At 39.0% G+C, this 57,671-nt stretch carries 53 protein-coding genes and 3 pseudogenes (1 of these 56 only partly in view); 7 read left to right on the forward strand and 49 right to left on the reverse strand.

What is annotated here, in order from left to right; all coding sequences use genetic code 11:
- Nucleotides 1-64 precede the first annotated feature (64 nt).
- Complete coding sequence (locus JFV29_RS18730) at nucleotides 65-1,615, reverse strand: acyl-CoA carboxylase subunit beta (protein WP_201185729.1); 1,551 nt, start codon at nucleotides 1,613-1,615, stop codon at nucleotides 65-67.
- Nucleotides 1,612-2,034 carry a methylmalonyl-CoA epimerase gene (gene mce, locus JFV29_RS18735; RefSeq protein ID WP_201185731.1) on the reverse strand — a complete coding sequence of 141 codons (423 nt, stop codon included), beginning with the start codon at nucleotides 2,032-2,034 and terminating at the stop codon, nucleotides 1,612-1,614. The genes JFV29_RS18730 and mce overlap by 4 nt, the downstream gene beginning before the upstream one ends.
- A 172-nt stretch (nucleotides 2,035-2,206) precedes the next feature.
- Between mce and prli42 the strand changes: the two genes are divergently transcribed.
- Nucleotides 2,207-2,302 carry a stressosome-associated protein Prli42 gene (gene prli42 / locus JFV29_RS31205; protein ID WP_152952297.1) on the forward strand — a complete coding sequence of 32 codons (96 nt, stop codon included), beginning with the start codon at nucleotides 2,207-2,209 and terminating at the stop codon, nucleotides 2,300-2,302.
- Between the two features lie 47 nt (nucleotides 2,303-2,349).
- Here the strand turns inward: prli42 and JFV29_RS18745 are convergent, their stop codons facing one another.
- From JFV29_RS18745 to JFV29_RS18815, 15 genes are all read right to left on the reverse strand, one after another.
- Entirely contained in the window at nucleotides 2,350-2,859 is a 510-nt protein-coding gene (locus tag JFV29_RS18745) for a L,D-transpeptidase (protein ID WP_201185733.1), read from the reverse strand.
- A gap of 31 nt (nucleotides 2,860-2,890) precedes the next feature.
- Complete coding sequence (locus JFV29_RS18750; RefSeq protein ID WP_201185735.1) at nucleotides 2,891-3,880, reverse strand: aromatic acid exporter family protein; 990 nt, start codon at nucleotides 3,878-3,880, stop codon at nucleotides 2,891-2,893.
- A gap of 189 nt (nucleotides 3,881-4,069) precedes the next feature.
- Nucleotides 4,070-4,792 carry an amino acid ABC transporter ATP-binding protein gene (locus JFV29_RS18755; RefSeq protein ID WP_201185737.1) on the reverse strand — a complete coding sequence of 241 codons (723 nt, stop codon included), beginning with the start codon at nucleotides 4,790-4,792 and terminating at the stop codon, nucleotides 4,070-4,072.
- The gene (locus JFV29_RS18760) at nucleotides 4,785-5,444 is read right to left on the reverse strand and encodes an amino acid ABC transporter permease (RefSeq protein WP_053346889.1); all 660 of its coding nucleotides are present in this window, start codon (nucleotides 5,442-5,444) and stop codon (nucleotides 4,785-4,787) included. Before JFV29_RS18760 ends, JFV29_RS18755 begins: the two co-directional genes overlap by 8 nt.
- Nucleotides 5,445-5,570: 126 nt before the next feature.
- Nucleotides 5,571-6,374, reverse strand: a complete 804-nt coding sequence (locus tag JFV29_RS18765; protein ID WP_180320477.1) for a transporter substrate-binding domain-containing protein — start codon at nucleotides 6,372-6,374, stop codon at nucleotides 5,571-5,573.
- A 336-nt stretch (nucleotides 6,375-6,710) separates the two neighbouring features.
- On the reverse strand, nucleotides 6,711-7,148 hold the full coding sequence (locus tag JFV29_RS18770) for a BrxA/BrxB family bacilliredoxin (RefSeq protein WP_034308239.1): 438 nt from the start codon (nucleotides 7,146-7,148) through the stop codon (nucleotides 6,711-6,713).
- A gap of 212 nt (nucleotides 7,149-7,360) precedes the next feature.
- Nucleotides 7,361-8,488, reverse strand: a complete 1,128-nt coding sequence (meaB, locus tag JFV29_RS18775; RefSeq protein WP_201185739.1) for a methylmalonyl Co-A mutase-associated GTPase MeaB — start codon at nucleotides 8,486-8,488, stop codon at nucleotides 7,361-7,363.
- Entirely contained in the window at nucleotides 8,488-10,680 is a 2,193-nt protein-coding gene (scpA, locus tag JFV29_RS18780) for a methylmalonyl-CoA mutase (protein ID WP_053346892.1), read from the reverse strand. Before scpA ends, meaB begins: the two co-directional genes overlap by 1 nt.
- A gap of 1 nt (nucleotide 10,681) precedes the next feature.
- Nucleotides 10,682-12,559 carry a methylmalonyl-CoA mutase family protein gene (locus tag JFV29_RS18785; RefSeq protein WP_201185741.1) on the reverse strand — a complete coding sequence of 626 codons (1,878 nt, stop codon included), beginning with the start codon at nucleotides 12,557-12,559 and terminating at the stop codon, nucleotides 10,682-10,684.
- Nucleotides 12,560-12,930: 371 nt separating this feature from the next.
- Entirely contained in the window at nucleotides 12,931-14,211 is a 1,281-nt protein-coding gene (locus JFV29_RS18790) for a dihydrolipoamide acetyltransferase family protein (protein ID WP_201185743.1), read from the reverse strand.
- A gap of 26 nt (nucleotides 14,212-14,237) precedes the next feature.
- Nucleotides 14,238-15,221, reverse strand: a complete 984-nt coding sequence (locus JFV29_RS18795; RefSeq protein ID WP_053346895.1) for an alpha-ketoacid dehydrogenase subunit beta — start codon at nucleotides 15,219-15,221, stop codon at nucleotides 14,238-14,240.
- A gap of 12 nt (nucleotides 15,222-15,233) precedes the next feature.
- The gene (locus JFV29_RS18800; protein ID WP_201185745.1) at nucleotides 15,234-16,229 is read right to left on the reverse strand and encodes a thiamine pyrophosphate-dependent dehydrogenase E1 component subunit alpha; all 996 of its coding nucleotides are present in this window, start codon (nucleotides 16,227-16,229) and stop codon (nucleotides 15,234-15,236) included.
- Nucleotides 16,230-16,253: 24 nt separating this feature from the next.
- Complete coding sequence (gene lpdA / locus JFV29_RS18805) at nucleotides 16,254-17,675, reverse strand: dihydrolipoyl dehydrogenase (RefSeq protein ID WP_201185747.1); 1,422 nt, start codon at nucleotides 17,673-17,675, stop codon at nucleotides 16,254-16,256.
- 130 nt (nucleotides 17,676-17,805) lie between these two features.
- Nucleotides 17,806-18,903, reverse strand: a complete 1,098-nt coding sequence (gene bcd, locus JFV29_RS18810) for a Leu/Phe/Val dehydrogenase (protein WP_201185749.1) — start codon at nucleotides 18,901-18,903, stop codon at nucleotides 17,806-17,808.
- A 358-nt stretch (nucleotides 18,904-19,261) separates the two neighbouring features.
- A complete protein-coding gene (locus JFV29_RS18815) occupies nucleotides 19,262-21,319 on the reverse strand; it encodes a sigma-54 interaction domain-containing protein (RefSeq protein ID WP_201185750.1) in 2,058 nt (685 codons plus the stop codon).
- Between the two features lie 210 nt (nucleotides 21,320-21,529).
- On the opposite strand from JFV29_RS18815, the gene JFV29_RS18820 reads away from it, so the two are divergent.
- Entirely contained in the window at nucleotides 21,530-21,757 is a 228-nt protein-coding gene (locus JFV29_RS18820) for a DUF2627 domain-containing protein (protein ID WP_201185752.1), read from the forward strand.
- A gap of 61 nt (nucleotides 21,758-21,818) precedes the next feature.
- On the opposite strand, the gene JFV29_RS18825 is transcribed toward JFV29_RS18820, so the two are convergent.
- From JFV29_RS18825 to spoIIIAA, 24 genes are all read right to left on the reverse strand, one after another.
- Nucleotides 21,819-22,547, reverse strand: a complete 729-nt coding sequence (locus JFV29_RS18825) for a glycerophosphodiester phosphodiesterase (RefSeq protein WP_201185754.1) — start codon at nucleotides 22,545-22,547, stop codon at nucleotides 21,819-21,821.
- Between the two features lie 91 nt (nucleotides 22,548-22,638).
- Entirely contained in the window at nucleotides 22,639-24,216 is a 1,578-nt protein-coding gene (locus tag JFV29_RS18830) for a DUF342 domain-containing protein (RefSeq protein ID WP_201185756.1), read from the reverse strand.
- Nucleotides 24,217-24,625: 409 nt separating this feature from the next.
- Nucleotides 24,626-25,417: a sporulation transcription factor Spo0A gene (spo0A, locus tag JFV29_RS18835; RefSeq protein WP_056525307.1), complete on the reverse strand. Its 792-nt coding sequence runs from the start codon at nucleotides 25,415-25,417 to the stop codon at nucleotides 24,626-24,628.
- Nucleotides 25,418-25,767: 350 nt separating this feature from the next.
- On the reverse strand, nucleotides 25,768-27,060 hold the full coding sequence (spoIVB, locus tag JFV29_RS18840; RefSeq protein WP_056525311.1) for a SpoIVB peptidase: 1,293 nt from the start codon (nucleotides 27,058-27,060) through the stop codon (nucleotides 25,768-25,770).
- A 162-nt stretch (nucleotides 27,061-27,222) separates the two neighbouring features.
- A complete protein-coding gene (gene recN, locus JFV29_RS18845; protein ID WP_056525314.1) occupies nucleotides 27,223-28,938 on the reverse strand; it encodes a DNA repair protein RecN in 1,716 nt (571 codons plus the stop codon).
- A 22-nt stretch (nucleotides 28,939-28,960) separates the two neighbouring features.
- Nucleotides 28,961-29,410 carry a transcriptional regulator AhrC/ArgR gene (ahrC, locus tag JFV29_RS18850; protein ID WP_053346905.1) on the reverse strand — a complete coding sequence of 150 codons (450 nt, stop codon included), beginning with the start codon at nucleotides 29,408-29,410 and terminating at the stop codon, nucleotides 28,961-28,963.
- Nucleotides 29,411-29,770: 360 nt separating this feature from the next.
- A complete protein-coding gene (locus JFV29_RS18855) occupies nucleotides 29,771-30,598 on the reverse strand; it encodes a TlyA family RNA methyltransferase (RefSeq protein ID WP_053346906.1) in 828 nt (275 codons plus the stop codon).
- A gap of 4 nt (nucleotides 30,599-30,602) precedes the next feature.
- A complete protein-coding gene (gene dxs / locus JFV29_RS18860; protein ID WP_053346907.1) occupies nucleotides 30,603-32,495 on the reverse strand; it encodes a 1-deoxy-D-xylulose-5-phosphate synthase in 1,893 nt (630 codons plus the stop codon).
- 251 nt (nucleotides 32,496-32,746) lie between these two features.
- Nucleotides 32,747-33,640: a polyprenyl synthetase family protein gene (locus JFV29_RS18865; protein WP_201185758.1), complete on the reverse strand. Its 894-nt coding sequence runs from the start codon at nucleotides 33,638-33,640 to the stop codon at nucleotides 32,747-32,749.
- A gap of 1 nt (nucleotide 33,641) precedes the next feature.
- Complete coding sequence (locus tag JFV29_RS18870) at nucleotides 33,642-33,875, reverse strand: exodeoxyribonuclease VII small subunit (protein WP_053346909.1); 234 nt, start codon at nucleotides 33,873-33,875, stop codon at nucleotides 33,642-33,644.
- Nucleotides 33,872-35,224: an exodeoxyribonuclease VII large subunit gene (gene xseA, locus JFV29_RS18875; RefSeq protein ID WP_190271226.1), complete on the reverse strand. Its 1,353-nt coding sequence runs from the start codon at nucleotides 35,222-35,224 to the stop codon at nucleotides 33,872-33,874. Before xseA ends, JFV29_RS18870 begins: the two co-directional genes overlap by 4 nt.
- Nucleotides 35,225-35,374: 150 nt before the next feature.
- Nucleotides 35,375-36,250, reverse strand: a complete 876-nt coding sequence (gene folD / locus JFV29_RS18880; protein WP_201185760.1) for a bifunctional methylenetetrahydrofolate dehydrogenase/methenyltetrahydrofolate cyclohydrolase FolD — start codon at nucleotides 36,248-36,250, stop codon at nucleotides 35,375-35,377.
- Nucleotides 36,251-36,323: 73 nt separating this feature from the next.
- Nucleotides 36,324-36,713 carry a transcription antitermination factor NusB gene (nusB, locus tag JFV29_RS18885; RefSeq protein ID WP_053346912.1) on the reverse strand — a complete coding sequence of 130 codons (390 nt, stop codon included), beginning with the start codon at nucleotides 36,711-36,713 and terminating at the stop codon, nucleotides 36,324-36,326.
- Between the two features lie 475 nt (nucleotides 36,714-37,188).
- A complete protein-coding gene (locus JFV29_RS18890; RefSeq protein ID WP_376106072.1) occupies nucleotides 37,189-37,593 on the reverse strand; it encodes an Asp23/Gls24 family envelope stress response protein in 405 nt (134 codons plus the stop codon).
- 36 nt (nucleotides 37,594-37,629) lie between these two features.
- A complete protein-coding gene (accC, locus tag JFV29_RS18895; RefSeq protein WP_201185762.1) occupies nucleotides 37,630-38,982 on the reverse strand; it encodes an acetyl-CoA carboxylase biotin carboxylase subunit in 1,353 nt (450 codons plus the stop codon).
- A gap of 14 nt (nucleotides 38,983-38,996) precedes the next feature.
- Nucleotides 38,997-39,494, reverse strand: a complete 498-nt coding sequence (gene accB / locus JFV29_RS18900) for an acetyl-CoA carboxylase biotin carboxyl carrier protein (RefSeq protein WP_201185764.1) — start codon at nucleotides 39,492-39,494, stop codon at nucleotides 38,997-38,999.
- 619 nt (nucleotides 39,495-40,113) lie between these two features.
- Nucleotides 40,114-40,713 (reverse strand): SpoIIIAH-like family protein, encoded by a 600-nt coding sequence (locus JFV29_RS18905; protein ID WP_201185766.1) that lies wholly within the window; start codon nucleotides 40,711-40,713, stop codon nucleotides 40,114-40,116.
- 14 nt (nucleotides 40,714-40,727) lie between these two features.
- Nucleotides 40,728-41,396: a stage III sporulation protein AG gene (gene spoIIIAG / locus JFV29_RS18910; protein WP_053346917.1), complete on the reverse strand. Its 669-nt coding sequence runs from the start codon at nucleotides 41,394-41,396 to the stop codon at nucleotides 40,728-40,730.
- 7 nt (nucleotides 41,397-41,403) lie between these two features.
- The gene (gene spoIIIAF, locus JFV29_RS18915) at nucleotides 41,404-42,012 is read right to left on the reverse strand and encodes a stage III sporulation protein AF (RefSeq protein WP_201185768.1); all 609 of its coding nucleotides are present in this window, start codon (nucleotides 42,010-42,012) and stop codon (nucleotides 41,404-41,406) included.
- A gap of 16 nt (nucleotides 42,013-42,028) precedes the next feature.
- The gene (gene spoIIIAE / locus JFV29_RS18920; RefSeq protein ID WP_201185770.1) at nucleotides 42,029-43,237 is read right to left on the reverse strand and encodes a stage III sporulation protein AE; all 1,209 of its coding nucleotides are present in this window, start codon (nucleotides 43,235-43,237) and stop codon (nucleotides 42,029-42,031) included.
- A 33-nt stretch (nucleotides 43,238-43,270) separates the two neighbouring features.
- Entirely contained in the window at nucleotides 43,271-43,660 is a 390-nt protein-coding gene (gene spoIIIAD / locus JFV29_RS18925) for a stage III sporulation protein AD (RefSeq protein ID WP_098176754.1), read from the reverse strand.
- Nucleotides 43,661-43,673: 13 nt separating this feature from the next.
- On the reverse strand, nucleotides 43,674-43,877 hold the full coding sequence (spoIIIAC, locus tag JFV29_RS18930; protein WP_034308319.1) for a stage III sporulation protein AC: 204 nt from the start codon (nucleotides 43,875-43,877) through the stop codon (nucleotides 43,674-43,676).
- A 21-nt stretch (nucleotides 43,878-43,898) separates the two neighbouring features.
- On the reverse strand, nucleotides 43,899-44,414 hold the full coding sequence (gene spoIIIAB / locus JFV29_RS18935; protein WP_201185772.1) for a stage III sporulation protein SpoIIIAB: 516 nt from the start codon (nucleotides 44,412-44,414) through the stop codon (nucleotides 43,899-43,901).
- Nucleotides 44,407-45,339 (reverse strand): stage III sporulation protein AA, encoded by a 933-nt coding sequence (gene spoIIIAA, locus JFV29_RS18940; protein WP_201185774.1) that lies wholly within the window; start codon nucleotides 45,337-45,339, stop codon nucleotides 44,407-44,409. The genes spoIIIAB and spoIIIAA overlap by 8 nt, the downstream gene beginning before the upstream one ends.
- A gap of 485 nt (nucleotides 45,340-45,824) precedes the next feature.
- Here spoIIIAA and JFV29_RS18945 point away from each other — a divergent pair, with 485 nt between their 5' ends.
- Nucleotides 45,825-47,183 carry an IS1182 family transposase gene (locus JFV29_RS18945; RefSeq protein WP_201180978.1) on the forward strand — a complete coding sequence of 453 codons (1,359 nt, stop codon included), beginning with the start codon at nucleotides 45,825-45,827 and terminating at the stop codon, nucleotides 47,181-47,183.
- Between the two features lie 140 nt (nucleotides 47,184-47,323).
- Here the strand turns inward: JFV29_RS18945 and efp are convergent.
- The 4 genes and pseudogenes from efp to JFV29_RS31760 all read right to left on the reverse strand — a co-directional run bounded on the left by efp (nucleotide 47,324) and on the right by JFV29_RS31760 (nucleotide 50,031).
- Nucleotides 47,324-47,882, reverse strand: a pseudogene (efp, locus tag JFV29_RS18950) (elongation factor P).
- Nucleotides 47,883-47,908: 26 nt separating this feature from the next.
- Nucleotides 47,909-48,970, reverse strand: a complete 1,062-nt coding sequence (locus JFV29_RS18955) for a M24 family metallopeptidase (RefSeq protein ID WP_098176752.1) — start codon at nucleotides 48,968-48,970, stop codon at nucleotides 47,909-47,911.
- A gap of 18 nt (nucleotides 48,971-48,988) precedes the next feature.
- Nucleotides 48,989-49,462, reverse strand: a pseudogene (gene aroQ, locus JFV29_RS30695) (type II 3-dehydroquinate dehydratase); the annotation flags it as partial.
- Nucleotides 49,463-49,510: 48 nt separating this feature from the next.
- Nucleotides 49,511-50,031: pseudogene (locus JFV29_RS31760) on the reverse strand (YqhR family membrane protein).
- Between the two features lie 356 nt (nucleotides 50,032-50,387).
- Between JFV29_RS31760 and JFV29_RS18970 the strand changes: the two are divergent.
- The 3 genes from JFV29_RS18970 (at nucleotide 50,388) to JFV29_RS18980 (ending at nucleotide 53,491) form a co-directional block, all read left to right on the forward strand.
- Entirely contained in the window at nucleotides 50,388-51,341 is a 954-nt protein-coding gene (locus JFV29_RS18970; protein ID WP_056526006.1) for a DUF1385 domain-containing protein, read from the forward strand.
- Between the two features lie 136 nt (nucleotides 51,342-51,477).
- Nucleotides 51,478-51,852, forward strand: coding sequence for an SA1362 family protein (locus JFV29_RS18975; RefSeq protein ID WP_053346927.1), 375 nt, complete (start codon nucleotides 51,478-51,480; stop codon nucleotides 51,850-51,852).
- A gap of 280 nt (nucleotides 51,853-52,132) precedes the next feature.
- Nucleotides 52,133-53,491, forward strand: coding sequence for an IS1182 family transposase (locus JFV29_RS18980; protein ID WP_201185073.1), 1,359 nt, complete (start codon nucleotides 52,133-52,135; stop codon nucleotides 53,489-53,491).
- A gap of 145 nt (nucleotides 53,492-53,636) precedes the next feature.
- Here the strand turns inward: JFV29_RS18980 and JFV29_RS18985 are convergent, their stop codons facing one another.
- Nucleotides 53,637-54,518, reverse strand: a complete 882-nt coding sequence (locus JFV29_RS18985; protein ID WP_201185782.1) for a patatin-like phospholipase family protein — start codon at nucleotides 54,516-54,518, stop codon at nucleotides 53,637-53,639.
- Nucleotides 54,519-54,602: 84 nt separating this feature from the next.
- A complete protein-coding gene (gene splB / locus JFV29_RS18990) occupies nucleotides 54,603-55,628 on the reverse strand; it encodes a spore photoproduct lyase (RefSeq protein WP_201187945.1) in 1,026 nt (341 codons plus the stop codon).
- 137 nt (nucleotides 55,629-55,765) lie between these two features.
- Here splB and JFV29_RS18995 point away from each other — a divergent pair, with 137 nt between their 5' ends.
- Nucleotides 55,766-55,951: a hypothetical protein gene (locus tag JFV29_RS18995; protein WP_201185783.1), complete on the forward strand. Its 186-nt coding sequence runs from the start codon at nucleotides 55,766-55,768 to the stop codon at nucleotides 55,949-55,951.
- Nucleotides 55,952-55,980: 29 nt separating this feature from the next.
- On the opposite strand, the gene JFV29_RS19000 is transcribed toward JFV29_RS18995, so the two are convergent.
- A complete protein-coding gene (locus JFV29_RS19000; RefSeq protein WP_201185785.1) occupies nucleotides 55,981-57,231 on the reverse strand; it encodes an MFS transporter in 1,251 nt (416 codons plus the stop codon).
- A 206-nt stretch (nucleotides 57,232-57,437) separates the two neighbouring features.
- Nucleotides 57,438-57,671, reverse strand: partial view of a vitamin B12-dependent ribonucleotide reductase gene (locus tag JFV29_RS19005; RefSeq protein WP_201185786.1) — the 3' end only. Its footprint extends 2,337 nt past the window's final position; only the last 234 of its 2,571 coding nucleotides appear in the window; its start codon lies off the right edge, out of view; it ends in the stop codon at nucleotides 57,438-57,440.

Raw genomic sequence — 57,671 nt, forward strand, 5'->3', positions numbered from 1 at the left:
CATACTTAACTTCGCCAAAAAGAAGCCCAAAACAGATTTGTTTTGGGCTCCTTACAAGTTAGAATCACAACGGAATATTTCCGTGTTTTTTCCATGGTCGAGTTTCTTTTTTGTTGCGTAGCATTTCAAGAGATTGAATAATCTTGATCCTGGTTTCTCGAGGATCAATAACGTCATCTACCATCCCAAGACTTGCAGCTACATATGGATTGGCAAATTTCTCACGGTATTCTTCAATTTTATCTGTACGAGTTGCTTCCGGGTCTTCACTATTTTGAATTTCACGGGCAAAAATGATATTCGCTGCTCCAGCAGATCCCATAACCGCAATTTCAGCATTAGGCCATGCAAACGTAAGGTCCGCACCGATTGATTTACTATTAAGAGCCACGTAGGCGCCGCCGTATGCTTTACGGAGAATGATTGTCAATTTTGGCACTGTTGCTTCAGAATACGCATATAGCAGCTTTGCTCCGTGACGAATTATGCCACCGTGTTCTTGTTTAACACCAGGAAAGAAGCCAGAAACGTCTTCAAACGTAATTAATGGAATGTTAAACGAATCACAGAAACGAATAAAACGGGCAGCTTTATCAGATGAATCAATATCCAGCCCTCCTGCTAATACTTTTGGCTGGTTACAGACAAGTCCCACCACTTTTCCTTTAATACGTGCCAGACCGACCACAATGTTTTTCGCAAATCCAGCTTGTACTTCCATGAACGAACCATCATCGACAACTTGCTCCAATACTTTACGAACATCATATGGACGAATCCCTTCATATGGAACAACATCCGTTAAGTCTGGACGGTAGTCATCTTCATCGTCTGCCTCCAAAACTGGTGGCTTTTCTTCATTGTTTTGTGGCAGATAACTTAGAAGACGTCTAACATCCTCTAAAACTTGTTCCTCTGAAGCTCCCTTGAAATGAGCATTGCCACTTATTGTGTTATGTACTGTTGCCCCACCTAATCCTTCAGATGAAATCTTTTCGCCTGTAACCGTTTCAATAACTTTTGGTCCTGTAATGAACATCTGACTCGTTTTTTCAACCATGAAGACGAAGTCCGTTATCGCTGGAGAATATACTGCTCCACCAGCACAAGGTCCCATAATAACAGAAATTTGTGGAATAACCCCTGAATATATAGAGTTACGATAGAAAATCTGACCATATCCGTCCAGAGAAACTACTCCTTCTTGAATACGTGCTCCACCAGAATCGTTTAAACCAATGAACGGGGCTCCATTTTCTGCTGCCAAATCCATAACATTGGCAATTTTCAGAGCATGCATTTCCCCTAGTGCTCCACCAAATACGGTAAAGTCTTGTGAGAACAAATAAATATCGCGCCCATTGACTTTTCCGTAACCAGTGACAACCCCTTCTCCTGGCCCTTCTGCCTTTTCCATACCAAAATTAGTATTACGATGTTTGATAAAAGGATTTAGTTCAATGAACGTGCCTGGGTCCACTAAAAGTTCAATTCTTTCCCTTGCTGTAAGTTTACCCTTCTCATGCTGCTTATCGATTCTTTCTTCACCGCCACCTAGTTCTACTTTCCGGCGTCTGTCGTACAAGTCATTAATTGTTTCATAAATGTCTGTCATTTCTGCTCCTCCTTTGATTCAGCTCTTTCACAAAGCTCATATAATACACCCGCTGTTGATTTAGGGTGAACGAAAGCAACATCAGCATGGTGCGCTCCTTTTCTTGAGGTATCATCAATCATCCGAATGCCTGATTCTTTAATTTCTTTAATCCGATCTTCGATATGTTCTACACCTAGGGCAACGTGATGAATACCTTCACCGCGTTTTTCGATAAATTTGGCAATTGGGCTTTCTGGTGACAACGCTTCCAACAACTCTAAACGAGTATTTCCTGCTAAGATAAAAGCCACTTTAACGCCTTGGCTTTCTACTGTCTCAATTCCTTCGAGCTCCAACTTTAGCGTATCAGTGTAAAGCGGCAAAGCTTCATCAAGTGACTTAACAGCTATGCCGATATGATCGATATTTTTAATCATTCAAATAAACCCCTTTTGCTATGTACTATTAGACACCTCTATTAAAATTCTACTAATCTGGTTGAAAAAGCCTTTAACTTTCGGAATAATGAGAACATTATACTTTTGCTTGTTTCTACTAAATGTTCAAGTTAAAATAATATTAATCAAACTGTTTTGAGGAGAGAGCATAATGAGAAATAAAAAAATAAGAAAGATCGTTGTGTATTTAATGCTTATCTCGATGATATTAACGACCTTATTATCAGGTATCGCATTTCTTTTGTAATAATAGATATCCGGAAGGGAGAGGGGAGCCAAAAGCTTCCCTCTTCTTTATTTAATGGCTCCATATTTTTTTGCCAATGTTTTAAAATCCTCGTTTGATATAGTAATTAACACCTTTGATCCAATCGGGACTTTTTCATACAAACGCTCTACATCGGATTTATGCATTCGTACGCAGCCATTTGAAATATATTTTCCAACTGATGCAGGTTGATTTGTACCATGTATCCCATAAATTCTGCCATCGGTATTTCGTGCGTCAAATCCAATCCACCTTGATCCAAGTGGATTCCTAGGGTCGCCACCCGGAATATTCTTTTTTCGATAATAGGGATTAACCGCTTTGACCTTAACCGTAAATAATCCTTCAGGTGTCAATTCTTGACTCTTTCCTGTGCCGACCGGTAGTATCTCCTGAACCGCGTTATCATCGATAAAGGCCAATTTGTTGTTAGCTTTATTGATGATTATAAACGGGTCACCGGTCTTAACAGGTTGAGCCTGTACCTGAAGTGGCAACATAGACAGGATAAGCAATAAAGAAAGGATGCATTTCATTTCTATCAATTCCTTTACTTTTTTGCTTAGTTTAAGCCAAGTGCCTCTTTTTCATTCGATTATTGGTCGGCTTAGGTAATCCCTTGAAGGAATGCTTAAGCAATAAGTAGCGCTCCATTTCCTTCATGAGCTGCAGTAACGCGGCCCTTGATTCAAACTCTTCTCGGGTTAGCGGAAGTTCCATTCCCCTAAAAAATATCTCCATTTCTTCAAGCTTCTTCAGATAAAGTATGGCTGTATTTTGCGGGTGAACATTTTCTGCAAGATCTTCTATAAAATCAGCCACTATCCCGCTTTGCTTAACTATCAGAGGAATATTTGTAACTAAAGGAAGAATCCGCTCAATTATTTCAAATTGCTTTTCACGCATCTTGAAATAATGGTAATAAAGGTCTTCTTCCCTTAAAAAATGATTTTCAACGTCTCGGAAAGCAAGGCTTTTTGCTTGATTAAGAAGATTAGCTGTTTCTGTAATTTCCTTTCCATCCCAGGTGTGATCATTATCCCGTAAATAGCGAACAATCCCCATCAAAATCGCACTAAAATTAGTTTCAATTTTTTCCTGATAGGCAAGCAGTTTCTCATCAAGACTAGGCATGTACAGATTCATGACAAGCGCTACCCCTACTCCTACGGCGATTAATATCGTTTCATTAATCAGAAGAGCAAAAGAAATGTCACCCGACCCATATAGATGCATGATAATGACGCTGCTCGTTACAATCCCTTCATTAATCTTCAAAGCAACTGTAGTTGGAATGAAAATCAAAAGAATCAATCCTATTATCAATGGATGGAAGGCAATAAACTGAAACAATAGGGTGGAATAAACCATTGCGATTATACAAGCCAAAAATCGATGCCAGGAGGCATACACCGATTTCTTTTTTGTAACTTGTATGCATAAAATCGTAATGATTCCCGCTGCCGAAAAATGATCCAGGTTAAGCATTTGTGCAATAATAATTGCCAAGGTTGCCCCCAAAGCAGTTTTAATCGTTCTGTATCCGATTTTAAACATTGTTATGTATCACCTGGCTCTTTCACTATCTATTATAATACTATCAGCAATTCAGATAATTTTACAGTCCTTAGAACGAAAATTTTCAATTTTTAAAAATACATTTTCTCAAAAATACATTATATGGATAAAATAAAAAAAGGTAACCAAAAGTTACCTTTTTTTATAATTATATACGAATACTTTGGCTTATAAAACTTTTTCTAAAAAGTCTTTTGCACGCTGACTTTTCGGATTGGAAAAGAACTCTTCAGGAGCACTTTCTTCAACAAGCAGGCCTTCGTCTAAGAAAAGTACACGATCGGCCACTTCTTTAGCAAACCCCATTTCATGCGTTACAATCAGCATAGTCATCCCTGTATGAGCAAGCGACTTCATAACGTCGAGTACTTCTTTTACCATCTCAGGATCAAGTGCTGAAGTAGGCTCATCAAAAAGCATTACTTCCGGGTTCATCGCCAATGCGCGAGCAATAGCGACCCTTTGTTTTTGTCCACCGGATAGACGGTTAGGATAAGACGATTCTTTATCAGCCAACCCGACTTTTTTCAAAAGCTCACGAGCTTGATTTACCGCTTCTGCCTTCGATAATTTTTTCACCTTCATAGGCGCGTATGTCAAATTCTCTAGCACGGTTTTATGAGGGAATAAATGAAAATGCTGAAATACCATCCCTACATTTTCACGGACTTTCATTATGTTGGTCTTTTTTTCAGTAATACTTTGATCCTTAAACCAAATTTGGCCATCAGTTGGTGTCTCAAGCATATTGATACATCGTAAGAAAGTTGATTTTCCTGAACCAGAAGGACCGATAATCGCTAACACTTCACCCTGTCCTATCTCGGTGCTAATCCCCTTTAATACTTCGAGCTTACCATAATTTTTTTTTAGTTTATCAATTTTAATCACTGCGTCTCATTCTCCTTTCAATTACTTTGCCTAAGATGGTAAGAACCATTACCATCACATAATAAATGAGACCGGCAAATAAAATCGGCTCGAAGAATTTATATGTCTCACCGCCGACAATATAAGAACGGCGCATAATATCTCCTAATCCAATAATTGTAACAACTGCAGATTCCTTTGTTAAAGAAATCAATTCGTTCACAAGAGATGGCAAGATATTCTTGATCGCCTGCGGCAGAATAATGTTAAGCATCATGCTAGAATAGGGCACCCCAAGTGCAAGCGCAGCCTCACGCTGACCTTTATCAACCGCTAATATACCTCCCCTGATTATCTCTGAGATATATGCGGCAGAGTTTAAGCCGAAAGCTAAGAATGCTGCTTGAAATGCTTCGATTTGAATTCCTAATATTTGTGGTGAACCAAAATAAATAAGCATCAATTGCAGGACTAATGGTGTACCGCGGAAAATCGATGTATAAAAGTCAGCAATCCAATTTAATGGCTTAATTCTACTGATTTTCAGTATTGATAATAATATCCCCAATATAAAACCGATGACAGCCGCAACCGCTACAACCTTTAAAGTAGTCGGTATTCCCTCCATAATATATGGAAGGGACGGCCTAATCGTCTCAAAATCCAGATTCACTCCATTCATCCTCTCTTATGAAGGCCATACCTAGGCCCTTCTTGCTTCATTTTCAAAAACAATAAAGCGCGGAAAAACGTTCAGAAGGCATACTAAATGCTTCTGAACGCTTTTCATCTCTCTGTATTATTCAGTTTCGCTGCCGCCAAACCATTTTAGTATTAATTTTTCCATTTCACCATTTTCTAACATTTTTTTCAATTCAGTATTAAATTCTTCTGTTAACTTGCTCCCTTTTTGGAAAGCAATTGCTGAACCAGCATCCTCTTCACCAGACTCGATCACATAGCCTACTAAATCTTTATTGTCCTTTAAATAGCCCTTAGCCACAGTATCTTCCATTATTACTGCATCAAAACGTCCTGAAGACATTTCTTGAACAACTTCTGGAATCCTATTTCGTTTTTCAACTTTCATCCCGATATCTTTATTTTTATTCAAGTCAGTTGCCAATGTCTCTTGGATGGACGCAAGCTGTACGCCTACCGTTTTCCCTTTTAAATCTTCAACGGTTTTAATCTTACTGTCTTTTGTCGTAACAATCATGTTTTTAGCTGTATAGTAAATGTCACTAAAATCGACTGATTGCTCACGTTTAGCTGTCGGAGTCATTCCAGAGATAACAAAATCGATTGATTTATTTTCAAGTGCCGGTACAAGGCTATTAAAGTCAATATCCTTCACTTCAACCTCATAACCTAATTTTTTACCGATGGCCTTAGCGATATCAATGTCAAATCCTTTTATTTCATCGCTTTTCGAAGTTTCAACATATTCAAAAGGCGGATAATCCGCAGAGGTTCCCATTACTAGAACTTTTTTGTCTTTATTATCAGCTGTGTTAGTATCTTTTTTCTCTGATGTTCCGCATGCTGCTAAAATACCTACTAATAAAACAGAAGTAAGCAACAATGCTAACTGCTTTTTCAACTTCATTATTATTCCTCCAAAATGATATTTTCAATTCTCTTGGTATTAAATTTAGTTTTTGTTAAATTATTAATTAATTTGATTAACTAATATTCATACACTAATATGTATTTTAACACACTCTAGTAATTATTCAATAACGTTAAAAATAGATTTATTTTTTAGAATATTCTCATAACTAATTTTATTTTTCATACATTTACTTCATTTAAAGCATATCTGTTTGCCTTATCTATCTTTTATCCTAAAAGTTCCTTAATTATGCAGAATAATGAATAAAAAAACCCGCCAAATTGGCGGATTTCATCCTTGTAAGTTAGCTTACAAAAAAGTAACTTACACTTCTTCGCAATATTGATCGAAGTAATCTTGCAATTTTTCGACAACAGACATTGGATGATGCCCTTCGATTTCATGACGTTCTATCATCGTAATGATTTTTCCATCCTTCAGTAGAGCAAATGATGGTGAAGACGGTGGATAACCTTCGAAATAATCACGGGCCTTCTCCGTTGCTTCTTTATCTTGACCAGCAAAAACAGTTACAAGCTGATCAGGGCGCTTATCATTATGAATGGCATGAGCTGCAGCCGGTCTAGCAATCCCTCCTGCACATCCACAAACAGAGTTGACCATAACAAGAGTCGTTCCTTTTTGTGCAAAAACTTCTTCTACTTCCTCAGGGGTAGTCAGTTCTGTATATCCAGCAGTCTTAATCTCATCGCGAGCTTGTTTGACCACGTCGTTCATTAAAAAATTGAAATCCATATTCATAGTATGTGCTCCTTCCAAGTTTTCTCTTCAATCCTATCATAACAATTGCCTCATCTTGATTCAATATATTTACCTTGTAAAACAACAGAAAGCACAGAACTAACATGTTTAAACGAAAAAGAAGCGGGAATCATATATTTTACAACAAGATAATTTCATCTACAAAAGGATGGGGCATTATGCGTAGCATTTATGCCCCATCCTTTTCTTTTTTAATTTGACTTAAAAGTATCCGTGAAAGATTGAAATGCTTGCTGAACAGCAGTAGTAACGGTTTTATTCCCGGACATTACCTGGTTTTCGAGCACAGGAAGCAGACCTTTAACGGTTTCATTTTTATAGAACATCGTTTTGAGTTGGTGATCAATTAATGAATATAACCATTCTTTAGATTGCATCCTTCTCCGCTCTTGAAAAACACCTGACTCATTCGTTGTATCAGAGAACTCCTGTAGCACATCCCAAAGCTCGGGAATCCCTTTACCAGTTACTGAAGAACAAGTGTATGCTTTTCCTGCCCATCCTTTGGTTGCAGGCTGAAGGAAATGCAAAATTCTACTGTATTCTGACTTTGTTCTAATCGCAAGCGGAATGTTCTCACCATCTGCTTTATTGACCACAATTCCATCTACAAGTTCCATAATCCCTTTTTTCATGCCCTGTAATTCATCCCCTGCACCTGTAAGGACAAGCAACATGAAAAAGTCGACCATGCTCCGGACTATTGCTTCACTCTGACCAACACCTACTGTTTCTATCAATATGACATCAAATCCTGCCGCCTCACAGAGCAACATCGTTTCCCTCGTTTTACGGTGAACCCCGCCCAAGGTTCCTTCCGATGGGGATGGCCTGATGAAGGCACGAGGATTTCGTGCAAGCTCCTCCATCCTCGTCTTGTCCCCAAGTATACTTCCTCCATTGATTGAGGAACTCGGATCGACAGCCAGGACTGCCACCATATAACCCCTATCACATAAATAGTTACCAAACGTCTCGATAAATGTACTCTTTCCGGCACCCGGTACGCCAGATATCCCGATGCGAAGCGAGTTCCCTGTATGAGGCAAAATAGAATGCAATAATTCTTGTGCCAAATCAAAGTGGTGGGGAGCATTACTTTCTACCAGTGTAATCCCTTTAGCAAGCTTTGCTCTTTCGCCTTTTATGATACCTTCTTTAAGTTCAGGGATCGAAATCTTTACATTGTGCTTTTTGACGAATTTGTTTTTCGAAGCTTTATTATGGCTGGCTGCTAATTCCACACCTGGCTTTAATGAAGAAGCAAAACCTTCCTGATTGTTGAGATCGACCCATTCCGGCTTCTTGTCTTCACTCATTACTGCGCCACTTCCTCATATCCGAGGCGATTGTATATTTCCTGAAGCACTTTTTTCGCTGCCTGAGGAATGACTGTACCAGGACCAAAAATGGCAGAAGCACCATTTTGCATTAAATAATCATAATCCTGCGCAGGAATAACACCGCCGACGATGACAATAATATCTTCACGACCTAATTTTTTTAATTCTGACATCAGCTGTGGCAACAATGTTTTATGGCCGGCAGCAAGCGAACTCATACCGACAACATGAACATCATTTTCAACGGCTTGAAGCGCAGTTTCTTCTGGCGTTTGAAATAGCGGTCCTATATCAACATCATAGCCTAAATCAGCAAAACCTGTTCCGACTACTTTCGCTCCACGGTCATGTCCGTCCTGACCCATTTTAGCCATCAGTAACCGCGGTCTTCTTCCTTCATTTTCAAGGAATTCTTCTGTCATTTGGACGACTTCCTCAATCTCTGCTTCTTTTGAATAAGCAGAGCTATATACACCACTGATAGAACGGATTGTTGCTTTGTGACGTCCAGCCACGTCTTCGATAGCATCAGAAATTTCACCAAGCGAAGCCCGTACGCGGGTAGCCTGCACAGCTAATTCAAGCATGTTGCCTTCACCTGTTCTAGCAGCCAGAGTTAGCGCTTGAAGAGCTTCATCGACCATAGCCTGATCACGGTTCGCTTTTAATTCGCTCAAACGCTTTAGCTGACTTTCGCGAACTGCCGTATTATCAATTTCCAGTATTTCAATCGGATCTTCTTTTTTCAGACGATATTTATTGACGCCAACGATTGTTTCATCTTGAGAGTCAATTTTAGCCTGACGTTTCGCTGCCGCTTCTTCGATTCTCATTTTTGGAAGACCAGTTTCAATTGCCTTAGCCATCCCGCCAAGCCCTTCGATTTCTTCGATATGAGCCCAAGCCCGTTCAATTAATTCATTAGTGAGCGACTCAACGTAATATGAACCCGCCCATGGATCAATAACCTTTGTAATTCCTGTTTCCTCCTGCAGATAAAGCTGTGTATTACGAGCAATACGAGCCGAGAAATCAGTTGGCAAGGCAATCGCCTCATCTAATGCGTTCGTATGCAGGGATTGTGTATGACCAAGCGCAGCCGCATGTGCTTCAATCAAAGTCCGTGCGACATTGTTAAACGGATCCTGCTCAGAAAGGCTCCATCCTGAGGTTTGAGAATGGGTTCTCAATGCCATTGCTTTTTTATTTTTCGGTTCAAATTGTTTCATTAGTTTTGACCAAATAAAACGGCCCGCCCTCATTTTCGCTACTTCCATGAAGTAGTTCATTCCTACAGCCCAGAAGAATGAAAGACGTGGTGCAAATTTATCGATATCGATTCCGGCTTTCATTCCTGTACGTGCATACTCAAGTCCATCAGCCAACGTATAGGCGAGCTCGATGTCCGCCGGAGCACCTGCTTCTTGCAAATGATAACCGGAAATGGAGATCGAATTAAATTTAGGCATATATTTGGATGTATACTCAAAAATATCAGCTATAATTTTCATCGACATCTCAGGTGGATAGATATACGTATTCCGAACCATATATTCCTTTAAAATGTCATTTTGAATCGTACCTGAAAGTTTATCCTGTGTAACCCCTTGCTCTTCAGCTGTCACAATATAAAAAGCCAGAATAGGTAATACCGCACCATTCATCGTCATCGATACTGACATTTGATCAAGCGGAATTCCGTCGAACAAGATTTTCATATCAAGAATGGAGTCAATTGCAACTCCCGCTTTTCCAACATCACCGACAACACGCGGATGGTCTGAGTCATAGCCACGGTGAGTAGCTAAATCGAAGGCAACTGAGAGACCCTTTTGCCCCATCGCTAGATTACGTCGGTAAAACGCATTGGATTCCTCAGCTGTCGAAAAGCCTGCATACTGCCGGACGGTCCAAGGGCGATTAACGTACATGGAAGGATATGGCCCTCTTGTAAACGGAGCAATACCTGGCACACTTTCCATATGCTCCAACTTGTGATTATCTTCTTTGACATAAAGCGGTTTAACCCTTATTTGTTCATTAGTTTCAAACAAAAGGTCGTCAATATTTTGTTCAACTGCTATCTCGGCTTCTTTTCTCCATGCTTCAACCGTTCCTTTTATCTCAGCCTTAGCAGGATTTATTGTAGAAAAATTCGGTTTTTTCATCTTAGTTCACCCCTAGCGCTTGTAGTAATTCTATCAAAATTGCTACAGCATTCGTTTTAACATGGATAAATTCTTTAACTCCGGCTTCACTTAGTGAGATTTCCAATTCTTCTGTCTGCCTACCGGCTATATAAAGATTAATTTCAGGGAACTGCTTTTTAATTTCTTTGATTGTCGTTTTTGCTAATTCCGAGTAGTCATTATCACTGCCACAAACACAATAGATGGGAAGATTTGTTGATGCTACGTAATCGACTGCATCCTGGATTGATTGACAGCCTGCACTTTCTACTGTTTCAATGCCCCCTGCTGCAACTAGCCCCTTAACAAAATCAGCACGAGGTTTGTAGGATTTAAGTTCTTTTAAATTAATTAATCCGATTTTCGGGGCTTCTCCACTACTTTGTTTAAAAGTTTCACTCCGTAATCTTAACTGTTCGAATTGGACTGAAATGCGTTCCAACGTAATTGGTGTAATCTCCACTGGCTTCTCAACAACCATATATGACACCTGTTTTTCTTGTGTTGGAGTTTTGATCTTATCTGCGGGATTCGGATATACATTCGTTCCGATAATACTTTCTTTTCTTAACGCAGCATTTTGAATTCTTCCTTGGTAAACTTCAACTAAATCTGCCTGTAAGGAGCCGTGCTTAATTACTTCAAAAATTCCACCAGCTGTATCGATTTCAAGGAACTTCATCCACGCTTTTTCAGCCAGTTCATCCGTCAATTGCTCTACATACCAAGAACCGCCTGCAGGATCGACCACTGTCGTAATATTCGTTTCTTCTTTTAATATCAAGTGTGTATTTCGTGCGATTCTTTCTGAAAAATCATCAGATTCCCCGAATGCATGATTAAATGGATGAATTTGCAAATATTGAATTCCTCCAATCGCAGCAGCAAAAGCTTGATTGGTGGTACGAAGAATGTTGACGTGCTGATCATATAGGGTTTCTGTCAATTCGGACGTTACAGCATGTATTGCCATTTTAAAATGATGTGGAGCTGTATCAAAGGCTTCAGCAAGACCAGCCCAAAGTCGCCTAGCCGCTCTCAGCTTCGCAATTGACATAAAGTAATTGGAGTCAACTGCAAAAGAAAATACGATTTTTTCTGTAATCTCAGATATAGAAAGCCCTTGTTTTTGACCTTCCAATACATATTGGACAGCTACAGCCAATCCGTAAGCAATCTCTTGAACAGCATTGGCCCCGCCATTATGGAATACAGCAGTATTAACCAGAACTGTCTTTAAATTTGGTCCAACTTTTTGATAATCTTGAACTGTTTTTATCCATTCAGCAAAATATTGGTCTGTATCTTCTGGGAGCTGACCACCAATAAGCCATTCTGCAATTGGATCCTCTGCCAGCACACCTTTCAACTGGGCTTTTTGCAGATCCGCAACAGCTTTGATTTGTGGGAAAAATTCTTTTTGTTTCCCCTTAAGGTCAATGAACACTGGGAGTTCCTTTAACGGGATATTATTAAACAATTTTTCAATTCTTGCCCCCTCAGCAAGTAAACGAGCCGGGTATGCAACGACATTTTGACCGCGCTTAAATGCCGCTTGCATCTTTTCATTTGCCTCATCTGCTGTGATACCGCTTACAGGCTGAACGACAAGCCAAGGTTGTTCATAATAACCTGTCGGAGTAATTCCGCGAGTAAATGGAAAAAATCCCGGTAATTCTGCTGTTTTTGCTGCTGAATCCTCCTTTTCTGTATAGAGTGGATTTAAAGTAATACCCTCATATGTATTTGTTTTTAATTTTTCAACACTTTTACCTTTTAAACTGACTTCTGTAGCTTCTTTCCACTCTTCTAACGAAGGTTTAGGAAAGGTTATGTTTTTTACATCTTTCAGTTCCATCTGTAATCGCTTTCTTATCGTTTACTACCCGAATCGCTCTATCCCTTAATAACGGAGACCGAACGCTCAGTCAGTTAATAAGAAAACCGCCCTCCCATCTAATAATCTGAATTATAATAACATTCTACCATATTTTTCTTGAAATTTAAGCTAATAGAAATTAGTACAGTCTGTTGTATAGAAAGTCTATACCATTTCTATTGAAGTACAGTTAGCTGTGTATTAGAACAGCTCTCTATAAAATAATAAGCAAAAATAAAAATTTTGTCGATGTTTTTCTATTTTCCAATAAAAATTTATTAATAAACAAGTAATGAAGCACAGAAAAAAAGGAAGAAACCTTCTAGGCTCTTCCTCCTTCTTCCCTTATTCTAGTAAATAGATGTATTGTCTTCGGTAATCTTTTCGATGATTTCTTTAACCCTTGCAAGGAATCGGCCGCATACCAGTCCGTCCAATACACGATGGTCTAGTGACAAACAAAGGTTTACCATGTCACGGACCGCAATCATGTCGTTAATAATCACCGGCCGTTTTACTATTGTTTCGACTTGTAGAATAGCTGCCTGTGGATAATTAATAATTCCCATGGATTGGACGGAACCGAATGAACCAGTGTTATTTACAGTGAACGTACCTCCTTGCATGTCCTCCGATTTTAATTTACCTGCCTTCACTTTAGATGCAAGTTCTTTTATCTCCCTAGCAATACCTTTAATTGATTTTTCATCTGCATTTTTTATGACAGGTACAAATAAGGCATCTTCTGTGGCAACGGCTATTGAAATATTGATTTCTTTCTTTTGAATGATTTTATCTCCTGCCCACATCGAGTTGATTTCCGGAAATTCCGTAAGAGCTTGAGCAACTGCTTTTACAAAGAATGCAAAGTAAGTTAAGTTGTAGCCTTCTTTTTGTTTAAAATCGGTTTTTAGTGAATCACGTAACTTTACCATGTTGCTTGCGTCAACTTCTACCATCGTCCAAGCATGAGGAATTTCATGCTTACTTTTTAACATATTGGAAGCAATCGCTTTCCTCACCCCGGTAACGGGTATTTCCCTGTCCCCAGTCGCAGTCGGAATTATGATTTCTGTACTAGCTCGCTGAGTGACTGGTGAGATAGTCTCTTCGCGAACGGATTCGGGAATAGCGGAAGGAGCATCAGCTTTAGGAAGAGTACCGGATTCAAGAAGTTTCAGTAAATCTTTACGGGTAATCCGTCCCTCACTTCCTGTACCTTTTACTTTGGAAAGGTCAATTCCATGTTCCTGAGAGAGTTTTAATACAGCTGGTGAAAAGCGGGTTTTCCCTGGTGCTTCACTAGATGTGTGAACATCCCTTGTTTCATTTGAATCATTTTTCTCACTATATGACTCTGCTTGACCTTCCGTTTTTTCTGCTTTTGCCGTTTCAACTTCAATCGAGCAAATAACTTCTCCTACTGCCAACGTTTGATTTTCGTCTGCTTTCAATTCCTTAATGATACCGGTAAAGGAAGAAGGAACCTCAGCATTTACTTTATCTGTCATCACTTCAGCAAGCGGGTCATATTTAGTGACACGATCCCCTGGCTTAACAAGCCATTTACTGATAGTTCCCTCTGTGACACTTTCACCTAGTTGAGGCATTTTCATTAGTTCCGTAGCCATGATTTGTTCCTCCTACTTATCAGTCATTAAAACTCAGCCAGTTCTCTCATCGCTTTTTCCACTTTATCTGGATTCACCATAAAATGTTTTTCCATCGTAGGAGCATATGGCATGGCAGGAATATCAGGACCGGCTAACCGTTTAATCGGAGCATCCAAATCAAATAGGCAATGTTCGGCAATGATGGCTGCGACCTCACTCATAATGCTTCCTTCTTTATTATCCTCTGTAACCAGTAAGACTTTCCCCGTTCTAGAAGCCGCTTCAATGATAGCTTCCTTATCTAATGGGTACACGGTTCGCAAGTCCAGAATATGAGCAGATATACCATCTGCAGCTAATTTTTCTGCTGCCTGGAGTGCAAAATGCACACAAAGACCATAGGATATGACCGTGATGTCTTCCCCTTCTCTTTTCACATCGGCTTTGCCAATGGGAAGTACATAATCTTCAGTTGGTACCTCACCTTTAATCAAGCGGTAAGCGCGTTTATGTTCAAAGAAAAGCACTGGATCTTCATCTCGAATGGCTGCTTTAAGCAACCCTTTTACATCATAGGGAGTGGAGGGCATGACAATTTTCAAGCCCGGTTGATTTGCAAAGAGAGCTTCAACAGATTGCGAATGATATAGGGCTCCATGAATCCCTCCCCCATAAGGTGCACGTATGACGATAGGACAGCTCCAATCATTATTAGAACGGTATCTAATTTTGGCCGCTTCTGAGACAATTTGGTTTACAGCCGGCATGATAAAATCAGCAAATTGCATTTCAGCTATCGGCCGAAGACCATACATAGCGGCTCCAATTCCAACTCCTGCAATTGCTGATTCAGCTAGGGGAGTATCAATAACTCTGGCTTCACCAAATTGGTCATATAATCCATTAGTAGCTTTGAAGACCCCACCTTTTTTCCCTACATCTTCTCCCAGTACAAACACACGAGAATCTCTTTCCATCTCTTCCCTCATTGCCATTGTAACGGCATCTATATAAGAAATCACTGGCATTCTATTACCCCCTTACTTTTGTGCATACACATGATTCATAGCACTTTCAGCCTTCGGATATGGAGCATTTTCGGCATAGTCAGTTGCTTCGTTGACTATTACCATCACTTCATCATTCATTTGTTTTTCAAGCGCATCATCCATAATTCCTGTTTCCTTTAAATACGCTCCAAAGGTCTTGATGGAATCCTTTGTCTTCGCTTCTGCCACTTCGTCCGCAGTTCGGTAGCTTCTGTCATCATCATCACTTGAATGAGGGGTGAGCCTATACGAAACCGTTTCAATCAAAGTGGGTCCCTCGCCCCTGCGAGCACGGTCTGCCGCTTCTTTAACCGCTTCGTATACTTCTAATGGGTCATTGCCATCCACAGTTATTCCAGGCATACCATAGCCAATCGCCCGATCCGAAACATTTTCACAGGAAAGTTGTTTCGAAATAGGAACAGAAATCGCATATTTATTATTTTCACACATAAAGATGACCGGAAGCTTATGCACACCTGCAAAATTTGCTCCTTCATGAAAATCTCCCTGGTTGGATGAACCCTCTCCAAATGTGACGAATGTAACTAGATCCTTCCCTTCCATCTTCCCGGCAAGGGCAATTCCCACTGCATGGGGAACCTGTGTCGTTACAGGGGAAGACCCAGTGACAATTCGGTTTTTCTTCTGGCCAAAATGACCTGGCATTTGCCGTCCACCAGAATTGGGATCTTCCTCTTTTGCAAATCCTGAAAGCATCAAGTCCTTTGCGGTCATTCCAAATGTCAGAACCACTCCAACATCTCGGTAATAGGGTAATACATAGTCCTTTTGACGATCCAATGCAAACGCAGCCCCAACCTGAGCTGCCTCCTGTCCCTGACAAGAAATTACAAAGGGGATTTTCCCGGAACGGTTCAACAGCCACATCCGCTCATCAATCCTACGGGACAAAAGCATTGTCCGGTACATATCTAAAACTGTTTCCTCATTTAAGCCTAATTGTTCATGACGTTTTTCTACCATCATAAAACCTCCTGACCTTATTCTTTATGAATGAATGGCAAGTCCATCGACTGCTAACGCTGCCTCGCCGATTGCTTCAGAAAGACTTGGATGTGGATGAATCGTTTTTGCTACTTCCCAAGGTGTCGCATCTAGTACTTTTGCAAGACCTGCTTCAGAAATCATATCGGTTACATGTGGTCCAATCATGTGAACGCCTAAGATATCATTCGTTTTTTTGTCTGCAATGATTTTGACAAAACCATCTGCTTCCCCGAAAACGAGGGCCTTACCTACTGCCCTGAACGGAAACTTTCCTGTTTTAAGGTCATAGCCTTCCTTTTTTGCCTGTTCTTCTGTCAAACCAACACTTGCAGCTTCGGGACTTGAATATACACATTTTGAAATAAGCGAATAATCTATACGCTCAGGTTTATTGCCTGTCATATGTTCAACAGCTGTAATACCTTCATGGGAGGCAACGTGTGCCAACTGCAAACCACCGATACAATCACCGATTGCATAGATATGTGTTTCTTTAGTTTGGAAGAACTCATTGGTTTCGATAAAACCTTTTTCTTTCACTATTTCTGTATTTTCAAGGCCGATTCCTTCAACATTTGCCGATCTGCCTACGGAAACCAGCATTTTTTCAGCTGTGAATTCCTCGGTGGTTCCTTTTATTTCAGCAGAAATAGATACCGAATCTTCTATTTTCAGCGTTTCCGATAATACCTTAGCCCCTGTAACAAACTTGACGCCTTTTTTCGTTAGAAGACGAAGCATTTCATTTGAAATCTCATGGTCCTCAGTCGGGATAATTCTATCTGCATATTCCAGAACCGTTACTTCCACACCAAAATCATTCAGCATCGAGGCCCATTCAATACCAATCACACCCCCGCCTACAATAATAATTGATTTTGGCAAGCTCTCTAGCTTTAGTGCTTCATCAGACGTAAGTACATATTCTCCATCAATAGGTAAACCGGGTAATGTCTTCGGGCGTGAACCGGTAGCAATAATGATATTCTGAGGGATAAGCATTTCATTTTCACTGCCATTATTCATTTCTACGGAAATCGTTCCGGGCATCGGTGAAAATATAGATGGACCAAGTATACGCCCTAAGCCTTCATAAACCGTTATCTTCCCTTGTTTCATTAAGTGTTGAACCCCTCTATAAAGTTGATCAACAATTTTATTTTTTCTGTCCTGCACCTTAAGGAAATCTACATTAACATCCCCGGTGACAATACCGAATTCCTCACTTTTCACTGCAGTCTGATACACTTCTGCACTTCTTAAAAGCGCTTTTGAAGGGATACAGCCTTTATGTAGACACGTCCCGCCGAGTTTGCCTTTCTCCACGACAGCCGTTTTCAAACCTAATTGAGCAGCCCTAATTGCTGCCACATACCCGCCTGTTCCTCCGCCTAGGATAACAAGGTCAAATTCTTCAGCCAAAACCACTCCTCCTCACTATTAAACAGTTGTTACCGTTTTTACTTGCCCTATGTTTATTACGTTATCAATGTTGAAAATTCCTGTGTTTATCAAAAAAAAACACAGGAATCTATATCTTTTACAACTTAAATCATCTTCGTCCATTTAAGATATGCTTTTCATTTTGTAGAAATTGACTCCGTGAATTCCGCATACGTTCAATGCGCTCCTCTGCCATCCTATCAGCTGCTTTATAGGTTGGGATATTATCACGTTTTGCAATCTCAATGACTCGTTCAATGGTATCATAAACCGTTTCCACTTTCTTAAGAGCTCTTTCCCGGTTATAACCTAAAAGCTCATCAGCCACATTTATGACTCCACCTGCATTAATTACATAATCAGGAGCATACACAATTCCTTTTTCATGTATTTGGTCACCATGAACAGGTTCTTTTAACTGATTATTAGCTGCACCTGCAATGACCTTAGCTTTGATTTGATTAATCGTTTGATCGTTTATTACAGCACCTAATGCACAAGGTGCATAAATATCACATTGAACACCATAAATTTCATCAGGATTTACGGCAGTTGCACCAAAGGATTCGACTGCTCTGGCTACACTCTCTTTATTAATATCCGTAACAATCAGCTTAGCGCCCTCCTCATGAAGGTGACGGCATAAGTTATAAGCTACATTCCCGACACCTTGGACTGCAATCACCTTGCCTTCTAGAGAATCAGTGCCGAATGCTTCTTTTGCTGCAGCTTTCATACCCCGATATACCCCGTAAGCAGTAACAGGTGAAGGGTTACCTGAAGAACCGAATGCAGGGGAGATACCTGTCACGAAGTCTGTTTCTTCGTGAATGAGATCCATATCTTCAACCGTTGTTCCAACATCTTCAGCTGTTATATAACGGCCATTCAATCCTTGGATATATCTGCCGAATGCACGGAACATTTCTTCATTTTTATCCTTGCGTGGATCGCCGATGATGACCGTTTTTCCTCCGCCTAAATTTAAGCCAGCGGCTGCGTTCTTATAAGTCATTCCTTTTGAAAGCCTTAAAGCATCTTCTATGGCTTCTTCTTCTGTAGCATACGTCCACATCCGCGTGCCTCCAAGAGCAGGCCCTAAAGTCGTATCATGAATAGCAATAATCGCTTTTAATCCAGATTGTTTATCCTGACAGAAAAGAAGTTGTTCGTAATCATATTTTTCAAGATATTTAAAAATTTCCATAAAAGAATCCTCCCTAGATGTTTTTATTAAGTGACAGATAAGAGAGGCTGACAATTACTCCTCATTCTTACTGGGTTACTTCGTTCATGCAAATAATATCCGCTAATTTCATGATATTTTTCCCTTTGGAGAATGGTTCCCGGAAGAAACCCATGTACTATTCAATATGCAAATTACATGCCAATAAAAGGTATCTTTTTACTAAAAACGAATATTCCGGTTAATAAGCGGCCAATAATAACCTTTACATATTTTTTAAATATTTCATGTTAGAAGTTGAACCAATTTACATTAGAATATTTTCTAAAATCATACGCAAATTATTTCACATAATGCAATATTTTGCACGCAAATAACTTCACAGTTCTAACTTTTCCATCTTGTAATATAAATTTCTTACTGAAATTCCAAGGGCCCTAGCTGTAAGTGTTTTATTTCCCTTGTGAGTATATATCGCTTGCTGAATAATTTCGGCTTCATACTGATCTATTATTTCCGAGAGCGGTTTCCCCAATACGTAGGTAGAAGGTTTTGTCACGACTTTATCCTGTTTTAATGGAATCGCCTCGATAAAATCCGGAATATGCTGTATATCTATAATTGTCTCATTTAATTTCATGAAGATAATCGCTCGCCCTAAAATATTTTCCAGCTCTCTTACGTTTCCTGGCCAATTATAGATTTGCATTTTATGGATGGCTGCTTCGGTAATCCCTTCAATACTCCGTCCGTATTCTTGATTGATTTTATTAATTAAATGCTCCGCTAATTCTCGCATATCTTCTTTTCGTTTTCGTAACGGGGTAATGAGAATGGGCATGCGATTTAACCGGAAATATAGGTCTTCCCGGAATAATCCATTACCAATGGCTTGTTCAAGATTAATATTGGTAGCAGCTATTACCCGGACATTGATTGGAATAGGCTTTGTTCCACCAACTCTGATGATTTCTTGTTCCTGCAATACTCGAAGTAATTTTGCCTGAATGTTAGCTGGTAATTCACCAATTTCATCCAAAAATATACTTCCTTGATTTGCCTCTTCAAAATAACCGATTTTCCCGCCTCTTATCGCACCGGTAAAGGCCCCTTCCTCATAACCAAACAGTTCACTTTCAAGTAATGATTCAGAAATTGCCGCACAGTTTACACGTACAAACTTATTAAATTTCCTATCGCTCGCATTATGGATAGCATGGGCAAACAACTCCTTGCCTGTCCCTGATTCCCCTCTCAACAAAACAGTGGCCGGGGTTCTTGCAGATAATTTCGCCTGTTCAACCGGAAGCTTCATTTCTTCAGAAGCTCCAATTATATCATCAAAGGAGTATTTGGCCTGCAAAGTCCTAATAATTTGACGTGCTCGATTCAATTCGTGAGTTAAAGCTTGAATTTCTGAAACATCATGTATGACCCCAACACTCCCTTTTAGACGTCCGTCTACAATAATCGGAGCAACATTAACAATTACTTCCTTATGCTTTGGACCGACACGCATATTGACACCACGAACCGGCTTTTTTGTTTGAAGCACCTTCATATGCATACTTTCACCTTCATAAATATCTATAGAAGCCGGCTTTCCAATCACCTGATTCTTTGTTAAACCAGTAAGTCTTGTATATGCCGGATTGATCAAAAGCCCCCTTCCTTGATCATCAACGACAGATATAGCTTCGTCACTTGAGTGAATAATCGCTTCAAGCATCGTCTGAATCTCTTTTAAATCAGTAATCTGTTCAGCTAATTGTACCGCTTCCGTTTTATCCTTAAACATAGAAAATGCCCCTATAATTTCATCCTCTGCATTCATTAAAGGGATTCTTGTCGTGATGAAATCCATCCCATTCTCGAGGGTGATCCGTCGATTTTCTTCCCTCTGTTTAGTTTCCATTACTCTCAGTAATCCACTTGAAGGGATGATATCTTTAATATGCTTACCAATCACTGATTCACGCTTTGTATTCGATACTCGTTCCGCACTATCGTTAAACATTATGACATATCCATTGTGATCGATGACTATCATTCCGTCACTGGTTGTATTAAGTATTAAGTCCATTTTTGCTGAAGCATTCTCCAATTTATTTATAAGACGATTTTTCTCTTCAAATAGGTTGGTAAGAATATGAGCGACGATTCCTGGAATGAGTATTGTTTGATCATCCATATCTTTTTTTATCTTATTAAAGACAGACGGATTTCCTGTTGTATCAATAATAATGTCTAAGCCTTTATCTAGCGCACTGCTCCAATTTGATACAGTAGAAATCCCTCGTTCTTTTGCAGCAAGTATACCTTCAGCAGCTTCGTTCGTATCTGCCATACAAACAATTGAGAATTCTTCGATTTCCGAAAGGAGCTTCAACACCGTTGTCCCCCCTACTCCTCCTCCTACTATCATGACTTTTTGCATTTTCATTCCCCCTTTTATTTTGCTATTTTTTTCTCAATTTTTATTATCTCTGCAATTTTTTTCATACTATATACCCTCATTTTACCATATTAGTATCGACTATAAATAGTCACCATCTTCCAGGCTTTTTCTAAGTTCCCGAAACTTGACAAATTTCTTATATCCTTTATCATTTTTTAAAGACGGAATTTTTGGAAGGGATTTGACTGCATGAAACGTTTAATCGCTTTTTTAGTTCTTTTTATTCCTGGTGCCTTCGCTGCCTATGGTATAAAAATAATGCGGGACATGGTCTTTGGTATTTTACAGCCCCCCTACCCAGTCCTATGGCTACAATTTTTAATTGGGCTGCTTATCACAATTGGCGGGATAGCCTTTATAGCAGGATTCGTTCTTCATCGTGATCGGAAACAGAATAAGGTACAAAGCGAGGTTTAATAAATTTTAAAACGTAAAAGAAGGTGCCATGAATGAATCATGGACACCTTCTTTCTTACCTCTATTCAAATTCTTCTCTGACCCGCTTCGCTATCTCAGGAAAATCGGTGATGATGGCGCTGCATCTCAAGCTGTATAATCGTTTCATATCTGATTCTTTATTAATGGTATATGGTCGTACAGGAACACCCGCACACATCGACGATTGAATGATGATATCAGGGGCAGCTCTGATATTTGGATGAATAGCGCTTCCTCCTATTGCCTTGGCATAAATCCACGGCATAAACAGACCATCTCGGTAAAGCGGTGCCGTTTCTATTTCAGGTGCCAGTTGATGACAATTAACTAAACTATAATGATTAAAAGAAGAAATGATTATCCTCTCTTCCATTTCGTAGCTACGAATGAGCCTAATGACTTTCTCTTCTAAACCTGGATATAGAAAGAGGGTATTTTTCAATTCAATAATGCATAAAAGCTGATTATTCTTTAGCCATATCAATAATTCTTCAAGCGTAGGAATTCTCTCATTACCCAATTTCCCTTTATAACTATTGGACGCATTAAAAGTTTTTAACTCCATTAAAGTCCGGTCCTTCACAAACCCAGAGGCATTCGTTGTTCGATTAAGCTTTTCATCGTGAATAATGACTACTTCACCATCTTTCGAGAGCTGAACATCCGTTTCAATACCGTCCGCCCCAACTCGGGCAGCTTCTTTGAAAGCCGACATCGTATTTTCCGGATGGGTTCCTGCTGATCCTCGATGAGCAAAGATTAAGGTCATAATGAAATCTGCCCCTCTCCCTAAAATCGCTATATCCCCAATTTTATGAAAAGAAACAGAAAATTATTTCACTACGGTTATTTAATAGAAACTAATCGAAATGCAGGTAATTATTTTCTGCATAAAAAGTTCCTTTTGTAAGTTCATTTAATTTTTTTTCCAAACTTTTAATTTGTAATCGGGTATCAGGAAAGGCCATTTGACCAATGGTAATTTCCCCGTCTCCTTTTGAATCGAGTGTATCCATTAATGACTTTCGTTTTTCATCTAATTGAAAAATTTCAGCCGTCAAGCTTTCAAGTTGGCTCCTTGTTTGTTCATATTGATAATTTTGTGCTAAATTCAATTGACCTACAAACATATCATATACTTTCAGCTTTTCCTTTACTAATTCGAGGTTTTGAATTTTGGATTTGTATAGAAGTAATGTTTTATTCAATTCCTCTTTTAAGATTTCGCGGTTAAATCCTTGTACATTAATTATCGTTTTACGTTCCATTCGATTACCAATGACCGCCGCTCTCACTTTTCCATGTGCTTCAATTACCCCGCCGATTAACTTTCCTTTTTTTTCATCTGTGAAGATATTTTTTGCTTTCAGAAAACTTCCCAATGAATAAGAACCAATATGTATATTTTCACCCGCGATTATATGACATTCATTGGCATGCTTTACAAAGATGTTTCTTCCAGCAGAAATTTTCGACACACCCTTACCAAAAATGCCTCCTTTAATGAATACATCACCCACTTTTGACTTGATTTCTTTAACATTACTTACCCCAAGCTCACTTAAAATAGAAATATCCTTGGTTGCTGTTACTGAAAAATTATCAATAATCGTTCCTTTTACGGTCACACTTCCATCAAATTCGATATTCCCTGTTTCAATACCTACATCTCCCTCAATGACTAGGTGATCACCAACAGCAATCTTTCCCCCTCTAAATTCCACAACTCCATTAATTAATGCTCTCAGAATAATCTTTCCATTTTCTTCATTAGCAGCAACTGTTGTTCGATCATAAAGTAGTTTCTTATTCTTCCCTTTATTAGCCAATGCAAATTCTCCTGTTATGCTCCTTCCCATCTTTCCAGTTGTTGGCGGGACTTTTTCTCCTAACCAATCACCGCTTTTTACTTCATCGAGAAAACTCATGTCATAATAATCGGCTTTTCCATCTTCTCGAACCGCTGGTTTTCTTTCCGATTGTTTGAAATAGGTAACCACCGCATCCTTTCCGTGGACCGGTTCTATTCCCTTAGCGATAACTATTGAATCTTTGATTCTAAGTCCATTTTGTAATATATGCATTAAAATCCCTTCTGAAATATTCTCCCTTTGAAGCTCCTTTAAAATATTGTTCATAATTATTGAATAATTCTCTTTCAGATACTCTTTTGAACAATTAAGTTTGACACTAGCTGACATTTTATCTTCAGCTATATCCAACTCTATGGTCGGTTTTTGTTTTCCAATTTGAATTTTCGCTCCACTTGCTTGTGCAAGGGCATCCTTTAAGTCATTAAAATTCTCCAGTAGGATTTGTGGAAATTTTATTAAAATAGGATTTAAATGCAGAATGGAAAAACCCTTTTGAAAAACAGTAATATAAATTATTTCATTTTCCAATTCTAATACAAAATACTCATTTCTCTCATATATCATATATTTCCCCTTTGTGAATATAATTATATATACCTAATTATAATCTAAAAATTGAGAGAAAAAATAAAAACATACATATTTGACTAACTAATAATTCAGATAGTAAATGAAGTAGCAAGATGTTACTGTCTCTGATTACTTCCTAAGAGACTATAACGAACCCCAAACAAAAACGCCTTTTATTTATTGGATTCTTCCTGTAAAATCCAATAAATAAAAGGCGCTTAATTTTTGTAATCGGCAGCGTTAAAAATAATGAAGTTGCTGATTAGAAAAAATCACAAAGCAACTTCTTCATGTCTGCTTATCATCTAGACGGAGAATTACTATATATATTTAGCGGCTCTAGCCTTTATATGGTCAATTGTTAAATATTAAATCTCAACAATCGGTTCTCCCCCTACCCCTGTCAAGAAGCTTTATGCTCAAGACGAAGCTTATCAGCAACCATTGCAATGAACTCGGAATTCGTAGGTTTTGCCTTAGTCATGCTAACGGTATAACCAAATAAAGATGAAATTGATTCAATATTCCCCCGGCTCCAAGCCACTTCAATCGCATGTCGGATGGCACGTTCAACACGGCTGGCGGTTGTATTGTATTTTTTTGCAATGTCCGGATATAGAACCTTTGTAATCGATCCTAATAGTTCAATATCGTTATACACCATTGAAATGGCTTCCCTTAAATATAAATAGCCTTTAATATGCGCAGGCACTCCAATTTCGTGAATTATGCTTGTGATGCTAGCATCCAGGTTTTTCGGCTTTGATTCATTTTGAGGACGATAACTAAACTGACTATGATTTTTCAATACAGCCTGTCCTTTGCCGCTCACCTGACGAATATGATTGGCCAGATTCTCCATATCAAATGGCTTTAGAATAAAGTAAGACGCACCCAAATCAACAGCTTTTTTCGTAACATCTTCTTGACCAAATGCAGTAAGCATAATTACATTAGGCATTGCACCCCGTTTTACTTCACGAAGTTTTTCAAGGACACCTAACCCATCTAAATGAGGCATGATAATATCGAGAATCAAAATATCCGGGTCTACGTTTTCTAACATACCCAGGCAATCTTGACCGTTATGTGCAACCCCAATTACTTCCATGTCTTCCTGTGCTGAAATGTATTCTTCCAGAAGGCCAACAAGTTCTCTATTATCGTCTACAACGCACACCTTAATTTTTTTCACGCTTGATTTCCTCCTCAACTACAATTGGTCTTTTTTTCTATATGACTAAATTCTATTGTAATTGAACTTTTCGACAATGGAAACTAAATTCCTTTTATTTTTGAAAAAATATAAGGAATTCAATATTATTCTCCGGATATCTCTTGTTTTCGACTTCGTTTGCTATTCGAATAAACAGATTGTCGAAAAATCTTCATTTTGTTATCATTTTATCACATCAATTCAAAAAAACCTCAATTTTTGAAGAAATCATTTTTAAACCTGATTATTTTCCTTATAAAATGAAGATAGAATGGTCCGACATTGCCCATTAAATTAAAAAGGGGCATCCAAATGGATACCCTGACTCTTTAGCTTGCCTTTTCATAATTATCTTTGTCGTATATATTGATACCGGCTTCGTTTAACATCCATTCGATATGGACACCATACCCACTTGTAGGATCATTAACAAATACATGGGTAACTGCACCGATTAATTTCCCATTTTGTATGATAGGACTACCGCTCATACCTTGAACGATCCCACCCGTTTTTTGAAGCAATTCTTTATCTGTCACTTTTAAAACCATTCCTTTAATTGCAGGGAACTTTTGTGGAATGGAACTGACTATTTCCACATCAAATTCCTCTACTTTAGAACCATCCACTACAGTAAGGATTTTTGCTGGTCCTTCCTTCACTTCGTGAGAAAGAGTTATTGGAAGGGCATTGTCCCTAATTCCATTTTTGAAATCTTGATTTAACTTCCCGAAAATCCCAAAGGGACTATTGCGATTAATATTTCCTATTTTTTCTTTGTTAGAAGAAAAACGTGCTAATTTTTCTCCTGGGTCACCATTGCTTCCCTTTTCGATGGACGTAACAGTCGATTGAACAATCTGCCCATCCTTTACAACAATTGGCTTTTTTGTATCCATATCCGAGATGACATGCCCTAGTGCTCCATATTTTTTCGAATCGGGGTGATAAAACGTCATCGTCCCAATTCCAGCCGCTGAATCGCGGATATACAAGCCCAATTTGTAAGTTCCTTCATTCTTATCCTTTAGAGGCAAGAGTATACTGTGAAGCACTTTATTATCACGGTTGATAACAATATTTAACGCTTCTCCCTTTTCACCTGCCTGCTGAACAAAAGGGGTTACATCCCCCATCTTCTTTATCGTCTGACCATTGATTTCTGTTATAATATCACCGATTTCAATTTTCGCTTTTTCTCCTGGTGATTTTTTTCCCTGCTCAGTATCAATTAGATGATGACCTACAACGAGAACCCCGAGAGTATTAAGCTTTACTCCAATAGATTGGCCTCCAGGCATAACTTTAAAGTCTTTTAACACCCTAATATCGACCTTTTTAGCAGGCAAGCCTGCTACATCAAGTAATACCTCATTTGTACCTGGTTTCTCAGCACCAAGCGTGATTGAAGCTTGCTCATCATGAAGCGAAATCCCATCACTGGATTCCGAAACTTTTGCAGAAACGGGTAATGATTTGGAAATACTATATTGACTTCCTTCAAATAGTACAAGATGATTTGGAATTAAAAAATATTCACGAGATGGCTGGTATAACCCTAATGTTAATAGCGAAACAAGGAGAATTCCACCGATGATTCTGTTAATCCATACAAATTTCAATCCATTCACTCTCCTCGCTCTCTGACACTTTATGGCTACACCTTTAATTTAGCCTTCATGACAGTCATTTATAACAGAAGCACAAAATAAAAGCTATCCGTTTTTGGATAGCTTTACAATGAATGCTTATGATTAGTTGTAAGTACTCTTATAAAGACCGTATCAAGACGTAATTTTCAACCTTTTGGCTAGCTGAATTAATTCATTGGCATGTTGCTTCGTTAAATCCGTAATCTCGACACCGGAGATCATCCTGCCAATTTCTTTTATTTTTTCACTTTCTATAAGAGGCTTCACCGAAGTATTGGTTCGTCCTGCTCTAACATTTTTTGCAATAAATAAATGGGTATCTGCCATTGCCGCAACCTGTGGTAAATGTGAAATACAAAGTACCTGGGAACCCGTTGCCACTTTATAGATTTTTTCGGCAATAGATTGTGCAACCCTGCCGCTTACACCTGTGTCCACCTCATCGAATATAATGGAAGTAATGCCTTGATGTTTGGAGAAAATACTTTTCAAAGCCAACATAATCCTAGATAACTCTCCGCCAGAAGCAATTTTCGAAAGAGGTTTTAACGGCTCTCCTGGATTGGTGGATATATAAAACTCCATGGAATCCAGACCCGACTGATTAATTCCCCTGTCTGATAACTCATCGAAAGTATAAGCTGTTTGAAGAAAATGCGGTTCGAAAATTGTTTTTTCCATGTATAAATCTTTTAATTCCTGATGTATTTTCTTTGTTAACTGCTGTGCGAATGTTTGCCGAAGTTCAGACAGGTTTTTTGCTTCAACAATTAAATCAGCTTTAATAGATTTTATTTCTTTTTCAAGCTTCGCTATATGGGTTTCCCGATTTTGAAGCTTTTCGACTTCTTCTTCAATCCCAGCACCATACTCCAATATTTCCTCGATGGTCCGTCCGTATTTACGTTTTAATTGATTTATTTCATTAAGGCGACTTTCAATAAATTCGACTCGTTCTGTATCATAATCCAAAGAATCTAACTGATCTCGGATGGTCGAGACCGCTTCTTCGAGAAGGAAGTAGCTATTTGAAACAGTTTCCGAGCTATTTTTTAAACCCTCATCGAGACCCGCTGCTTCTTCTAGGTTATTCATGGCCACGGATAGCCAATCAATTGCATGTTGCTCTCCATTTAAAGCATTATAGCTGGTTTGCAACGCTTCATGAATTTTTTCGAAATTATTAATTTTTTTCCGTTCTTCCATCAATTCTTCATCTTCGCGTAGTTTCAAATCCGCTTTCTGAATTTCATCGAATTGAAACTGGATTAAATCGAGACGATGAACCATTTGCTGTTCATTTTGACTTAAACTATTCAGTTGTTTAGAAGCTGTCTCATACCGTTTAAATAACTTTTGATATTCGGCAAGAGCTGAAGCAACTTTTTCGCCGCCGAACTGGTCAAGCAAAGGAAGGTGGAGTCGTTCATCCATTAATTCCTGATGTTCATGCTGACCATGTATATCTATCAAAGTCCGTCCTATCTCACGTAAAATTGCAATCGTTACGAGCTTTCCATTTACCCGGCAGACGCTCTTGCCGCTGAGTGAGATATCTCTTCGGAGGATAGCCATCCCATCATTCATATCCAAGCCAAATTCTTCAGCCTTGGCAAAGACCGGATGTTTGTCATCATCAATTTGAAAGAGCCCTTCTATTTCGGCCTTCGACTCACCATGTCGAATGAACTCTGCCGAACCACGGCCACCAACCAATAAATGAACGGCATCTATGATAATGGATTTCCCTGCCCCTGTTTCGCCGGTCAATACAGTCAGGCCTTTTTCAAATGAAACAGACAAGCTGTCAATGATCGCAAAATTCCTAATCGAAAGTTCTGTTAACAAACTAGGTCACCTCACAAAATTATTAGAGCATGTCCAAGAATTTGCCGGAAATGATCTTCGCATCTTCCTCAGAACGGCAGATAATTAAACATGTGTCATCGCCGCCGATTGTTCCGAGTATTTCTTGCCAATTTAAATTATCAATTAATGCACAGATTGCCTGGGCATTTCCCGGGAGCATTTTCATAACAAGCAAATTATTTGCCGCATCAATGCGAACAAAAGCATCAATCAGCATTCTCTTTAATTTTTGAAGTGGATTGAAGCGTTGGTCGGCTGGTAAGCTGTATTTATACCTTCCGTCTGTTAACGGGACCTTAACAAGGTGGAGCTCTTTAATATCCCTTGATACAGTAGCCTGAGTAACATTGTATCCAGCAATTTTCAGTTCTTCAACTAGCTCATCTTGAGTTTCAATATCGTTATTCGTAATAATTTCCCTGATTTTTATATGTCGTTGTCCCTTATTCATAAGTAGAAGCACCTCTTCTCGACTGTGGCTAATTTAATTTAGTAAATAACCGTTATATAAGCGTTTAAGCAAGCTGCCAAGCAGGCGTTGCTTCCGCATTATAAACACATCTATCTTGCCTTTAACAACGCCCCTTGCGTACAGATTTGACGCTATAGGATGCTGCTAATATTAATGTTATCGGATTTTTATGCAATTGTACAACTTTTTCTCAAAAATACATAACATGTCTATATTTTGTTCTTAAATTTCTTAATGTAAACTCCCCCTATAATTCGAGGGCCTTTTGCCTTTCACTTCCTAAAGTGAAAAAGCTCCTTCAGCCAACCATTCAGCTAAAGGAGCCATACATAGTTCTATTTATTCTTTTTTAAACTGGGCATGTGCTTCTCCAACTATGTCATCAACCGTTTTTGAGAGCATTAGGTCTCCATCTACTTTCGACCCTTCCCAATATAAATGAAGCAAAAATTCAATATTTCCATCGCCACCTGTAATCGGAGAAAAGGAGGCATCCTTAATATCGTAGCCTTCTTTTTTTGCAAAAGAAATTATTTTATTTAACACTTCTTTATGGATCTTGGGTTCACGAACAATACCCTTTTTGCCGACTTGATCCTTCCCAGCTTCAAATTGCGGTTTAACTAGGGCTACAACGTCGCTTTTGGGTACAAGCAAGGTCTTTAGAACCGGTAAAATTAACGTGAGCGAGATAAAAGAAACATCAATGCTTGCAAAGTCTGGCATCTTCCCATCGAGATCGGCTGGAGTGACGTACCGGAAATTGGTCCGTTCCATTACTTTAACCCTTTCATCCTGTCTAAGCTTCCAAGCTAGTTGATTATACCCTACATCAAGCGCATAAGACATGACGGCACCATTTTGTAAAGCACAATCAGTAAAGCCTCCAGTAGATGAACCGATATCAAGGAGAACTTTTCCATTCACATGTAAATCGAATTCTTTTAATGCCTTCTCTAGTTTGAGGCCACCTCTTGAAACGTAAGGCATTACTTTCCCTTTAATCGTTAATTCAAGATCAACCGGTACTTTTTCTCCCGGCTTTTCGTATCTCTCTTCATTTGCATAGACAAGACCTGCCATAACCATACGCTTAGCTTTTTCACGCGTTTCAGCTAAGCCTTGTTCTACTAGTAATACATCTAATCTTTCTTTCATTACTTTCATATTGTCAGGCCCTTTTTTCTTTTTTGGGTGTAATCATTTTAATCTTTTTCATAGCTGTCTTAGTCGTTAAACCTATTTCTTCAAGTAGCTCGTCAACACTTCCATGTTCAATGAAATAGTCAGGGATTCCCATTCGGTCAATAATCGCACCATAAAATCCTTGATCATGAGCATATTCAAGAACAGAACTACCAAAGCCACCTTGAAGGACAGCTTCTTCTATTGTTAAGATAGGCATTTTCTCACCCAGAAGGCGACTTAGCATTTTTACATCCAGTGGCTTTATGAACCGAGCATTAATCACTTTTACAGAATAATCCTCTTTCTCCAGAAGTGCTGCAGCTTCAAGTGCCATAGGAATCGTTGTCCCGAACGTTAAAATGGCGGCATCTGTTCCTTCTTTCAGGACTTCCCATGAACCGATAGGAATCTGCTGTAATTCTGTATCCATTACAACTCCCCAACCATTTCCACGCGGGAAGCGCATCGCAATCGGACCATCATTATAGTTTAAAGCTGTATTTACCATATGCTGACCTTCATTTTCGTCTTTTGGCATCATCAAAACCATATTCGGAATATGGCGTAAGAACGCAATATCGAAAACGCCTTGATGTGTTTCACCATCAGAACCGACAAGGCCGGCCCTATCAATTCCAATAAAGACATTCAAATTCTGGCGGCAGATATCATGTACTACCTGGTCATATGCTCTTTGTAAGAAGGTTGAGTAAATCGCCAAAAATGGTTTCATTTTCTGCGTTGCCAATCCAGCAGCAAAAGTTGCTGCATGCTGCTCGGCAATCCCCACATCATAAAAACGTTCCGGAAATTCCTCAGAAAACCCTACCAATTTCGAACCTACAGGCATCGCAGGTGTAATCGCGACAATTCGTTCATCTTCGCGTGCAAGTCTGCTTACAGTATCACTTACAAGTGCACTCCAAGCAGGACCTTTACTAGGGGATTTAACGAAATCACCTGTTTCAATCTTGTATGGACCTGTCCCATGCCAATTCCCTGTTGTATCCAACTCAGCGGGAGAATACCCCTTACCTTTTTTCGTAATGACATGTAACAGGACTGGTCCTTTTGTTTTCTTGGCATACCTTAAATTCTCTAACAGTTCTTCATAATTATGACCATCCACTGGTCCAAGATATGTGAAACCTAGTTCTTCAAAAAAGATCCCTGAGACCAATAAATACTTCATACTGTCCTTCAAGCGTTCAGCAGTAGCTGCAAGTTTCCCGCCAACTGCAGGGATTTTTTTCAAAAGCAGTTCCAACTCGTCTTTTGCCCAATTATATTTACCTGCTGTCCGTAATCTTCCCAATATCGTGTGTAAAGCACCGACATTAGGTGCAATTGACATTTCGTTATCATTTAAGATTACAATCATGTCCTTTTTTTCATCACCGATGTGATTCAAGGCTTCAAGTGCCATTCCCCCTGTAAGCGCTCCATCACCAATTACAGGTAAAATAAAACTTTTCTCTCCCTTAATATCACGAGCAGCTGCCATTCCCATAGCAGCTGAAAGGGAAGTAGAACTGTGTCCGGTTTCCCATACATCATGAGGGCTTTCAATCATTTTAGGAAACCCGCAAAGACCTTTATACTTCTTTAAAGTATCAAACTCTCCAGCTCTTCCAGTCAGGATTTTATGAACATATGATTGATGTCCTACATCCCATAATATTTTATCCTTCGGGCTATCGAATTCTTTATGCAACGCTATTGTCAATTCGACTACGCCTAAATTGGGCCCAATATGCCCACCGGTTACCGATAATTTTTCTACAAGAAACTTACGAATTTCTACACTTAATTCGACAAGCTCTTCATTATTCATATTCTTCAAAAAAGAAGGGTCTTTTATAGATAGAAGATCCAAACTGGACCACTCACTTTCTGTCATTTTCGGTTGTAAGCATAAACAAAGCCTCAAAAAAGAGTGCTATTTAGAAGACTTGACCGAAAAATTCGTTATAAGGTAAAAATGGCCGCCAACACCCAGGTGATTTCGGCGGCTTATTTTTACCTATTTTATCACGTATCTTATCTAAAAAATTCATCTTTATCTTTACATATTTTTGCACAATGAGTATACCATAAAACCTCATTTGATAACAAATTTAGCCACACTCAATGGTCACGGGTCGCAATTAAATTGGTTAGTTCGTTTAATAAACTTGTTTGTAAATTTGTTTTTCCTAAAGCGTTATGGGCAAGTTTAATATGATAATCCAACTTCTCCTTTGCCCCATCAAGCGTAAGTAAAGAAGGATATGTGCTTTTATGATTGCCTTCATCACTGCCAACTGGCTTGCCAATTAACTCTACTGATCCTTCAATATCCAGAATATCATCCCGAATTTGAAAAGCAAGTCCCAGATGGTATGCAAAATCACGTAAATGCTGGTGCTGTTCGTTATTTGCTCCAGCTAATATGGCACCTGAAATGATACTTGCAGTCAATAGCTTCCCCGTTTTATGTTCATGAATATATTCCAATTCTTTAAGGGTCAACTGTTTACTTTCACCTTCCATATCGGCGACTTGACCTCCAACCATCCCTTCAGCGCCAGCAGATTTAGCAATTTCACTTACTAAGTTCAACTTCATTTCCGCAGTCACCTCAGGATCAATCATATCCGTCACCAATTGAAAACTGTATGTTAGCAAGGCATCCCCTGCCAGGACAGCTACCGCTTCACCAAAGACTTTATGATTCGTAGGTTTTCCACGTCGTAGATCATCGTCATCCATCGCTGGAAGGTCATCATGAATCAAGGAATATGTATGAATCATTTCAATGGCCGCCGCTGCTGGGATTCCTGTCTTTAAATTTTTTCCGAAGGCCTCTAAAACCGCAAAAACCAATAAAGGACGAATCCGTTTACCTCCTGCTTCCAATGAATAAGTCATCGCTTCCTTGACAACAGCTGGAGCTTCAAGCTTATTTACATATTCAACGATTTCTCTCTCTATTACAGCTTTATATTCTTTTGAAAACGTTTCAAAGGACGCCGTACTCATATTATTCTTCCTCCTGTACAGCGAAGGTTTCAAGTTCCCCATCTTCGCGTAAAATTTGAGTCAATTGTTCTTCAACAGTCTTCAACTTCGAATGACAAAGTCGGGATAAATCCATCCCTTGTTTATATATGGAAATCGCTTTTTCGAGAGGCACGTCCCCTTCTTCCAACTGCTCTACAATTTTTTCGAGATTCTCCATTGCTTCTTCAAATGTAACTTCTTGTTTCTTTGTCATGGTTCAATTCGCTCCTTTATTTCTTTAATTTCACATTCTAGGGTTCCATCTTTTATTGAAACAGCTATCTTATCCCCTTTGGATACTTGCTGTGTACTTTTTATTAATGTTTCATCCTCAGCAAAAACCAGCCCATAGCCCCGTTCCATAATCTTTAATGGACTGAGGGCAGACAAAGTTGCAGTGATATGAACAAACTGCTGTGACTTTTGACGATAAATGGCTTCCATGGCCCGACGTAATGCTTTTTCTTGCTGATGCAAATCATCTTTTGAATTTTTCACAGCTTGTTCAGGATGTTGCTTTTTCAGAATATCGGTCACCTGATTTAGCTCATCCCTTTTTTTCATGAAATACCGGGTACTTGTCTTCCCTAACCTGTCCAAAGTCTTGTCAAGCTGTTCGAGTTTCTGCTCATACATTTTGTGTGGATAGCGAAAGGCATAAGATCTTTCCATCCTAGTCAAGCGGGTACGTTCGAAATTCACCGTTTCCTGGATGGAACGCGTCAAACGATTCTTACGGTTCATCAGCCGTTCAAGTATTTCATTCAGATGAGGAACCGCAAGCTCCGCTGCCCCTGTAGGAGTCGGTGCCCGCATATCTGCTACAAAATCCGCAATTGTAAAATCTGTTTCGTGTCCAACAGCTGAAATAATTGGAATATCCGAATCATAAATGGATTCAGCTACTATCTCCTCATTAAAGGCCCAGAGCTCCTCAATGGAACCGCCGCCCCTTCCGACAATTAATACATCGCTTTCAGCCCTCGAGTTAGCCATCGTGATCGCCTGGGCAATCGATTTAGCGGCATTATTCCCTTGAACAAGAGCTGGATAAACGATAATTTTAGCAATTGGATAACGGCGCTTAATGGTTGTTAAAATATCCCTCAGTGCAGCACCTGTTGGAGATGTTATGACCCCTACAGATTTAGGGTATAGTGGAATCGTCTTCTTATGTTCTGCTAAAAACAAGCCTGCTGCTTCTAGCTTTTTCTTTAACTGTTCATATGCAAGATACAGGTCTCCAACACCATCAGGAGCCATGCTTTTCACATATAGCTGATACTGTCCACTCGCTTCATATAATGAAATATCGCCCTTCACAAGTACCTTCATCCCATTTTCGGGGAGGAATTTCATCCCTTTGTTATTTGCAGCAAACATAACGGAAAGCAAGCGAGCCTTCTCGTCTTTCAAAGTAAAGTACATATGGCCACTTGTATGTTGTTTGAAATTGGAAATTTCACCTTTTATGTATACATTTTGCAAATGAGGATCGGCATCAAACTTCCTTTTAATGTACTTCGTTAAAGCCGATACACTCAAATATTGTTGGTTGCTCATATAATGTCTCCTTCCGACAAGAATCGGATATAAGAAAGCTCACCTATAGGTTACACTTAAAACTTTCGTAAATCTATAAATAGAAAAAAAGCGGTCTCTCGTTATTATAAAACAAGAGGTCCGCTTCTTTAAAATAATTTAGCGATTTTTTTAACTTTTTAGTGCTTGTTTGTTCAAGTTAAGTGTTTTTTGAGCAGATTTGACTGTATTCTTCATTAGCATTGTGATCGTCATAGGACCAACCCCTTTAGGAACAGGAGTAATGTATGAAGCTTTATTTTTCACTTCTTCAAACGCAACATCGCCGCAAAGCTTCCCTTCATCATTCCTGTTCATTCCGACATCAATGACGACTGCACCTTCTTTAATATGGTCACTAGTAATTGTGTCTCTTTTTCCGACAGCTGCAACAACCACATCAGCCTGCTTCGTATAATAAGCAAGATCCTTTGTTTTTGAATGACAGTAGGTAACTGTTGCATCCGCATTTAAAAACAGTTGTCCGGCCGGTTTGCCAACGATATTACTTCTCCCTACTATGACCACATGCTTACCTTCAAGTTCATAGCCAATATGCTCAAGCATTACCATTACCCCGTAAGGCGTACATGGTAAAAATGCATCCTGCCCTGTCATCATTCGCCCAATATTAATCGGGTGGAATCCATCAACATCCTTTTCAGGGGAAATCGCTTCAATGATCGCTTTTTCCTGAATATGTCCAGGCAATGGTAGCTGCACCAAAATACCATGAATGCTATCATCCTGGTTTAATTCATCAATGTTCTGAATTAATTCCTCCTGAGTTAAATCTGCAGGCTTTTTAATCAATACAGAATGCATTCCTAAGTCCTCACAGGCTTTTTGCTTATTGCGCACATAGGTTTGTGAAGCTTGATTGTCACCGACTAAAATAACTGCCAAACCTGGTACGATATTTTTTTCACTTAATTGTTGAACTTCCTTACTGATTTCCTGTCTAACTGCCTCTGCAATTTCTTTACCATTAATGATTTGAGCTGACATGTGTAATATTTCCTCCCAAGTTAATTTTGCTAAAGAAATTGCTGAGATTACCCTTTTTTAAAGGGCAGCTGCTTTAACCGATTTTCACCTTAACCTTGGATAAAACAGCATTCACAAAGCTGCTCGATTGATCATCACCGAATTTCTTAGCAATTTCAATAGCTTCATTCATAGCAACACTTACAGGAACATCTTCACTGTGAACCATTTCATAAACCGCGATACGCAGTAAATTCCGATCAATGTTCGCTAATCTTTCCAACGTCCAGTTCTCTAAATTGTCCCTGATCATTCCATCAAGTTGTTCACGATTTTCCGTAATCCCAGTAACTAATTTTTTGAAATATTCATCAGTAGGAGCGCCATTCAGAACGCTTTCCATTGCTTCTTCTGCATCTGACTTGGCGATATCTATCTGATATAGTGCTTGAAGGGATTTTTCACGGGCTACTCTTCTTTTCATAATCTTACTCCTTTAACATCTACTATTATATATGAAAATGCTAGAACAAACGAACATTAAATAACTTTTTTCGAAAATATTAAGATTTTTGCTGTATTTTTTCAAGGTTTAGCTAAATTTCACTAATATTAAGGTCAAAATACCCTCACTCACCTATTATTCATAACATTTTTTCCAAGGTGCTTTTAAGTTAAATTGAAAACCTTATATATGTTTAATTCACAACAGAGATGTATACATTTCGAAAGTGTCAAAAAGCTCTTGCCTAGCTTTCATGCTCATATTTCATCTTTTACACTCTAACAGAAATCACCCTTGAATTAAAGGGAAACTTCCAGACACCGCCTTATTATGTTCATTTAACGTAATATTATAAGCAGGCTTTTTATACGAAAGTAATCGATGGGGTAAAAATAAAAAAACAAAAACCCGGCCTATTGCCGGGTTTTTGCAGGTGTAAGTTGAATGATGCTAATTACACTTCTTGTTCGTAATCCGCTTCCTGTTTTGCGTTTTCAAATGCTATACCGACAACATGAATGTTCACTTCGCCCGCGTCGATAGCGGTCATATTTAATAAAGCTTCACGAATGTTGTCTTGTACTTCCTGCGCAACTTTCGGAATAGAAACACCAAATTTCATGACACAATAAAGCTCGACTTTAATTGTTTCTCCAGTTAAGTCTACTTTAACACCTTTACCGTGGTTCTTTTTGCCAAGCTTTTCAACTACGCCAGTAGCAAAATTCCCGCGCATATGTGCGACACCTTCAACTTCCGATGCAGCTATGCCCGCGATTACCTCTATCACCTCAGGCGCAATCTCCACTCTGCCTAGTCCACTATTGTAATCATTCATTTCGAGTAATTGGCCTTCCATTTCACTCATTCAAAGCACCTCCTGTCTTCCTTTACATTATGAGTTCATTACGTCATATATTTCAAGGAATTTGGTATTAAATTCTCCAGAAACAAATTGGTCATGCTGAAGTAACTTAATATGGAAAGGAATTGTAGTATTGATTCCCTCAATGACAAACTCACCTAGAGCACGTTTCATTTTCTCAATTGCCTCTTCCCTTGTCGGTGCATGGACAATTAATTTAGCAATCATAGAATCGTAATATGGCGGTATCGTATACCCAGGATATGCTGCAGAATCAACACGTACTCCGTAGCCACCTGGCGGTAAATACATTTGAATTTTACCGGCAGAAGGCATAAAGTTTTTCTCTGGATTTTCGGCATTGATCCGGCATTCGATTGACCAACCGTTAAATGTAACATCTTCTTGCGAAAGAGAAAGTTTGTCACCTGAAGCAACTTTGATTTGTTCTTTAATCAAATCTACACCTGTGACCATTTCTGTAACTGGATGCTCAACCTGGATACGTGTATTCATTTCCATAAAATAGTATCTTCTATTCACATAGTCATAAATAAATTCAACTGTACCAGCACCAGAGTAGTTAACAGCAAGGGCAGCCGTTACTGCAGCCTGCCCCATTTCCGCACGCATTTCACCGTCAAGTGCAGGAGAAGGAGTTTCTTCAACCAGTTTTTGCAAACGTCGTTGTACCGAACAATCACGCTCTCCTAAATGGATTGCATTCCCATGATTATCAGCCATGACTTGGATTTCAACGTGACGGAAGTCTTCGATGAATTTTTCAATATACACGCCTGGATTTCCAAAAGCTGTAGCAGCTTCTTGTTGCGTAATGCTAATGCCTTTAATAAGATCTTCTTCCGTTCTAGCGACCCGGATACCTTTACCTCCGCCACCGGCTGTAGCTTTAATGATGACAGGGTAGCCCATTTCATTAGCAAGGGCTACACCCTCATCTGTATCTTTAATAATTCCTTTAGAACCAGGAACAATCGGTACACCAGCTTTGCGCATGGTTTCCCTTGCTACGTCCTTTGTCCCCATTTTATTTATTGCTTCGGGACTAGGACCGATGAATATGATATTACATTCACGGCAAAGCTCTGCAAAGTCAGCATTTTCGGCAAGGAATCCATAACCAGGGTGAATAGCATCCGATCCTGTTTTCTTGGCTGTGCTGATAATGTTCGTTGTATTTAAATAACTGTCTTTTGATAATTTAGGACCGATGCAATAAGCTTCGTCGGCAATTTGAACATGTAATGCTTCTTTGTCGGCTTCTGAATAGACCGCTACAGTTTCAATACCTAATTCCTTGCATGCCCGGATAATTCGGACTGCAATTTCCCCACGATTGGCAATTAATACCTTTTTGATCATTTAGAAACAGCTCCTCATTCCGGCTTTACTAAAAATAATGGTTGACCATATTCTACAAGTTGGCCTTCTTTTACAAGAACCTCTACAATTTCACCGTTTACTTCGGCCTCAATTTCATTGAAAAGTTTCATAGCTTCTACGATACAAACAATAGAATCTGCTGTAACTTTATCCCCTGCTTTCACGTATGCAGCAGCATCCGGAGATGGAGATTGGTAGAAAGTTCCAACCATTGGAGAAGTGATTTTATGTAAATTTTCTTGCTCAGTGACAGCAACAGTTGGCTTAGCTGGTTCAACAGCTTTTGGCGCTGCAGGGGCAGGCGCTGCTACAGGCTTAACTTCAACAGCTGTATTAGCTTGAACAACTTCTGGAGCAGCCGCTGGGTGTCCTACTAATTCTGTTTCAGGTTTCTTTAGTTTAATTTTTGTTCCTTCATTTTCATAAACGAATTCACTGATGTTAGATTGATCGACTAGCTTAATAATTTCACGAATTTCTTGCACTTTCATTTGTGGCACCCCTTGTCTAATTTGATATTAATTTTTTGAGGCAATATTTTATGTACCTTTTAACTTAGCTTGTCCATACCTTGTCCAATTCTTCACAATGAAGTCGCTTTCTAAACCAGAAAGCGATTGACTGAATAAATACCTCGTCTGTATTATAACAGAAATTTCACTTTCTTAAAATATTGTTATCTTTAGAGGACTGAAAAGTTTATGACCAGCTTCTAACATCATACAATATTAGCTTATAAAAATTCAATGATAGATTAGTTGCAACTCGATATCTATACTCCTATATTACACCTTTATTATAAGATTGTGAATATTTTTTGATTTAAAAATTGTAAGCGTTTTCTAGCTTGTTTTACCAAATTACCTAGGAAAATCAGCTAAAAATTTACATTAATTACTTTTCTAGAATATTACGAAAGGTTCAATATCACTATTTCTATTCGAATTACTGGAATCAATTTACACCAAAAAACCTTTTCCCCCAAAGTTTCCCAGATGTTTTATACTGATAAAAAACCAAAAAAAAGTCCTTTTTTTCTAAAAAAGAGGACCCTTCTAATTTTTTTATTTATAAACTGTTGTGTATCAGCTCTTTTTATAGAATATATGATTACTTTTCTGGTTGGAAATCCACAACTACATTTTGAGCATCATCCACTTCTTTACGTACGAGGCGAATAATGTTATTAGCCTCTGTTTTTGTTTGTTTATCAGCTTTGACACTCACTTTTACATCCGTTCCATCGACTCGTACGAGTGCGGCATTATAATCCATGGCCACAATTAGGTTTTCGATGATATTTTCCTTTACTTTTGTCTCGCTTAATTGTTCGATTTTCGCATATGCATCTTCTCTTTCCTCAGCTGATAGTTCTGTATTGCCCATCTTCACAGTCAATTCTTCATTCAACTTTGCCCGTTCATCTTCAATCTGCATCCTTAATGATTCGAACTCGTCGCCTGATGCTATGGTTACAGAAGAACCAGCAGCATTCTTAGAAGAGGTCTCTTTACCACTCTTAGTTTCTCCCTTACTTTCTGTTTTACTTTCTGTTTTGCTTTCCGTTTTACTCTCTGTTTTACTTTCTGTCTGTTCAGTGGCTGTCATATCAGCAGCATTTTCTTCAGGAGCGGTTAAATAATAGACAGACAGTACCACTACTAGACTTAGCATAGTCAATAACCAAACGGTTTGTTTTTTTAATAACATGTAGATTTTCCCCCTTATTTTTTAGGCATAACAGATACCCGGTGACTTGGTACATCAAGTGAGCGAGTGACAGCTTCGATAATCCACTTCTTTATTTGAATATTTTCAGCCCCTTTAGCGACCACTAGGACCCCTCGTACACTAGGTTTTTTTGTTTCTGAAATGATTGGTCCTTCTTTTTCACCGCTTTTGATCAAGACTAGCTGCTCATCAACAGATGTGTCTTCAACCGTTCTTTTACCGCCTTCCTGGTCAGTTTCTTCAGTTACTTGTTTTTGAGTGACTTTATTTCTTTCATAAACTTTTTTCTCGGATGCATCCACGTAGATTACGACTTTTACATCATCGACACCCGCGATGGATTCAAGCGCTTCCTTCATTTCATTCTGAAGATATATTTCATAATCTTTTGTCGTCTTGAATTCGGATTTATTCTTCTGGCCGAATGTTTCTACATCTCCATCATCATCCTGTTTATTATTGAATACCGTCTTTACTTCGGATGTTTGTCCAGTCTGGTTGGTGGTTAACAAATTCCCGGCCATCATAATTCCTGCTCCCAAAAGGACAACTATTAGAGCATAGACATACAGGGAAGGTTTTTTTTCTTTAGGCTCTTTTTGGTCAGGGTCTTTATTTACAAGTTTTTGCAGCCAGGATAATGGACCTTTGTCTTTGTTCAATACTCAGTCACTTCCTTTCCCCGGCGATTTCAATGATCTCTTTATCGACAGACCAACTTGTTGCCAGAAACCTTTTGACAGCATCCAGATTGGCATCATTGGATGAAGACGGTCTCTCTGCATTAATATCAACCTTCGCTACTGCCTCTATCTCCGAGTCTTCTTTCCCTTCTGCCTTTTCCAATGATATGGTTATGTTTTGCAAGTCATTAATGCTTGGTTCTTCCTCATTCTTGACTCCTACATCAATTGAACTAATCTTCATGTTATAATCCACCATCAGCTCCTCTTCTACTTCTGCCTGTAACTCAACAGCCATTTGTTTTAAAATATATGCACCCTGGGTAGCTTGTATTTCTTTTTTCTTCATTTCTGTCAAATTTCCTAAATCTTTTTTTTTCTGATCTTCAAATTCACTTGTAGCCGCTGACAGAATTTCGTCGAAATCCTTATTGAATAATCCCAATATAGGAGTGATGATAATCGCAATCAGTAAAAGTCCGATTACCATTTTGGCATATTTCTGTAAAGCTGAATTGGGAAGGAGCATATCGATTACAGTAGCCAGCAATACAAATACGATAATATTGGATACCCAGCCAGCTAAAAAACTCACCAAGCCCTCCTCCTTTCTAACGAACCATCAGTGTAATGTTTCCAGAGGCTATAATTACTGTGATACTTAAAAAGAACATGAGTGAGACAATGGCCAATGCTGCGAAAATATAAATCATGCTTTTACTTATAATGTCGAGACATTTTATTACAGGCCCTCCACCAAGCGGCTGCAAAAGACTCGCCGCTAGTTTATAGACAAAGGAGATCATTAAGATTTTTATAGCTGGGAATGTAGTTATAAGCAGGAGGATAATGACACCTGACAAACCCACTGTATTTTTCAGAAGAACGGAGGCACTAATGACCGTATCGGTTGCATCAGTAAACATGCGCCCTATTACCGGTATAAAGTTGCCTGTCACAAATTTCGCCGTCCTGATTGTCACTCCATCTGCAACAGCAGAGGATGCTCCTTGAACGGATATAACACCAAGAAAAATGGTCATAAAAGCACCCAGAATCCCGATAGCAAAGTTGCGGAGCAATTGGGCCAGCTGAGTCACTTTATAATGTTCGGTCAGCGTGCTGACTATGCTTAAAATCGCTGCGAAGAATAATAATGGTAGGACGATATATTGTATCAAGATGCCACTGGTATTCATTAAAAACATTAAGACAGGATGAAAGAACGCTGCAGATACAAGTCCTCCAGAAGCTGCTATTAAAGCTAATAGCAAAGGGATGAGCGCCATTAAAAAAGAAATCATCAAATCTATCGTATCTTTTGTATATTCAATCGCCACATGAAAGCTGTTCAACGCTAAAATGATTAATACCATATAAACGATTGCATAAGCGACCTTACTCACCGAGCTTTGCTCGAACGCATTCTGCAGAGTTTGCAGGAACATGCTGAACACGGTCAATAAAATGAGTGATCCTAGGAGCTTCCCGTTCACGAGCAGTTCATGAAAAACGAACTTTATAATCCCTTTTATCCATTGATCAAATGAAAATTTCTTATCTCCGCTTACAAAATCCATGAAACTTCCTTTCTGACTTTCAGGTAAAAACCCTCCATACTCCGTGACAATGTCATCCCAATATTTCTTGAGCTCATCAACACCGAGTCTCTCTATTTGAGCTTGTACCAATTCAGACTGCATAATTGGCTCTTGATCAACTTCTCCACTTTCACCATTTTCGGCAGCTTGTCCAACAGATGTATGCAAAAAAAAGAGTAAAACGAATAGAATGGATAAGTAAGGCATCCGCTGCTTCATACTTTCACCTCATTGACTAGTAGGAATAGCCCATTAACTTGGAAGCATCTGTATAATCGTTTCAATAATGACGGTTAAAATCGGAATTGCCATCGCCAGAATCAAGATTTTCCCGCTCAATTCTATTTTGGAAGCCAGTGATCCCTGCCCTGCATCTTTTGTAATTTGGGAGGCAAATTCAGCGATATAGGCGATTCCGATTATTTTCAAGATAGTCTCCAAATAAACGGTATTTACATTTGCATTTACCGCAATTTTTTCTAACATTAAAATGATTTCGTATATTTTATCTGCTAAAAAAAGAAAAATGGAGCAGCCTACAAAAACGACAAGCAGGAAAGCGAAATTAGGTTTTTGCTCCTTGACGATTAGGGCCAAAAAAGTGGCAACTAGGGCAATGCCCACGATTTTTATGATTTCAATCGCGAATCCCCCCTTACTGAAATAGGAATACTGATTTAATTTTTTGGAATAAATCCTCTACAACAGAAGCTACCATGAATAAAATATAAATAAATCCAAAAAGCGTTACCCACTGGGCATATTCTTTCTTTCCAACCTGATCGAGTATCGTGTGAAGAAATGCCACTACCAGCCCAACACCAGCTATTTTAAATATGATGTCCACATCAATGCCCATTTTCATTCCCCCCACTTATTCCTACATCAGCAAAATGATTAGTAATAATCCCGATAAAAAACCAAGGCTTTTCATCATCTTTTCATATTTCCCCTGCCGGTCTAGTGCATCGCTCTCTTCCCGTTCCAAGTGTGCCATCGTTAGCATAATTTGTTTTTGCTGATGATATTTATCACTTTTTCCTAGGGTCTCACCAAACTGTGAAAGAATTTCGAACTCTCCCTGCTTTAAGGCAAGGGACTGCCATATTTTCTTCAAACTTTCATCCCATGCATCTTTTACAGTGGTTTCACCTGATTCAAGTCGATTCGCAAATGTATCAAAAAATAAGGATAAAGGTTTGGGCATCTGCTTGGAAAGTTTCTGGGCCGCTTCTTTCAACGGTGTATGACCATACATTATTTCAGCCTCCAGAGATTGCATGGCGACTTTTAGCTGCCTCAGTTGGCGAGGACGCATACTTAATTTTTTTGCAGCTTCAAAGCCTGCCCATGTTGTGGCTATGATTATAATTGCCGCTCCTATTAACTTAAACATGTGGATTCACACTTTCACCCAAATATAAAGGGAGGCCCGCTGAGTCGAGAACATTGTAGCTCCGCTTACCAGATTTACTTCTTTGCAATTCTATAAACCGTTCAAAAATGTTTTGCCTTAAGATTTCGGCGAAAAAGGGTCGTTTTTTAATTTCATCCAAAGTATGACCATGTGTAGTTATCACGAGTTTAATACCGGCGTTTACGGCCTCTAGTACTGCTTGTGTATCCTCTGCGCGACCAATTTCATCTACGACTAACACATCCGGAGACATAGAACGGATCATCATCATCATTCCTTCCGCTTTAGGACATCCATCGAGCACATCCACCCTTGTTCCAAATTCGAGCTGTGGTACTCCATGAACACTTCCCGCAATTTCTGATCGCTCGTCCACAATTCCCACCTTTTGAGGGGCAATACCTCTTTTTTCATTTCCACTAGATATCATCCTTGCAATATCACGTAATATCGTCGTTTTTCCTGTTTGTGGAGCACCGATTAACAAAGTATGCTGCCATTCGCCATTATATAAATAAGAAGTGAGCGGTTCCGCTGCACCTATTTTTTCGCGTGCTATCCGAATATTGAAGGAAGAAATATCCCTTATCGCTTTGACCGCCCCATTTTCAAGAATTACCTTTCCTGCAAGACCAACCCGATGTCCACCTGCTATAGTTATATATCCTCGCTTTAATTCTTCCTCAAGCGTATATAACGAAAATTGACCTATTTGATTCAGTAATTGTTCGGCATCCGAATGGGTCACTTTATATGAAAAGAAGAAAGGGTCCCCCCCTACAATGACCTCTAGAGGCCTTCCAATCCGAATTCTCAACTCTTCCATTTTTTCAATCATCATCGGTGTCATACCCCGGAGCTGCTCGTATAATTTTTTCGGTAAAAAAGAAAGAATCGTTTCCATTTTGACAATCCTCCTGTATACACCACTTTCAATAAAATATATGCCGATCATCCTGTAATAATGACAAGCTAATAAAGAAACTGACCTTTTAGTAATCCTTTTGAGAACTTCTTAGCTACTTCAATCCCTAGCTATAGAAAAAGTCATACATAAAAAGGAATGAAAAAAGACAAAAAAAAGCCCGAGATATAATCTCAGACTCAGACTGTAGACAAACTCGATGAAAATCGAGTTTGTCTACAGTTTTTTTGAGGGGTTGTAAAAATTCGACGTTGATTTCCACTCCAGGCACTCGCTTTCCGCGGGCGGTCAGGGAGCCTCCTCGGCGCCTTTGCGCCTGTGGGGTCTCCCTTGGACACGCATTTCCCGCAGGAGTCTCGCACCTTCCGTTCCAATCAACTTTGTTTTAACAATTAGATATAACCACTTTTGCCTACAGTCCTTTTTGTTTTAATATAGAAGTATTAAAACTTGAGGTGATGACGATGCTTTCGAAACATAATTCTATTCAGCGAGATCAACTTGAAATGATTACTTTGGATCAACTGGTGCCAGCGAACCATTTGGTTCGTAAAATTGAGGGAGCCATTGACTTCACTTTCATTTATGACTTGGTGAAAGATATGTATTCAGAGATAGGGCGCCCAAGTATTGATCCAGTTATTTTAGTTAAATTGACATTCATTCAATATACCTTCGGTATTCGTTCGATGCGTAAAACGATTGAAGAAGTTGAAACGAATATGGCTTACCGTTGGTTTTTAGGTTACGGTTTCCATGATAAAGTACCTCACTTCTCAACGTTCGGGAAAAATTATGAGCGTCGCTTTAAAGATACAGACCTGTTTGAACGGATTTTTTATCGTATCTTAATGACAGCTTCAGAAAGAAAGTTAATAAGTGCAGAGCACGTATTCGTTGATTCAACACATGTGAAAGCCAGTGCGAATAAGCGAAAATTCGAAAAGAAAATCGTTCGTAAGGAAACACGAGCATATCAAGGACGCCTTCAAGAAGAAATAAATCAAGATCGTGAAAACAATGGAAAGAAGCCTTTTCCACCGGATAAATTTGATAAAGAAGAAACCAAAGAAATTAAAGAAAGTACAACTGACCCTGAGAGTGGCTACTATGTAAAAGATGAACGAACAAAACAGTTTGCCTATTCATTTCATGCGGCTGCGGACCGCAACGGTTTTGTGCTGGGGACGATTGTAACACCGGGAAATACGCATGATAGTCATATCTTAGAGCCTCTTGTTGAACAAGTGATTGAGAAAGTTGGAAAACCTGAAGCTGTTGCCGCAGATGCAGCTTACAAAACACCAGCCATTACAAGCTACCTTTTTGGGAAAGAAATCACACCAGCTTTACCCTATACACGTCCACGAACAAAAGAAGGGTTCTTTCGCAAGCATGACTATGTTTACGATGAACATTTTGATTGTTATCTCTGCCCATCGGGCGAGATTTTAAAGTACTCAACAACAAATAAAGAGGGCTATCGCGAGTACAAATCACCCAAACACACTTGTGCGACATGCTCATTTTTATCACAGTGTACAGTAAGCAAAGACCATCAAAAAGTGGTGACACGCCATATCTGGCAAAATTATATGGAAGAAGCAGATCATCTGCGTCATCACAAGGATGTAAAACCTATATATGCGAAACGTAAAGAAACAATAGAGCGTGTATTCGCAGATGCAAAAGAAAAGCATGGTATGCGTTGGACTACTTTAAGGGGACTTAAAAAATTGTCGATGCAGGCGATGCTTACTTTCGCTGCCATGAATTTAAAGAAGATAGCCAATTGGACATGGCAAGGTCCAAGAATGGCTTAATAAAGTGGGCTCGTAGAGGCCCAATCTCTTAATCTTGAGCAAAATTCAAAGGGAATTTCAAAAGGGGTCCGGAATTAAAACATTCCGAACCCCTTTTGTCTACAAACTGAGCCCGAGATATAATCTCGGACTTCTTCTAATTATGCGCGTGATACGTATGAACCTTCGTTTGTATTGATCAATAATTTGTCACCTTGATTGATGAAGAATGGCACTTGAACTGAAAGGCCTGTTTCAAGTACAGCTGATTTTGTTCCACCTGAAGATGTATCGCCTTTAATACCAGGCTCTGTTTCTGCAACTTCAAGTTCAACTGTGTTAGGAAGCTCGACACCAAGTGTTTCGGCTTGGAAAGTCATAATATGCACTTCCATATTTTCTTTTAGGAATTTTAATTCGCGTTCAATACTTGAAGCTGGTAGCTCGATTTGGTCGTAAGTTTCGTTATCCATAAAGACATGGCTGTCTCCACTTGCATAAAGGTACTGCATTTTGCGGTTTTCAATATGTGCTTTCGCCACTTTTTCACCCGCACGGAATGTTTTCTCTTGGATGGATCCTGTACGAAGATTACGAAGCTTAGAACGTACAAAGGCAGCGCCTTTACCTGGTTTAACATGTTGGAACTCGATAACCTCGCCAAATTCCATTATCTACTTCAATTGTAACACCTGTGCGAAAATCGTTTACAGAAATCATAAAATTGTCCTCCTACATGTACATGTTTACAGAATGATTAACTCTTTTGATGAATGTGTAAGTGCTTCGTTACCTTCTATTGTAACGATTGTATCATCTTCAATCCGTACTCCGCCAACTCCCGGTAAATAAATACCCGGCTCAACGGTAACAGCCATACCTGGTTCTAGAATGATATCAGACCTCAAGGATAATGCTGGACCTTCATGAACTTCAAGACCAATTCCATGTCCTGTTGAATGTCCAAAATACTGTCCAAATCCTTTTTCTTCAATTAAATTACGAGTTAGTGCATCCGCTTCCCTGCCTGTCATCCCAGGTTTTATCCCGGCCATGCCACGCAGTTGCGCTTCTAAAACAATGTCATAAATATTAATAAGTTCTTCACTTGGCTGGCCAACTGCTAATGTCCGAGTTATATCAGACACATACCCGTTATAGTACGCCCCATAATCTAATGTGACAAAATCGCCTTTTTCAATGATTTTATTCGTAGCCACTCCGTGCGGAAGAGCAGATCTTTTCCCAGAAGCAACAATAATATCAAAGGAAGAAGAGGTGGCCCCTTGTTTCCTCATAAAGAATTCAAGCTCATTGGACACATCCAGCTCTGAAATTCCTGGGCGCATAAAATCCAGAATATGTGTAAAGGCAGCATCAGCAATAGCAGCCGCTTCCTTTAATATCTTAATCTCTGATGAGGTCTTTATCAAGCGTAAATTCTCAATTACTCCCGACACCGGCAAAAGTTGTCCTTCAATGACCTTTTCGTATGCTTTATATGTCGCAAAAGTCAGATGATCTTGCTCAAAGCCGAGTATGCTTATATTCATCTCTTTAGCCTGTTTACCGACTTCTTCAATAATTGTCCCCTTGTGTTGAACAATTTCAAAGTCTGCTGCCTGCTTGCCCGCTTGTTCTACGTATCTGAAATCAGTAATGAATTTAGCTTCTTTTTGGGAAATTAAAACAACACCGGCACTTCCAGTAAAATTGGTCATGAATCGGCGGTTATATGTACTGGTAATCAAAAAACCATCAATGCCCACCTTTTCCATTGAGGCTCTTAAACGTTTCAGATTATTCATTTTATTTCTCCCCTTTGCAATCTTTGTAATCGCCTGCAAAGCCAATTCATATCCGTGTATCCCCAAGCCGACAATCTGTCCCGCCGACACCGGTGCGGTAACTGATTCATGCCGAAAGCTTTCACGGGCATGGATGTTCGAAATATGTACTTCCACAACTGGAACATCAATTCCGGCAATTGCATCGCGAATCGCATAGCTATAATGAGTAAATGCTCCTGGATTAATAATAATCCCGTCTATCCCATGATCTTCTGACCAATGGAGCTTATCGATAATCGCTCCTTCATGGTTAGATTGAAAACAAGTGATTTCCACATTTAACCCTTGAGCCTGCTGTTGTAATAGAGTTTCCACATCCAAAAGCGTCGAAGACCCATAATGCGCAGGCTCACGTTTCCCTAAGCGATTTAAATTCGGACCGTTAATTAATAAGATTTTTGTCATTATCAAACACCTGCTCATAATTAAAAGAATGCTTTCCATGAACATTCTATCATAATTACAAATTGTCTTACTACTTTTTTACAACCCAGGCGTTCAGCTTCTCGACTGATTTTCAGCACCTTTATTATTATTATTATGACGAATATATTCCTGATGGTCGTAAGAAATAGAATATCCGACAAAAAGACCGTATAAAATAAAAATACAGATACTGGTTATAATGGACTTTGACGACATTTCCGAAAAGGATGGCAAATCAGAGAACATCGGTTTTAAGACAAATATCAGCAAAGCCCAGCAAACGGCACCAAAAAAACACCTGAAAGAATACTTTTCATTTTTCTAAAAAGTCCATAGTATATTAAAGCAATCCCCACGGACAGAATTCCGAAGACGAGCATGGTCATCACCGTACCAAGCCAGCGATCGATCCATGTCATATTCGACCAAGAAGTAAGTATAAATTTGGGGCTAAACTCCATAAAATTAAAATAATGTGCTATTATTCCGGCAAAACTGGCAAGGAGCCCTCCAACAAAACCGATAGCTAATACATTGTTGATTAACATGATTCTATTTTCCTGTTGATTTTGTCCTTTTTCATTAGAAGACATATCAAACACCTCCGCTACGTAGTATGCCCTTTGTTAAATAGAACTATTTTATTTTATCCGTAGTGAGGAGATTTACTAGAGGTTTTTGGATTTATTCTGTATGATAAAAACATAAATAATGTGCTTTTTTCAGAGGATTATGTCCATCCTCTGTTGAATTTTATATGTACACAGGATACTTCTTTCCTGCGATTCATCATTCATAAAGTATTTGCAAGGAGTAGTCCTCCATTTATTCGTCCCTTGATCTTTGAGAGGGGCGGTTCTATAGGGTCTTATACCTTGTGAATACTTGATAATAAACATGATAGCACCCATGAGAGAGCTACGTGAATAACTATTAGGTTGGTGTAGAAATGTCTGAGGTTCAAAAACCTGTTTATGGAGGGCAGGCTGTAGTGGAAGGCGTCATGTTTGGCGGCAAACACCATACAGTCACTGCTGTCCGCCGCAAAGATTCAACGATTGTGTATTACCATATACCGCGTGAATCCAAGCCTGCTGTCAATCGCTTAAAAAAAATACCGTTTTTACGGGGAATTGTCTCACTGATTCAGTCGAGCGCTACCGGCTCAAAACATCTAAACTTTTCCACAGAGCAGTATGAAGAAGAAGGCGGGGAAAAGATAGAAGAAAAGAAAACAGAAACAAAGGAATCTTCAAAACTAAGTGTATGGCTTGGAGTTGCCGTAATCGGGGTACTTTCCTTCTTATTTGGTAAATTGCTGTTTACACTGATTCCAGTCTTTCTTGCAGCATTAACAAGACCTATTTTTCCTGGTCATATGGCTCAGGTTTTAATGGAAAGCTTGTTTAAGTTGATATTACTGCTCATTTACATTTACCTAGTATCCATGACACCATTAATCAAGCGAGTCTTTCAATATCACGGTGCAGAGCATAAAGTGATTAATTGTTTTGAAAGCGGGAAAGAATTGACTGTCGCCAATGTGCAGGCAAGTTCACGGCTTCATTATCGTTGCGGTAGCAGCTTTATTTTATTTACTGTCATTGTTGGTATGTTTGTCTATATGCTCGTCCCAATCGACCCTTTATGGCTACGTGTCGTGGATCGAGTGTTACTTATTCCCGTCGTGCTTGGCATTTCCTTCGAGGTATTGCAGTTGACAAACAAAGTGAGAGATATTCCAGTTCTGCGTTACCTTGGTTATCCTGGTCTTTGGCTTCAATTATTGACTACAAAAGCTCCTTCCGACGATCAGGTCGAAGTCGCATTGGCTTCCTTTCATGAACTGTTAAGGTTGGAAAAAAGGACGGAAAAAGGTTTAGAAACGGATGTTATTGTGTAAAACATCTATCACAATATGATTATGAAAAATCATATACTAAACAAAGAGAATAATCTTCATTTTTTCAAATATTTTACATGAATAATGTTTAAAATAAGCTAGAAATGCTTATGATGCTCTTAAGGAGGTGTCTTTGTTGAAACGTTTCATATCATTCATGATATACGGAATCATCGCCCTCGGAGTCCTCGGACTAATGAGCCGACTGTTTAATGACCCGATTGGCTTTTTTAGAAACATTCTTATAATTGCCATTGTCGCAGGGATTATTTATATGATTTATACCGGATTAACAAAGGGAAAACCAGTAAAAAAAGAGCAACAGGCGTTTCGAAAGGCTGCACGCCAATCGAAAAAAAGGCTAAAGAACCGAACTTCGAAAAAGGATAATGTGGCTAGCTTCTCTGCAGCAAAATCGTCTAAAAAAATAAAAGTGCGAAAGAAATCAGATAGTCACTTAACCGTCATCGAAGGGAAAAAGAATAAAAAGAAAAATCGGGCTTCTTTTTAAGAGCCCGATTCAGACTGTAGACAAACTCGATGAAAATCGAGTTTGTCTACAGTTTTTTTGAGGGGGTGTAAAAATTCGAACGTTGATTTCCACTCCAGGCACTCGCTTTCCGCGGGCGGTCAGGGAGCCTCCTCGGCGCCTTTGCGCCTGTGGGGCTTTTCCCGCAGGAGTCTCGCACCTTCCGTTCCAATCAACTTTGTTTTAACAATTAGAAATAAACACTTTTTCCTACAGTCTTTTTTGTTTTAATATAGGAGTATTAAAACTTGAGGTGATGACGATGCTTTCGAAACATAATTCTATTCAGCGAGATCAACTTGAAATGATTACTTTGGATCAACTGGTGCCAGCGAACCATTTGGTTCGTAAAATTGAGGGGGCCATTGACTTCACTTTCATTTATGACTTGGTGAAAGAGATGTATTCAGAGATAGGCCGCCCAAGTATTGATCCAGTTATTTTAGTTAAATTGACATTCATTCAATATACCTTCGGTATTCGTTCGATGCGTAAAACGATTGAAGAAGTTGAAACGAATATGGCTTACCGTTGGTTTTTAGGTTACGGTTTCCATGATAAAGTACCTCACTTCTCAACGTTCGGGAAAAATTATGAGCGTCGCTTTAAAGATACAGACCTGTTTGAACAGATTTTTTATCGTATCTTAATGACAGCCTCAGAAAGAAAGTTAATTAGTGCAGAGCACGTATTCGTTGATTCAACACATGTGAAAGCCAGTGCGAATAAGCGGAAATTCGAAAAGAAAATCGTTCGTAAGGAAACACGAGCATATCAAGGACGCCTTCAAGAAGAAATAAATCAAGATCGTGAAAACAATGGAAAGAAGCCTTTTCCACCGGATAAATTTGATAAAGAAGAAACCAAAGAAATTAAAGAAAGTTCAACTGACCCTGAGAGTGGCTACTATGTAAAAGATGAACGAACAAAACAGTTTGCCTATTCATTTCATGCGGCTGCAGACCGCAACGGTTTTGTGCTGGGGACGATTGTAACACCAGGAAATACGCATGATAGTCATATCTTAGAGCCTCTTGTTGAACAAGTGATTGAGAAAGTTGGAAAACCTGAAGCTGTTGCCGCAGATGCAGCTTACAAAACACCAGCCATTACAAGCTACCTTTTTGGGAAAGAAATCACACCAGCTTTACCCTATACACGTCCACGAACAAAAGAAGGGTTCTTTCGCAAGCATGACTATGTTTACGATGAACATTTTAATTGTTATCTCTGCCCATCGGGCGAGATTTTAAAGTACTCAACAACAAATAAAGAGGGCTATCGCGAGTACAAATCACCCAAACACACTTGTGCGACATGCTCATTTTTATCACAGTGTACAGTAAGCAAAGACCATCAAAAAGTGGTGACACGCCATATCTGGCAAAATTATATGGAAGAAGCAGATCATCTGCGTCACCACAAGGATGTAAAACCTATATATGCGAAACGCAAAGAAACAATAGAGCGTGTATTCGCAGATGCAAAAGAAAAGCATGGTATGCGTTGGACTACTTTAAGGGGACTTAAAAAATTGTCGATGCAGGCGATGCTTACATTCGCTGCCATGAATTTAAAGAAGATTGCCAATTGGACATGGCAAGGTCCAATAATGGCTTAATAAAGTGGGCTCGTAGAGGCCCAATCTCTTAATCTTGATCAAAATTCAAAGGGAATTTCAAAAGGGGTCCAGAATTAAAACATTCTGGACCCCTTTTGTCTACAAACTGAATCGGGCTTCTTTTTAAGAGCCCGATTTTTCTTTTTTAATATGTCCAATGCTTTAAGAATTCTCTAGTAAACTGACGACCACGATTCATTAACTCTCCTTTTTTTTCATCATTCAAGTTGAAATCCATAGCGGAGATCCCCTTCATCGGGATAAATACAATATTCTGAACATGTTTCTTGGAAATATAACGTGCATCATGGGCATCTTTCATCGTCTTGAATAGTGCTGAGAACAATTCAACCGCATTATCCACTTCATGCGGCTTCCATATCTCATCTGCACTAAGACGTAAGCCTATGACTGGTCGTTCCTTTCTTACATGGTCTGAATTAAATAACCACATTGGAAAATTGCTTAACACGCCTCCATCAACAAATAGAAACGTACTTTTCCCAACATTCAGCTTTACTGGTTCAAAGAAATATGGAATGCTACAACTCATTCTTACCGCCTTGGCCACTGGAAAAGTGCTTGGATCGATTCCATAGTTCGGTAACTCATCAGGAAGCACTACCAATTTCCCATGTGTAATATCAGAGGTAATAATACGGAGAGAATTTGGTGGAACATCATTAAAGGTGACTACATTCCTTTCTGCTAGTTTACCCGCAACCCAATTTTCCAAGGCCTCCCCTTTATATAAACCTAATTTCCAATAAACAAGTAGCCACTTGGCAAGTGGGATAGGCAAAAGGCCCCGCCTCTTATCCAACAGGCTACTTAATTCTATATCAAGAAAAACCTCTTCCATTTCTTTTCCTGTATAACCTGCAGCTAAAAAAGCTGCTATAATTGAGCCTGCACTCGTTCCAGCTGTCCTTTTAAATACAAATCCACGTTCCTCCAATTCCTGCAGGGCTCCTACTAAACCATATGCCTTAATCCCGCCTCCGGAAAAAACGCCGTCAATAATCATTGCTGCCCTCCTCTAATCCGGTCTTTACATTTTTAAGCAGGATTAGAGCGATTTATGACTGATTTATATAGAAACAACCTTTCATCAGGTAAAATACTGAATTTCCGATTTTGGGAAAAACTTCGCTATATACCCTCGGATAGTTGATTCAAGTTCTGCTGCTTCTTCAGTTTGATACACATATTTCCCAATGCCATAGCGACCCCATTTATATTTCCGTTTCGTTTCATCAAGTTCCAATTTTGTTTTAGGGTAATTTTTTTGAATCACTTTTTTTGCAGGACCAGTAAACCTATGCTGGATTAACTCAAAAGTTAAATCAGGAATATCCACCCCTTCTAATGCCTCACTTAACCGCTCGAATAGTTCAAAGTAGCCTTCCTTCCATGCTTCATGACGATATATTGGTGCAACGATAAAACCTAATGGGTATCCTGCACCTGCTACCTTGCGTGCCGCTTCCATTCTTTCCTCAAAGCTCGAAGTTCCAGGCTCAAAATTCTTGATCACGTAACGTGAATTAATACTAAACCGAAATCTTGTTTTCCCATTATGTTCGGCATCCAATAGATGATCGACATGATGAAATTTAGTTACAAATCGGAGAACACCGTTTTCACTTTTACCAAAATATTCAATGGCCCTTTTTAATGAATGTGTCAAATGGTCAATGCCGACAATATCAGAAGTACATGCCGCCTCGAAGCGGGTAATTTCAGGTTTTCTTTCGTTTATATATTTTTCAGCTGCTTCGAAAATCTCATCAAGATTCACGTATGTCCTAATGTATGGTTTTGTACCTAGCGTCGTCTGTAAATAACAATAGTGACAGTGACCCATACACCCAGTAGCAAGCGGGATAGCATATTCTGCAGATGGCTTAGACGAGTCGAACTTCAACGTTTTCCTGATTCCCACAACCAGCGTCGACTTGGCGACACGATATTTTTGCAAATCATTATCCCCAGGTAAATCTCTAATTTGATTATGTGAAGTCGTTTCACGGATCTCAATATTCATATCCTCAAATTTCTTTTTTAATTCTCGGCCAAGCGGGTATTCCAGTGCTCTTGGCTCAATATATACTAGCTGTGGGATAAATGGTTTCATATACTTCTCCATTCTTTTTCGGATTTGTTCATACTTTTATTCAAACTAGACAATCTAACTTATAAGGATAGTTTTTCTTAATTCAATTATCCTCATGATTGATTCTAATTGGTAAATTCAAGTATGGGAGATGTGATATGACTAAAAAGCAAGACTTCTTGACAAATGGAATGGGTAAACAAGTAATTACCGTACAAACAGATAATAAATTTCCCAATCCCCGGAATGTCCCTGGAGACTCTGTCGATGAATACTCGGTGTTAAAGGATGGAAACCAATACTTGGCCGAAAAGGAAATTGCCCAACAAAATGAAAATGGCTGACAAATGAATGAAGCAAAGAAGACCGAATCCTAAGACTCGGTCTTCTCTTCTGCATTCATTTTCATTGTATTTTCTTTAAGGAGTTTAAACGCAAGGAAAAGCAAGATAATACCAAATACTCCGGCAATAATATAACTTATATTTAAATAGTTTTTCATTAACACTGACATGAGTGGTGGTCCTGCTGCAACACCAATAAATCGTGCAGAACTATAGAAAGAGGAAATTGTTCCCCGCTGTGTCTTTTCAATATTTTCAGTAATGAGCGCATCCAAAGTTGGAAGCATGGCACCAATCGCGATTCCTAATACACTTGTTATTATAAGCAGCAACACAATTTTTTCCTTCGTATAGCCAACAAAAACTATACTTCCTGACATTAATATTAAGCTAATCAATATAATCCTTCTCATCAACGGTATGCTTCCTTTTATCTTCCTTCCCGCCACATAAGAGGAGATACATAAGAAGAACAAAGGGATCGCCAAGACAAAGCCTTTTTTAATGCCTTTTAAATCATGTAATTTTTCTAGACTTTCCGATAAAAAAAATAGCACTGCAAAAAGAACAAGCATGACAAAAACGCCCAATAGGAATACAACGGAAAGCCACTTTCCTCCCTCCTCAAAGGTTACTTTCGTTTTATTTAAAAATTCTTTGAACTTTATTGGTGCATGATTATTCTTCGGTACTTTTATAAAGAAAAAAACGAGAACAATCGAAATTAAACTAAAAAAGGAAATAGAAAAGAACGGTAAAAACCAAATAAGTGAAGCGAATAAGGATCCTAAAATCGGACTTAACACTTTCCCGAAGGTATTCGATGTTTCAATTATGCCTAAACAGGAACTTGTTTTCTCATCATCAGCTTTATAAAGGTCGCCTACTAACGGCAAGACGATTGGAGTTGCCCCAGCCGCACCAATCCCTTGTAGAACGCGGCCCAAGATAATCCAGGTATACGGATTGTCCATCTTCCAGGAAACAAAACCAGCAATCAAACCACCTATCAAAGCTAAAATCAGGCTGGGTAGGATAACTTTTTTCCTTCCAATGCGATCAGACAAGTAACCTGCTACTGGAATTAGAAAAATGGAAGCGATTGAATAACTGGTGATTATCATACTCGACTGAAAGGATGTTATGTTCACTTTTTCTTCAAAAACCGGCAACACCGGAATAAGCATAGAATTTCCTAGTGTCATGACGAGCGGAATCGAAGCCATGCTTACAATACACCAAGCACTTACCTTCGTATTATCGCATTTCTGATTTTCCATTCATACACCCCATCATAGTTAATACATTGTAGTTTAACCATATATAAAGAAAAGCCTTCACGAAAATGAATAACAATTAATAGTTTACAGACCAATAAAAGGTAACCTTTAAAATTTCAAAATATTGAATACACTCTTAGATTTGCAAAAAAAAGCCGTTAAGATCAGCTTTTCAGCTATACCTTAACGACTTTCTTAAATCAAGCTTATAGGCCGCATTTTAATTGTGCGCCACAATTCGTGCATGTATTACATCCGCCCATTTCCTGAACTTCACCTTTACGGCAAACAGGACAGGTGTTACCTACTTCCGACCCAATCGTAACATTCGTCGAACGCAGTTCATTTATCGTATCAACCAATACGACTTTTTTCTTTTCTTCCACATCTGTTAATTCATCCATTTCAAGTTGCTCATCCATTTGATTTTCTTCTGCTTT

Source organism: Peribacillus sp. TH16, from assembly GCF_016651095.1.
Taxonomy (GTDB): domain Bacteria; phylum Bacillota; class Bacilli; order Bacillales; family DSM-1321; genus Peribacillus; species Peribacillus butanolivorans.

What these genes read in the sequence shown, in the direction of transcription:
- JFV29_RS18730 (WP_201185729.1), bottom strand. Translation starts at nt 1,615, where the DNA reads ATGACAGACATTTATGAAACAATTAATGACTTGTACGACAGACGCCGG.
- mce (WP_201185731.1), bottom strand. Translation starts at nt 2,034, where the DNA reads ATGATTAAAAATATCGATCATATCGGCATAGCTGTTAAGTCACTTGAT.
- prli42 (WP_152952297.1), top strand. Translation starts at nt 2,207, where the DNA reads ATGAGAAATAAAAAAATAAGAAAGATCGTTGTGTATTTAATGCTTATC.
- JFV29_RS18745 (WP_201185733.1), bottom strand. Translation starts at nt 2,859, where the DNA reads ATGAAATGCATCCTTTCTTTATTGCTTATCCTGTCTATGTTGCCACTT.
- JFV29_RS18750 (WP_201185735.1), bottom strand. Translation starts at nt 3,880, where the DNA reads ATGTTTAAAATCGGATACAGAACGATTAAAACTGCTTTGGGGGCAACC.
- JFV29_RS18770 (WP_034308239.1), bottom strand. Translation starts at nt 7,148, where the DNA reads ATGAATATGGATTTCAATTTTTTAATGAACGACGTGGTCAAACAAGCT.
- meaB (WP_201185739.1), bottom strand. Translation starts at nt 8,488, where the DNA reads ATGAGTGAAGACAAGAAGCCGGAATGGGTCGATCTCAACAATCAGGAA.
- scpA (WP_053346892.1), bottom strand. Translation starts at nt 10,680, where the DNA reads ATGAAAAAACCGAATTTTTCTACAATAAATCCTGCTAAGGCTGAGATA.
- JFV29_RS18785 (WP_201185741.1), bottom strand. Translation starts at nt 12,559, where the DNA reads ATGGAACTGAAAGATGTAAAAAACATAACCTTTCCTAAACCTTCGTTA.
- JFV29_RS18790 (WP_201185743.1), bottom strand. Translation starts at nt 14,211, where the DNA reads ATGGCTACGGAACTAATGAAAATGCCTCAACTAGGTGAAAGTGTCACA.
- JFV29_RS18795 (WP_053346895.1), bottom strand. Translation starts at nt 15,221, where the DNA reads ATGCCAGTGATTTCTTATATAGATGCCGTTACAATGGCAATGAGGGAA.
- JFV29_RS18800 (WP_201185745.1), bottom strand. Translation starts at nt 16,229, where the DNA reads ATGGTAGAAAAACGTCATGAACAATTAGGCTTAAATGAGGAAACAGTT.
- bcd (WP_201185749.1), bottom strand. Translation starts at nt 18,903, where the DNA reads ATGGAAATTTTTAAATATCTTGAAAAATATGATTACGAACAACTTCTT.
- JFV29_RS18815 (WP_201185750.1), bottom strand. Translation starts at nt 21,319, where the DNA reads ATGCAAAAAGTCATGATAGTAGGAGGAGGAGTAGGGGGGACAACGGTG.
- JFV29_RS18820 (WP_201185752.1), top strand. Translation starts at nt 21,530, where the DNA reads ATGAAACGTTTAATCGCTTTTTTAGTTCTTTTTATTCCTGGTGCCTTC.
- JFV29_RS18825 (WP_201185754.1), bottom strand. Translation starts at nt 22,547, where the DNA reads ATGACCTTAATCTTTGCTCATCGAGGATCAGCAGGAACCCATCCGGAA.
- JFV29_RS18830 (WP_201185756.1), bottom strand. Translation starts at nt 24,216, where the DNA reads ATGATATATGAGAGAAATGAGTATTTTGTATTAGAATTGGAAAATGAA.
- ahrC (WP_053346905.1), bottom strand. Translation starts at nt 29,410, where the DNA reads ATGAATAAGGGACAACGACATATAAAAATCAGGGAAATTATTACGAAT.
- JFV29_RS18855 (WP_053346906.1), bottom strand. Translation starts at nt 30,598, where the DNA reads ATGAAAGTAATGAAAGAAAGATTAGATGTATTACTAGTAGAACAAGGC.
- JFV29_RS18865 (WP_201185758.1), bottom strand. Translation starts at nt 33,640, where the DNA reads ATGAGTACGGCGTCCTTTGAAACGTTTTCAAAAGAATATAAAGCTGTA.
- JFV29_RS18870 (WP_053346909.1), bottom strand. Translation starts at nt 33,875, where the DNA reads ATGACAAAGAAACAAGAAGTTACATTTGAAGAAGCAATGGAGAATCTC.
- xseA (WP_190271226.1), bottom strand. Translation starts at nt 35,224, where the DNA reads ATGAGCAACCAACAATATTTGAGTGTATCGGCTTTAACGAAGTACATT.
- folD (WP_201185760.1), bottom strand. Translation starts at nt 36,250, where the DNA reads ATGTCAGCTCAAATCATTAATGGTAAAGAAATTGCAGAGGCAGTTAGA.
- nusB (WP_053346912.1), bottom strand. Translation starts at nt 36,713, where the DNA reads ATGAAAAGAAGAGTAGCCCGTGAAAAATCCCTTCAAGCACTATATCAG.
- JFV29_RS18890 (WP_376106072.1), bottom strand. Translation starts at nt 37,593, where the DNA reads ATGGAAGGCCAATTACTCGAAATGAATGATTACAATAGTGGACTAGGC.
- accC (WP_201185762.1), bottom strand. Translation starts at nt 38,982, where the DNA reads ATGATCAAAAAGGTATTAATTGCCAATCGTGGGGAAATTGCAGTCCGA.
- accB (WP_201185764.1), bottom strand. Translation starts at nt 39,494, where the DNA reads ATGAAAGTGCAAGAAATTCGTGAAATTATTAAGCTAGTCGATCAATCT.
- JFV29_RS18905 (WP_201185766.1), bottom strand. Translation starts at nt 40,713, where the DNA reads ATGTTATTAAAAAAACAAACCGTTTGGTTATTGACTATGCTAAGTCTA.
- spoIIIAE (WP_201185770.1), bottom strand. Translation starts at nt 43,237, where the DNA reads ATGAAGCAGCGGATGCCTTACTTATCCATTCTATTCGTTTTACTCTTT.
- spoIIIAC (WP_034308319.1), bottom strand. Translation starts at nt 43,877, where the DNA reads ATGGGCATTGATGTGGACATCATATTTAAAATAGCTGGTGTTGGGCTG.
- spoIIIAB (WP_201185772.1), bottom strand. Translation starts at nt 44,414, where the DNA reads ATGTTTAAGTTAATAGGAGCGGCAATTATAATCATAGCCACAACATGG.
- spoIIIAA (WP_201185774.1), bottom strand. Translation starts at nt 45,339, where the DNA reads ATGGAAACGATTCTTTCTTTTTTACCGAAAAAATTATACGAGCAGCTC.
- JFV29_RS18945 (WP_201180978.1), top strand. Translation starts at nt 45,825, where the DNA reads ATGCTTTCGAAACATAATTCTATTCAGCGAGATCAACTTGAAATGATT.
- JFV29_RS18955 (WP_098176752.1), bottom strand. Translation starts at nt 48,970, where the DNA reads ATGAATAATCTGAAACGTTTAAGAGCCTCAATGGAAAAGGTGGGCATT.
- JFV29_RS18970 (WP_056526006.1), top strand. Translation starts at nt 50,388, where the DNA reads ATGTCTGAGGTTCAAAAACCTGTTTATGGAGGGCAGGCTGTAGTGGAA.
- JFV29_RS18980 (WP_201185073.1), top strand. Translation starts at nt 52,133, where the DNA reads ATGCTTTCGAAACATAATTCTATTCAGCGAGATCAACTTGAAATGATT.
- JFV29_RS18985 (WP_201185782.1), bottom strand. Translation starts at nt 54,518, where the DNA reads ATGATTATTGACGGCGTTTTTTCCGGAGGCGGGATTAAGGCATATGGT.
- splB (WP_201187945.1), bottom strand. Translation starts at nt 55,628, where the DNA reads ATGAAACCATTTATCCCACAGCTAGTATATATTGAGCCAAGAGCACTG.
- JFV29_RS18995 (WP_201185783.1), top strand. Translation starts at nt 55,766, where the DNA reads ATGACTAAAAAGCAAGACTTCTTGACAAATGGAATGGGTAAACAAGTA.
- JFV29_RS19000 (WP_201185785.1), bottom strand. Translation starts at nt 57,231, where the DNA reads ATGGAAAATCAGAAATGCGATAATACGAAGGTAAGTGCTTGGTGTATT.